Source organism: Reticulibacter mediterranei, assembly GCF_016587455.1.
This window is the reverse complement of record NZ_BNJK01000004.1, coordinates 1-57,671: the sequence shown is the minus strand read 5'-3', so window position 1 is coordinate 57,671 and position 57,671 is coordinate 1. Positions and strand designations below refer to the sequence as shown.

Sequence of the window (57,671 nt, the reverse complement as noted above, 5' to 3'; positions counted from 1 at the left end):
TCACACAGGATCGCCCCTTTATCGTGTGCTATGTAAAAAACCCCTCCATCCAGGGCGTACTACTTTCCGTCAACAACACTGATCGCTGGCTACTCAACGCACCCTACAGCCCGGAGCAAGGGGAATCACCTGCCGACTTCACGCCTGAGCGCTGTCAGGAGCTTGTGCGTCTGGCTGTTGGCCTCCCCGACCTTGTGCCGGAAATCCTGGGTATCCTGCCCTGGGAAGCTGCCGTTCGTGTTGCCAAGCGCTACCAGCAACAACGCATCTTCCTGGTTGGTGATGCCGCCCATGTCATGCCACCATCAGGAGCATTTGGCATGAATACTGGCATTCACGATGCCCACAATTTGGCCTGGAAACTGGCAGCCGTACTCAACGGACAGGCATCACCCGTCTTGCTGACTACTTATGAGGACGAACGCCGCCCGGTTGCGCAGCTCACCACTGAACAGGCCGGCCTGCGTCTGGCTGGCAACATCTCTATCGATGGACCTGGCAAGATAGAGGGACTGATCGACGATGCCTGTATCATCCTCGGCTACCAATATCGCTCGTCAGCAATTATCCCTGAGAAGCTGTCAACTCCTCCCGTCGTCACGTTGGATTTACACGGGCAGCCCGGCACACGCGCTCCGCATCTCTGGGTAGAACGGCAAGGGCAACGCATCTCGCTCCTCGACCTCTTCACAACGCGTTTCGTACTCCTTATCGGTCCCGATGGCCTGACCTGGTATGAGTCCGCCAGCCATCTTGCTGCACACGGACTACCGATCGATGCCTACCGTGTCGGTCCCGGTGGAGATCTGCACGAATTGGAGGGCAACTGGCCTGATGTGTATGGCGTCTCGGCAGAGGGTGCTGTGCTGATCCGCCCCGATGGTTTTGTCGCCTGGCGAGCATACAATCTGAGCGAGAATGCGCAACAGTCACTTGAAACGCTCTTGCTACACCTACTCGGTCGAACCATCGTCGCTTAACCAGAACAGATATTCATTAGTAATCTCATTCGTAGTGGAGCGATTTATCGCGTTAATAGAGGTGCCTGTGATGCGGCTCCAACGCGATAAATCGCTCCACTACGAATGAGATTATCAAGTTTGGTTGTGAAATTTCATGCTCTTGCGGAATCAATGCCCTCCGGTATCAGTGACGCTTACCTTGCCCCAGAATATGCGATAGGTGAAGATGAAGTAGATGGAGGCAAGCACAATACCGATGATCCACCAGACCAGCCCGACCGTCTGGCCATATTCCGAGGCAGACGCGTTGATAACCGTCAGGCTGTTTGCTGGATTAATGGCGGGCAGAACATTGGGATAGAGGCTAAAGGCCGCGCTCGCCAGCATGCCGACAATAAACGCGCCCGACGAGAAGAGTGCCCACAGATCGTTCCCGCGCTGATGGAACACAAAAGAGCCGACCAGACCAGCCAGCGCCAGCAGCGGAAAGATCACGCCCCAGGGACGCTGTGTAAAGCTGGCATAGACCAGCGGCTGAATGAAAAATGTTGCCAGTGTCGCCAGAATACTCAACAGGACGGTCGCAACCCAGGCCCAGCGCGCAATCTGTTGAGCCTGATCATGCAGAGCATCCAGCGTCTTGACAGCAATATAGTTGGCACCATGCAGTACCAGCGTCGAAACCGCCATGAGGCCAACCAGCACCGTGTACCAATCCAGAATGCCCGGCGTCGGACTGCGCGGATTCAAAAAATCGGTCCAGAGTGGCAGAAAGAAGGTGGCATCTTTCGCCAGCGGCACACCACGAATCACATTGCCCAGTGCCGCGCCCAGGAAGACGGAGAGCAGTGAGCTACCAAGAAAGAACACAGCGTCCCAAAAACTGCACCAGATCGGACTGGGGATACGCGAACGCAATTCGATCGCAATCCCACGCAGCATCAGCAGCCAGAGAACGATCATTAGCGGCAGATAGAAACCACTAAAGCTCGACGCGTAGAGCAGCGGAAAAGAGAAGAAAAGCGTGCCACCAGCAGCAATCAACCAGACCTCGTTGCCGTCCCAAACAGGCCCAATGGCGCGCAAGATCAGGCGGCGCTCTTTATCGCTGCGCGCCGCGAACAGATTAATCGCTCCGGCCCCAAGATCGAAGCCATCGAGCACCACATACATAGTAAGCATGAAAGCAACCAGAATAAACCAGAGTGTTGGCATCTTCGTTCTCCTTATCAATATGCGCTGCTATCCGCTAATCCCTCTGCCTGCTGCATCTCTTTCGCCTCAGCAGGCACCGGACCCCGCAACCCCTCAAAAGTCATCAACATGACATAGAGTAAGCCCAGCAAGAGGTACATACCCATGAAGCCGAGCAGAGTAAACAGAACGTTGCCCGATGACACGTGAGCAGAGGAGCCTTGAGCAGTATGGAGCAGGCCAAAGATGATCCAGGGCTGACGACCCAGTTCGGCCGTAAACCAGCCAGCAGTGTTGGAGATAAAAGGGAAAGGAGTTGCCAGCATAATGATCCAGAGCATCCAGCGCGTTTCATAGAGGCGGCGCTTCCACCACCAGAGCAGGAAGCCCACACCCATAATCGCAATAAAGAAGGTGCCCAGACCAACCATAATATGATAGACGTAGTAGAGCAGGCTGATATTGTCAGGCCATTGATCGCGCGGGAAGGCGTTCAGCCCCCGCACCTCGGCGGACCAGTGGCGATAGGTCAGGAAGCTCAACACCCCCGGTACAATGATAGGGTTATCGAGCGTTTGATTATCCACGTTGGGCTGTCCCAGAATGATGATCCCCGCGCCCTGCTCCGTATTGAACAACCCTTCCATCGCCGCCAGCTTGACGGGCTGAAGGTCCGCTACCTGCCTGCCCGCCATGTCACCGCTAGGATAGAGTTGCAGCACGCTGGAAATCAGCCCCACGATGACGCCCAGCGTGAGAAAGATGCGCCCATATTCGACGTGCCGCTTTGCTAGCAGATAGTAGGCACCCAACCCGGCCATAAAGAAGCTACCAGTGATGACTGCGCCACCCATCGTGTGCATAAATTGTGGAATGATCCAGGGATTGAACAACACCTCCCAATAATTGGAGATATGCAGCCTATCGCCGACGACGGTATAGCCCACCGGATGCTGCATCCAGGCGTTTGAAGCAATGATAAAGCCACCAGAGGCCCAGGTGCCAAGCCAGACCATCACCGCCGAAAACATATGCATCTTCTGTCCAAAAATCTGTTCGCCAAACAGGAAGACGCCGAGAAAGGCCGATTCGAGGAAGAAGGCAAACGCGCCCTCCATTGCCAGCGTTTGCGCAATAATATCGCCAGCATAGGCCGAGAAGCGCGACCAGTTGGTGCCAAACTGAAACTCCATCGGAATGCCAGTCACGACGCCCATAATGAAGGTCACTGCAAACAACCTGGCCCAGAAGCGCGAGGCGGTGTTAAAGCGCTCATCCTTCGTGCGCAGATACAGCGCTTTGAGAATGACCAGCAAAAGCGCCAATCCCATTGTAAGCTGTGGAAAGAGATAATGAAAGCCAATGGTGAAGGCGAACTGTATACGCGATAAAAGCGTTGACGCATCCATATGCTACACCTCTGCAAAGGTTACTATATTATTCTGTAGATCAAACAATTGCCTATATAACCCGTTCCGCTGCAAAAGTTGCGCATGCGTGCCACGCTCGGCGATACGCCCCTCATGCAGCACGAGAATTTCATCCATCCGCTCCATTGCGACGAGCCGATGCGTGGCAAACAGCGTTGTACGACCCTGCATCAAGCTATCGAGCACATCGAGCAGGGCATGTTCGGTCAGCGGGTCCAGATTCGCCGTCACTTCATCGAGCAGCAAAATCGGCGCATCTTTGAGCAGGGCACGCGCAATCGCCAATCGTTGACGCTCTCCACCGGAAAGGCGCAGACCTTGCTCGCCGATCCACGTATCGAGGCCGCGCGGCAGTGTACGTACAAACTCGTCAAGCTGCGCCTGAACCAGCACAGCCCGCAGATCATCGTCGCTGGCCCCCGCACGAGCCAGGAGGAGATTGTTGCGCAAGGTATCGTTAAAGAGATAGGTGTCCTGCGTCACTACACCAACCAGACTGCGCAAATCATGCAAACGATAGTTACGCACGTCCTCGCCATTGAGACGCAGCATACCGCGTGTCGCATCCCAACTGCGCACAACCAGTTGCGCGAGCGTGCTTTTGCCCGATCCGCTCGGACCAACCAGCGCCACACGGCTCCGGGAGCGAATCGCCACATGAATATCGTGTAACACATCTCCATCGTCGGCAGAATACGCAAAATCGATATGGTCAAAGGACAGGCCGTAACCATCCGATGCGATCGGGCGCGGGCGTGGCTCTACAGGCTCTTCTACAGCCGGGGATGCATCGGTAATGGCAAAGAGGCGCTCTCCCGCCGCCAGCGAGTGACCGAGCATTGGTAAAGCCTGAGCGAGCGGCTGCACGGCCTCGAAGCTGGCAAGGATCAACAGGGCCAGAAAGCCGAGATAGACGCCGTTGATCGCCTGCGTACTGACCAGCACAATTGCCAGCACCAGCAGCGTCCAGAGCGCCAGGTGCATTACAAGATCATGCAGCCCCTCCTGCAATCCTGTGAGCAGGGCCAACCGGCGCTCAATCTTACTCAGAGCTGCATCAAGTTGGGCGAGTTTCTGGCTCTGCTGCTGCTCCTGTCCATAGGCCAGCAAATCCTGAATGCCCTGCAATCCCTCAACAATGCAATCCTTTTGTGCCGCGCGTAGCTCAAGCTGTCGCTTCCCCAGATGGCGCGTCAGGCGCGAGATGAGCAGAGGCACACCCAGGCCAGCCACGATCAGAAAAGCCAGCGCGACCCAGGCCAGCAGCGGGCTGAAGATTGCAAAAATGGCCCAGGTAAAGATGCAGATGATAATAGCAACAACAAAAGGAGCTACAACGCGCAGATAGAGATGCTGTAGCTCATCCACGTCGGCCACCAGACGAGCGAGGATATCGCCGCTGCGATAGGTCAGCAGATGGCCGGGTGCCAGCGGCTCCAGGCGTTGATAGACCTGCACACGTATCCGGGCAAGCAGGCGAAACGTCACATTATGCGACAGCAAGCGCTCGGCATAGCGAGAAATGGGGCGTGCCACGCCGGTAAAGCGCACGATAGTAATAGGAAGGGCCAGCAGCGCCAGGAACGGCACAATGGCAGCGGCGGCGATCAGATAGGCGGCCATACCAAGCAAACCCATGTTGCTTGCAATCATCAGGCAGCCCAGCACGATCGCCAGCAGCACCAGCCAGCGCAGAGGCAACAGCAGGCTTAGCAAACGTTGCAGTGTTTTCAGTGCTTTCATAGTATGGGCAACTCCTCCCGCTGCGACTCTATCAGACGAGCAAACGTGCTATTGCTGGCAAGGAGCGATGCCGGGGAACCACACTCGACAAGCCGCCCAGCATCGAGGACCGCCACCTGATCGGCGTTGGCGATGGTATTGTAACGATGAGCGATGATGAGCGCTGTGCGGCCAGGTAGGAGGCGCTCAAGCGAGCGGCGAAACAGCGCCTCGCTCTCTGGATCGAGATGCGAGGTTGGCTCATCGAGAATCAACAAGGGGGCATCCTTGAGAAAAGCGCGTGCCAGGGCGAGACGCTGCAACTGCCCGGCGCTCAAACGGCCCCCCTGCTCGCCTATCTCCGTCTCGAAGCCCCGGGGGAGACGCTGGATAAACTCCAACGCCCCCGCCTGTTCAGCCGCACGCTCGATCTCCTCAAAGCTGGCATTGGGGCGCGCGAGGCGAATATTTGCGGCGACACTCCCGGCAAAGAGATAGGGGCGCTGCGGCACGAGAGCGATATACTCGCGCCACTGTTCGACAGGCAACGCTGCCAGTGGCAATCCATTGACGCTGATGCTTCCACCCTGCGCACCCAGAAAGCGCAACAACAGATTGACCAGCGTGCTCTTGCCCGCGCCGCTGCGACCCACCAGCGCCGTGCAGGTGCCGGGTCGTAACATCAGCGTCACGTCTTGCAGAGCTGAAGCAGTCGCGTCGGGATAAGTATAGGAGAGATCGGTCAGCGTCAGCGTCAACGGCTGCTCAGGACGTTGTTCGGCGGTTGCGGAGCTTTGCACAGGAAGAGGTGTCTCCAATAGCTCGGCAATGCGTTGAGCCGAAGCTTTCCCTTCCATCCCGGCGTGGCGATGCGTCCCTAAATCGCGCAGAGGTCGATAAAATTCCGGGGCCAGCAGCAGCACCAGGAAGGCATCTTCAAACGAGATACCACGATTTAGCAGGCGAATACCCAGCGTCACAGCCACTAGGCCAATCGCGGCGGTCGTCATAAACTCAAGCACACCACCGGAGAGAAAGGCGATGCGCAACACCTGCATGGTTTTCGTACGAAAACCCTCGCTGATCCGGGCAATGCGCTCGCGCTCGGCCATCTCGCGACCAAATAGCTTGATGGTGGTCAATCCCTGAATCACATCAAGAAAATGGGCGCTCATACGTGACAGTGCCAGCCATTGCCGCTGCATATGTTGTTCCGCATAACTGCCAATCAGAAACATCAACAGTGGAATGATCGGGGCAGTAATCAGAAGCAGAACGGCGCTGCTCCAATCGAGCGGGAAGATGAACAGCAAGATCAGCAATGGTGCCAGCACGCTGAGATAGATCTGAGGCAGGTAACGGCTGATGTAGGGATCAAGCCGCTCGATTCCTTCGCTGGCAGTTGCCACCAGTTCGCCCGTGCGCTCTCCCTGACAAAACGCTGGCCCCAGGCGCAGCAGATGCGCAAACAGGCGTTGCCGCAGATCGACTTTCACTCGCACAGCGCCGCGACGGGCCAGCACCTCGCGCCCCCAGATCACCAAAGCACGCACCACAACGATTGCCAGCAACCAGAACAGCAGCGGCATGACCTGAGGAAGCGTCCCATGAGCCAGAAAGACGCGACCCACGATCTTGCTCAAGGAGAACATCTGAGCAATGGTGAGGGCCGTTGCGACAAGACTACAGCCGATAACCAACCAGAGCGTAGTATGTATCTGCCGTACCGAGAAAGGCAAGAGTTTTCTCTTCATAATGATGCCTTTATTTAAAAGGGCTCTGCATTTTCCGCAGAACGATAAAGAAGCTCAAACATAGATTTTTCTTTCACTTTTCTTTATCGTATCTTAGCGCAACTCAAGCTACCCCAACAACCCCTCTCGCCACCGTTCAGTAGCTCTCTGATATCACAATCTCGTCACAACGACAAACATACAAAAAGGGTGAATGAGCAGAAGCAATAACTGTTAAAGTTTCATTTTTTCCCTCTATAGGGACATAAATCGGCTTGCTATTAGCCAGAGCAAGCCTTATACTCTTCATTGAAGCGAATCGGTTGTCACCATCGAATAAAGGTGATCGGGTTCTATGGCTCATCCCCGACAAGGTCTTCGTGTTTTCTTGATCGCTGAGATTTAGCGGAAGACAGAACAGGAGGAATTGAGAGGCGAGTTGTTGGCCTCTCGTCTCAAATGATGAACCGCCTTCACAGATGCTCTCTCGCCGCAAGCTGTAATTGCTACGGAGAGTTGTAGCGGATGTAGAAGGATAGCAGGCCGATACGCTTCCGCAGTGAATCTATCCGCAACGGACACACACCTGGAGGTATTCATGTCCGTGCTGCTCACCGACGACTTCCGACTCCTGCTCCGGCTCCTGGGTCTCCAGCCCGACCAGCACGAGCACCTCATCATCGAGAGGCTGCTCAGCGAGGAGGAGTTCGTCGAGAAGGCGAAGGACACCGACTTCACCAGCCTCATCGGCTTGCCGGCGGCGGCGGCCTACCTCACCGAGATCTTCGGTCGCGAGGTGACGGCCACGCCGTACAGCCAGTCGCGGTGGACGGTCGAGCCGATGGCCAAGGGCGACACCCTCTACGTGGCTTCGTTCATGACGAGCCGCAACCAGGGTGAGCCGGGACTGCGCGAGGTCCGCGAGGCCACGAAGGACTACTTCCGGGTCTACTTCGACCCGATGGTGGTGGTCGGCATCGCCATTCCGTTCGCAGACCTGCCCTCGGACTGGTTCCTGGGCTTCTGACGCTGAGCACCATGCGCTGACAGGCAACTTCACCGCAGGAAGCAACAAGGGGCCGGTCCGCCGAGATTCTTCGGCGGGCCAGCCCCCCTTGATTATTGCCTCAAACAATTATGCTGGAATATTAATAACGCTCGTTGCGGTAGCCGCCGCCATTTGAGCGCCGATCTCTGTTGCCATAGGAACCGCGATTCCCGCCCGACTGACGCTCACGCGCCTCATTCACGGTGATGGTGCGGTTGCCAAGGAAGCTGCCGTTCAGTGATTGAATGGCCGCCTGTGCATCCTGATCGTTGCTCATTTCCACAAAGCCGAAGCCCTTGCTGCGTCCTGTCTCACGATCAACAATCACGGTCGCCTGCGTGACAGGGCCGATCTGCTCGAAAAGCTCTTGCAATTCCTGCTCATTTGTTTGATAGGGAAGACCCCCTACATATAATCGCATATATTCTGTACTCCTGTGCAAACATCTCTCTATCCATTGATGCTCGGAGAAACCATTTCCCACAGGAGCAATACAATTTCATTCAGATGTCTCATACATCCATAAAAACACACGATGTCAAGCACATTATTCCAGATTTGGCTCCTCTTTCGAGCAATTTCTCAAATGAACCATATATCTTCACTGACCAACTCCGAGCGCGTTTGGAAACCCTACATATCCTCATCGTTTGTCGTCACGGTAAGTTCGCTGGTATTGTCCTCGTCCTCAGCAACAAACACCTGCGCGGGACATGCAGCAACCGCATTTCTTACTTTTTGCAGCAGTTCCAGCGGCGGGTGTTCCTGAAGAACCTCAACGGTTCCATCAATCTCACTCTGGTCAAAGACCTGAGCACAGGCCAGGACACATGATCCGCTGGCAATACATCTATTTCTCAATGCTGTTACTCGCATCTATTTTTCTTCCCTTCCAGGTTAAAGTAAACCAGGCAAACCCTGCCCCTATCGACCTGGACCACCACGATCACTGAGAGTCGCCAGGGTCCAGATCGTTTCAACCGCATCCTACTAATCAGTGGAACGAGTCGCCGACAGGCTACGTTACAGTAATCAGGCAGCGAACCAGCCACCATCGACTGGGAGAATGGCACCGTTGATATTGCTGGCATCTTTTGATGCAAGAAAGGCAATCGCAGCAGCAATCTCTTCTGGCTGAGAGATACGCGAGGGAGCACTCGCCTGCACAAATGGCATCACTCTGGCAAGTCCGGCCTCACTTGGAGCACCGCCACCTATGCCAATCGCGGTGGCAACGCCCCGGGACAGACCGCGTTACAGCGAATACCACGCTCTCCATAGTGGAAGGCAATACTCCTGGTCAACCCCACGACACCATGTTTGGAGACGGTATAGGCGGTCCCTGCGGCTCCTCCGCGCAGACCCGCTTCCGAAGCGGTATTAACGATGCTTCCGCTGCCCTGTTCAAGAAATATGGGAATAGCCTGCCGACACGCCAGAAATGGCCCGTACAAGTTGACGGACATCACGCGCTCCCACAATTCGAGCGGGACTTCGGCGGCAGGCGTCATCAGATCCATAATACCAGCATTGTTGCAGAGGATATCCAGACGCCCATAGGTCGAGGTCGCAACGCTCAACATGGAGGTGACATCCGCATCTGAGGCGACGTTGGCTACGCACCCGGTCACTTGCGCGCCGTCCGCTTGCAGTCCCTCAACCAGCGTATGTAGCGCGGCCTCAACGACATCAACCGCAACGACGGTAGCTCCCTCTGTCAGAAAGCGCTGGACAAGCGCCCGACCGATGCCCGACGCGGCTCCAGTCACCAGTGCCACTTGCTGCTCAAAACGCATAATTTTTCGCTCCTCTCGGGAATCACAAATAGAACGAGAAAACTTGTATACTATCATCAGTTGTCATAGGTATCTCCCTGGAATTATAATGTCACTAAGTGACAAAAGTCAATGAGAGAAGAAGGAAAGTGACTGACACAGTGTCTTTGCAGCAAGAAGTACTACAGATGGGTTTGAGAGAACGAAAGAAACGGCTGGTACAGGCGACGATTGAAGAGACCGCGCTCCGGCTCTTTCAACAACATGGATATGATCAGACATCAATTCAGGATATCGCCGACGTGGTGATGATGTCGCCGCGCACCTTTTTTCGCTACTTTGCGTCCAAAGAGGATATTCTCTTCGCACCAACACAAGCGCTCATGAACGATGGGATTCGTTATATTCAGAGCATGCCGCCAACGGAGAAACCGTTGCCAGCGCTCACAGCAACCTTTCTCTACATAGCGAGCCAGTATGAGAAGCGGAAAGACACTTTTATGATTCGCTATCAGGTGGCGAAGGAGACGCCGCAGCTTGCCTCGATGTATCTCTATTCGTTGGTATCGATGGAATCGGCCATCTGCGACGCACTCTGTTCGCGTCTGGAAACCGCCACGAATCGGCAAGATATGCACTTCCTGGTTGCTATCTGCATGGCGGCCCTGCGTGTGGCTTTTGAGATATGGTTAGAGCAAGAAGCAAGAGGAGATATCGTCGCTCTGGTGCGTGAAAATCTGGAGCGTCTATCGTCTCTTGCTTAGGAGCCACGCGGATATATGACCATGCACTCAAGAGAGACGCATTTTCTTTTGTCGATTGCAAGCTTGCTCAACTCAATGGAATAACCGAGCGATATTTGCCACCGGGTGACTGCTGCGGTGGTTCCTCTGCACGCTCAAGCGTGATGTAGCCAACCCTGTACTCGGTGAGAAGGCGCGTCACCTCAGTCCTCACCTGTTGCCACACCTGGTCAGGGTCTGCACCTGTTGCAAATCGCAGACGCAGGCGCAGACTGGTGGGTGTGGTCTGCACGATCTGGAACAACTCGATTCCTGATAGACCATCAATCAGAGAACCGAACACTAATGGCGCGATGCTCACCTGCTCGCCGCCTTTCGTGGGGAAGGTGAGTACATCAGCGACGCGGCCCTGGACGCGGATCGCGGGCAGCGGGTTGCCACATGGACAGGGATCAGGCCGCTGGAAAATGCTATCGCCCAGGTCATAGCGTAGAATCGGCTGCACCCGGTTGGCGAGGTTCGAGACCAGCACGGTGTGCGACTGTGTCCCCGACGGGACGGGCCGATAGTCAGCATCCACTGGCTCGAACACGACCCAATCACTGTTGACATGATACCACCCGTGCTCGCAGCACGAGCACATGAAAGAGCATTCCGTTGCGGCATAGGCGGTGCTGACCTTCGCATGAAACGCTCTGGCAACCCGATCATATTCGCTTGCGGGGAGCGCCTCAGCACCAGCTTGCACCAGAACCGGATTGATGTGCAGGCGGCCAGCTTCCTGCTCCCTGGTCAGCAACACAATCTGACTTGCGTAGCCGAAGAGGATGGCCGGGCGAAACTGGTTGAGCTGGGCTACCAGTTCCGGCAAGGGGGTGCGTACGGAGAAGAACCGACCCATTTTGCGGTACAGTACACTGTCCTTAGACGCCCGGGTGCTCCCGGCAGCACCGAGAAAGTGGCCGGAAGTAGCGATCACCAGAGCCATGCGTGCGCCATTTGCGAGCAGCCCAATGAGATCGCTAGCTCCTAGCTGGGCGGCCTCGCGCGGACTGAGAGCATATTGCACAGCGTTGGTCCACTCATCATGCAGGAAGATCCCACGTCTCCCGCTGGTGCCCGAGGTGGTCGCCACCAGATACTTCCCCAGGAACCGCTCTCCAATCAGGTCTGGATTGTCAACGAACTCGCTCACCTGCTCAATGCTCACCTCACGGTCAGTGACCCAGTCGTCGAAGTGGGGCATCAGGATCTTCTTGCTGGTGACGGGCAACAGCGCAGGGTCTTCGATCCGCTCTGGCAGATCCTGATAGAGCTTGCGATAGTAAGGGGAATTGGCACGTGCATAGGCCACTATCTCTGCCAGACGCGTACGCTGCCGCTGCATGATCGCCTCCAGACCTTGCTTTTTAGCGAGACTAGCATCAAAGAATAATGACCAGGAGGAAATATGATTTGAGGTACGAGTATGTGACATCTTGAACAATCTCCTTAAAACAAGTGCTCATCATGACAAGAATTTGTCAGGTTTACCGTAAACGATAGAGGATAAGAGGCGATCCACCCTATCTTTCCTCTCCCTTAATGTGTATCTCCTGCCTGTCCACGTGCCAGTCTCATTTCGAGAACATGTTCCCTCGTAGCAGTAAAGATCTGGCGAAAGACCCCCTTGCCCGCCTCGCTGTTGCCTCCATCTTCTGGCAAAAGCCAACGATCCATCATGCTGGCAAGTGCCTCCATGACCACAGAAAACGGGGGAAACTGCTCAGGTGATTTAAAGTCTCCTATCGTCAACTGCCCATACGACACCGTTTCGAGGAGATGCGCCGTAACCTTCGGGTCAAGATCCTGGCGAACTACTCCTACCGTCTGAAGTGCATGGATCAAATCGACAGTGATCGAACCCGCATCCTCCCAGACAAACGGGTTGCCTGGCTTTCGCAAATAATTGCCAAGTACGCGTCGATCTCGTCGCATGATGGAGGCCATCAGGGGACGACTGTTGACAGCACGAAAGATAGCCCGGTAGAATCCTCCTATGGTACCGCCGCGTGGGTCGGCTTCGAGAGCTTCCAAACACGTCTGGCTATATTGCATCCATTCCCAGTACAGCAGAGCTTCCAGGAGTTCCTCCTTTCCCTTGAAATAGAGGTAAACCGTTCCTCGACTGACTCCTGCTTCATCAGCGATATCGCTCATCGTAGTCTTGTCATATCCTTGACGGATAATGACGGTTGCTGCTGCACGGAGAATCTGCTCCTGGCGTTCGTCATTATCGGACATTAGCTTCTTCCTATCATTTTGCATTGAACACATTAAACAATTTTTGATAACTTGTTCAGTATAGCAAAAAAAGTGATCCGGGTCAAGGCGTATTGTGGAATCTGCCAGATATCGAGGAGAGAGTACCGGGCAGGTCGATCTCTCATCTGCCCGGCGACATGCGATAGAAGAGTTTTTTTGTGGATTGACTTAAAATGTGAAGCTGGTTGCGCCATATGGTTCGGTACAGCCGAGCGCAAACATGGTTTTGGGGGTGACGGCATAGACGATATATGGTGGTGGTCCCGCACTTGGTGCGCTGTATTCGGCGGTGAGGGATGTTCCGTCGTCGCTCACGGTCGCGGGCCAGCCCTCATCCTGGTACATTTTGGCGACGCGGGCCAACTGCTCCGGGTCGGTCACTCTCGCTGCCGTGCCTTCCACAACGATATCGAAATCCTGCGTGGCGACGGTGATAACGCACTGTGGGGTGTGTGCGAGGTTCTTCGCCTTGCGGGTGTTGGCTCCGGTGCTGAAGTACAGAACACCATCCATCCAATTAACTCCCAGCGGCATCACGTGTGGCCGACCATCGGGACATACCGTTGCCAGCCAGCAGGTATGTCGATCAGGTCCGCCTGTTCCCGGAACCTGCGTCAATCCACGTTCCAGGCGCTCACGTATCTTCGCCCAGGGGATAAGCGGCGCACCATAGCCGTCAAGATTGCGCTCGCTCTCTGGCTCTCTGTTTGTCGTTGCCATGCTTGCCCTCCTTTGCTCAGCAATATCACAGAAGAAGAAAAAGTTTCTTCCAGTCTACACCTCACTACAGGAAAAACTTCTCTGATCTTGCTTTCTTCTCAGCACTATCAACCATGTGCCATCTCTGCGCAAGTTAACTAGCTTTAACGACAGAGCATATTACACCAATATTCATCAAAGGCCGGGCCATCAATTCTTGTGACAACCCGTGTGCGGCTTCCATCACTGGCTGGGATTTCATACAAAAAGCTGTCTCGTACCTCAAATCTGAGAGGAACTGTCTTTATCTCGACACCTTCATGCCAGTCCAGAGCAATTGCACAGGCAAGAGGATCATGGAGGAAATTGAGTGAGCAACTTTTGCCCTCACACATGGTTCTGTCTCACCTTTGGTGAAGCATGAGCTTATCTGAGGAAAGTGAATGCTTCTGTGAGCACAAACTACACTCCTTTTCCCTTCTGACAAAAACGTTTTCACCAAAGGTGAGACAATTCCAGTATTCGAATCATTTACCACTGCAAGACCTCCTTTTGTTTTAGTCCTCAACCCGCGTTCCGATGGTCTTTGGACTCGGATGAATAGTAACGATCCTCAATATCTCCGAGCCTGTCTGCCTGAACTTGTGAGGTACGTTAGCTGGCCCGATCAGGACGTTTCCAGCAGTGACTTCTACCGTGCTCTCCCCTACTGTAAAGATGGCCTGACCCTCCAAGATGATAAAGATCTCATCATAGGGATGGAAGTGGAGCTTGGGACCTTCATCAGGAGGGAGTTGCATCCAGAAAAATGAAATGGGAATGCCTTCATAGTTCTTTCCTTGAAATAGATAGCCATGCTCAAGCTGCTCTTTAACAATGATGGTTGCCATGGACTTCCTTTCCTTTCGCTGTCAAATGGTGTCGAAAGCAAGCAGGTCGGTGTGCTGCCTTTTCATATTACCCATATTTTTCTCTTAACAGCTGTTGTTGAGTGCGCATCCGATATGCTGATGCATGAGGGACACCTTTCAGTCTAGCAACCAGAGATGACAGAAACGTGAATTTTTCCCACGCTTTTGTCATCCATCTGTCATATCACATCCGATTGCCAGGGGATCAAACCCGTTCGGGTCTTGTTCCCTGCCAGGGCAGGGCACTTACGACCATCACTTATGCTTGCTTTACAGATTGTGCCTGTTTATCCACCTTCTCCTGTTTGAGCGCGATTGGACGCAGAAAACGCTGAATGATGAACCATTCGGCGAAGACAAGTGGCACGATCCAGGAAATCCAGGCTGCACTGGTATAGACCGGCGTTGAGGTGACATCGCCGTGCAGGGTATGGGTCTTGGCTAAGTAGGCCACACCCAGTCCCAGCCAGATGCGCAAGAAGATCGCAGCGCTTGTCAGTGCATAGTTGCGGATCATCCAGATGCGATGCAATTGTATATGCCCCTGACGAATGGCCATATACGCCTGTACAATGCTATAGAACCAGATGCTAGCTAGCAGCAGAAAACCTACCTGAGCGACAAAACCAGCGGTCGAGACAATTGCAGAATAAGCTGCCATGATACTGCCGATGATAATGCAGGCCACATAGATACGTCCGGTAATGCGGTGAACGGCAGGAAAGCGTGTGCGAAAGCGAGGCAAGAACTGAAATGGACCGACGAGCAGCGCAATGCCTCCCGTGATAGCATGCAAGGCCAGCACTGTAAAGTGGAGCGGCGCAACGGGATTCAGGGGAATACGGCTTACAGCTGCGTCAAAGGTCACATATGGTGCGGCAAAGAACAGGGCGATAGCGATAGCAAACAGGGTCAGCAGCCCCCAGGCAATCGCGCCACCGCGTGGAAACAGTGCAGATTTGTTGTGCGTCGTCATTGTTTTCTCCTCGTTCATAATAAAAGCAACAGTTCTTTTATTGAAAGTGAGTAGTCACTATCATTAGTGTAAAAAAAAGAACAGATTAATCGAGAAACTTTCTTGCCCATTCTTCATCAGCGGCAATCTCAGGAAGGCGCATGGCGGCAGCTACGGTGAGCAACATGCCCTGCGCATAGAAATGAACGGCATCAGCGGTACTCACACCGGGCATCCCTTCTACCTTCGTAAACGTTTCGGCACTGACGCGGCGCATGACCTCGCGAATCTCCTCATCCTCGCAGGCCGCGTAGCCCTGGAGCAGGAGCAGCATCAACTCACGATTATCGAGCAAAACATGATAGCCGTGAGCCATAGCGGAGAGTGGGTTCTCTGGATTTTGATGTCCAAAATCGATCATACCCCGCTGGAGACGCTCATGCATCCGTTCGATAGCGGCAATAAAGAGCGCCTTCTTGGTTGGAAAGAGGCGAAAAAGGTTCGGATGCGAGATGCCAGCGCGTTCAGCAATCGTCACTGTCGAGGCTCCATGAAAGCCCTTTTCGCTAAACTCGCTCATGGCGGCGGCCAGAATCTCCTCTCGCCTCTCTTGAGCTGCCATTCTCGGTTGTCTACTCACTGATTTCGTCATGTTTGATAGTGTACACTCACTATCAATAAAAGTCAAGCGTTTGCATTATCTGCCAGGGCTTTCCAATTCTCCCATCTAGCAGGAGTGCAGAGGGCGGCAGCCCTTTGCCGGGGTGCGGGGTGTCCCCGCAAAAACCTTTTTTCTTCTCTTTTGCGCGCCGCCTGCGGCGGCGCGCGAAGGAGGGAAGGAAGCTGGGGACGCCCCAGGCCCCGGCAGGGAGACCCCTGCACCCCTTTGAGCGGAGAACTGGAAAGCCCTGATTATCTGCCCTCAATCTTGCCCTCTAACGCTTCGCTCAATGCAAGTTCTGTTTTCCCATATCTAAGCATCTGCTAATTTCGGCCATTCTCTGTGCCTCATCTTTTGTAGAGAGAGGTCTGTACAAGCAAGAAATCGCTCATTGGCCTGCTCCCTTTCGCGGTGGTTGCTGAAAGAGATTTTTTGCTAATCGTTGAATTTGCGGTTCGTTCTTCCAACGTTCGGATGTTTTCCAGTAGATATCGAAAGCTTCGCTATAGCGTTTCTGGCTACCAAGCGAGAAAGCCATGTGTGTTCCTTCGGTCAAAAGCTCGACATAACGATGAAGATCACTGATACCACATGCGGCATCGGCTTGATGGATGATTGATTCTGCGGCCGTACGATCCGCAAGAGGGTGCAAAGCAAGACTATGTGTAAAAGCATCATATGCCTTTTGCGCATAGTGACGATCTGGATAGTATTTTGCTAAATCCAGATACATTCTTCCCTCCCCTTGATAAATTTCTGACCTTCCATAATCCGCATACAGCACGCTTGGATCTAACTCTGGATGATCGGGAAAATATTCATGTGCTAACTCTATCGCGTTCAAAGCAGATTTCTCTTGTTTACTTTGCGCGTACGCACTAGAAATTCCTATATAAATCTTCCCATGTAAAATAGATTTTTCATCACCAAGCACCTTTAATGCTTCTAAAAAATAGGTTGTTGCTTTTTCAGGCTGAATTATACAACAGGTATAGGTGTAGGCAAGATATATCAATGCGGCGGCATGTAAGCGTTTATTTCCTGATATCTGCCCATATTTCACTGCTTCATGACAATACATTTCTCTTGCAAAGAGATTCAATTTATTATGCATTGCCAAAATAGCCTGAAGAATTTTCGCTTCTGTAGCAAGCTCCGCAAGCACTTCCAGATGACATGAACGCTGTTGCATCAATGTGATTAGAGAAGGAACATAAACCGCAAGCATTTCTTCTGCTACTGGCAATCCCTTTCCTTTTAGCAAATGCCAGCACGCTTTTAAAGCACCCGAACATTGCAAAGCAAACTCTTCAACAGGGATAGATAATGAAGAGTCTGTTGTGATAGCAAATGTCGGTGAAAGAACTGTAGTTCCTGCTGTTGCCAGGAGCTTGAATAACAGTTGGCGTTTCTCAACATCCGCATGCTGGCTATCATTATCCTTACTCATCTGTTCCCGCATAGTCTCTTCTAGTAGAAAAGCAAGAAGTTTATTTACTTCATTTGGAACTACTTGATAGGATGATGACAATAGAGAAACAGCAGAAACGTTCTGTCTTTGCTCCTCTTGCTTGCTCGTATTTTCTATTATATCACCTGGTACTGTATCCGTTTGTGTTTTCTCAAGGAAACCTAATTCTTCAGCGCTCTTGCCAAAAAGCTTACATAGCTGGGCTTGAAAATGACGATTCGGTCTATGCGCTCCACTTTCCCAACGACAAACAACCTGCTCAGTTGTTCCAATATACGATGCTACGACTTGTTGTGACCATCCCCGCATTTCGCGTTCATAGCGTATTGCTACGTTCGGTTGCTTTCCCTGCTCTTTCATAGAATAAAAACCTTAACTGTGCCATTCACACTACTATCTCGTCTGTCATAGAATAACATGCCATTATCCGTTTTGCAAGCTTTTGGCAATGAAATAACATTCTTTTGTTCATGGTATACGGTTATATTTTAATCAAGTGAAAATGCTTCATACTATCCGTAGAAATGATGGGAGATGTATATGATGGATTCACAAGAGATAATGATGCACACTGCCCTTGAGGGGCCATTTTTGTCGCTGACATTGACAGATCTGGAGGCGCTGGCAGAGATGATTCGGATATTTCTGGCGGCGATGCGACAAAAGCCGTTGCCCAAATCAGCGAGCGATATCGCGCTCTGTCAGGAGGCATTTGACCGGTTAGAGCAGTTGCAACAACGGCTAACATCGCTGGAAATGGCACAGGCCCTCGCGCTCAGGCTTGAGGATCTCCAATCGCTTGAGGGAGCGCTGATGCTCTTTTCAATCTTTCTCTGTCTGGAAGTGCCACCATCGGAGAAGCGCGCAACGACGCTAGAGGCACTCTGGCAAATGCGAGAACAGCTAGTACGACTGCGCCATGATCGCTACCGCCTCAACTAAAACGCGACAAGCGCAAGCATAGGCGACAAGCGCAAGCATAGGCGACAAGCGCACGCAAGGCATTGTCGCACGACAAGCGCAAGGCATTGTCGCTACTTGAGACGCCCGGGCTAATGTGGCATACTCGCATTAGTGAGAATGTGTCAATAGCGAAAGGATCTTCATTAATGGCTGATGAAAAGCATGTGCCGCTGCTGGGGCACCGCGCAGTCGTCACCGGAGCCGGTCGCGGCATTGGTCGTTGTATTGCTCTCGCCCTGGCCGATGCGGGCGCTGATGTTGGGGTGACGGCTCGCTCAGAGGCCGAACTGGAACAGGTTGTTAGTGAGATCGAGGCCAGAGGTCGGCGCGGCCTCGCGGTTGCGTGCGATGTCACCGATTCCCAACAGGTACAGACGATGGCGACAACGCTGCTCAGCGGGCTGAACAGCATCGATATTCTGATCAATAACGCTGGCAACGCTGGCAGCCACAAGTTTCTCAACCATCCCGACGAGTTGTGGCACCGCATGCTTGCCATCAACTTGACCAGCGTTTATTACGTCTGCAAAGCGTTTGTGCCAACGCTTGTAGAGCAGCGTCAGGGGCGCATCATCACAATTGCCTCGATTGCCTCGCGCGTGGGGGAGCGCTATATCGCCGCCTATACCGCCTCCAAACATGGCGTGCTGGGTCTGACCCGTGCCCTCGCCGCCGAAATGCTCCCCTATAACGTTACGGTCAACGCCATCTGTCCCGGCTACGTCGATACACCTATGACCGATCAGAGCGTCCAGAACATTATCGCGCGTACCGGCATGACGCAAGAGAAGGCGCGAGCGGCGCTGGAGAACACAAGTCCACAGCACCGCCTGATCAAGCCGGAAGAGGTGGCGGCAATGGCCGTCTATTTGTCCCTCGATATCAGTAAAGGCATTACCGGACAGGCGATCAATATCGATGGAGGCGGCCTCATGTCCTGATTCGCATTCCCATTCCCTAAAAAGATGAACTCATGCGCCTCCAGGTTTTCTTGCCCATGCAGTTAATCCGAAAGAGATACTGGTAAAATTCTCTTTCTGGAAGTCGATCAACATCTGGTTATAACACTGATCGTATTCTTCCTCGGTTACATCTGCGTGTTGCAAGACGAAGGGTTTGAGGAGCGCATACGCCGCCTCTGAATTTCTGAATGTGGAATAATGCAAAGGCGCTGAGTACGAACAGTCCACATAAAAAGCTCTGCCCTGAACCTCCTGAAAGCCCGCCTCTCGCAAGAGTCTGGGGAGCATATACGCAACACCTAGCGAGCGGCCATCGGAGGAGTAGGTTCTTTTCAGCTTTGCGAGTGCCTGGCAAAAATACGCCAGGATATCCTGGCATGCTTTACTGTTGGAGATGCCATTTTCGCTCTCGGTCAGGCGAATGACCCCTCCTGGTCTCAAGATACGCCAGCACTCAGCCAGCAATTTCGGCCAGGTCTCCATATCCATGAAGCCAACAAACAAACGACCGTTGACCAGATCGAAGGAGTGATCCTGGAAGGTAAGCGGCTGTCTGGCATCCATGACTTCAAACGTGACATTCTGGAGGTTTCTGACTCTGGCCTGAGCAAAATTATAGTTGATGGTGCTCTCGCTGATATCCACTCCAACGACCTGCATTTCTGGAAACTCGAAAGCAACATCAATGGCCCATCCCGCAGGCCCACAGGCAATATCGAGGACTCGGGTGATACCATTAAGATCGATTTCAGGAAATAGTCCTCCTATCGCCTGCGTATACAACTTATCCTGTAAAATAAGGCGGCCCAGCTCGATACTTTCATCTTTAATTACATAGGTATTTTCATCCTCGGGCGGCATGAGAGAATCCTTTCTGACCACACAGTGCTGTATATCTTTTCATTTAGTATAGCAGAGACCGGATCTCCTGTGAACAATTTACATATTATCAGTAAAAGTTCATGTTTTGCGAAGAGGAGAAACCGGGGCGAGGTAGGGATGCACAAAACATCGATGTTTAACCATACATGTAGCTTGCATCCTTGCTCGCCAATAGCTATACTTAACGATATTTGATTTAGATATTACAAACGAGAGAAGACCATGCCAGAAGAGGAGAATGCTCAGCACTTTGACCCTGTCCCTCACAATTGGTACGAGAGCACATCCAGAGCTACACCGCTCCTGTTGCCGAAACTGCAACCGCCGCGTCTGCGCTCCTCGCTCGTCCATCGCAACCGCTTATACCGGTTGCTCGATGGCGGATTGGAGCGCAAGCTCACGCTGATCTCTGCTCCCGCTGGCTTTGGCAAAACAACGCTGGTCGGCCAGTGGTTGTCCGAACGAAACACGTTCCCGGTCGCCTGGCTCTCGCTCGACGAGGGAGACAATGATCCCGTTCGCTTCTGGCGCTATCTCATCACCGCCTGCCAGACGATGCAACCCGATCTGGGGCGAGCCTCGCTTGGGCAGTTACTCCCCCTGCAACAATTCTCTTTTGAGCGTCCCACGCTCGACATCGCGCTCGCCACCTTCCTCAACGAATTGACGACGCTGACCACCAACCGGCTGCTGATCCTGGAAGATTACCACATTATCACCTCGCAACGTATTCACACCACGATGGTTCAGTTCATCGATCATCTCCCGCCAACGCTGCATCTGATTGTGATGACGCGCAATGCCGCACCGCTGTCCCTGGCACGCTGGCGCACACAGGACGAACTGAATGAACTAGACGCCGCCGACCTGCGCTTCTCACCGGAAGAGGCGACCTCGTTCCTGGAGCGCGCAATGCCAATCCAACCCACACGCGAGATCGTGGCTGACCTGACCGCGCACACCGAGGGATGGATAGCCGGGCTGCGGCTGGTGACGCTCGCATTGCATGGACGGCGGACCCAATCAGAGATTGAACAGTTTCTCACCACCTTCGGCGGTACGCAACGCCACATTCTGGACTATCTCGTCACCGAGGTTCTCATGTCCCAGCCGGAGCCGCTGCAACAGTTTCTCCTTCAGACAACAATGCTGGAACGGCTCACCGGCCCCCTCTGCGATGCCATAACGGGCAGGAACGATAGCGCACTCGTCCTGGAACAGGTCGGCCGGGCTAACCTCTTTCTTGTACCCCTCGATGAAACGCGCCAATGGTATCGCTATCACGCCTTGTTTGCCGAGGCCATGCAGCATGAAGCCCGCCGCCGCCTGGGGACAGAACAGATAGCCGCCTGCTACAACAAAGCCTGCCGCTGGTTCGAGCAACAGGGCATGCTCAACGAAGCGGTGGAGGCAGCCCTCGCCGCACGCGAATTTGGGCAGGCGATCTCGCTGATCGCGCGCCTCCTCACACCGCAGCACTTCACCGAACATCAAGAATACTACACGTTGCGGCGCTGGTTCGAGCAAATTCCCGACGACATCCTGCAAACCGTCCCGGATTTCTGCTTTGTCTATGCCATCCTGCTACAGTTTCGCCCCGACCAATTAGATATGCAGATGTCGCCACACTTTGAAGAGCTACTTCAGATGGCACAACGAAACTGGCAGACAGAGAATAACAGACCAAAGCTGGGCGGTCTCTTCGCACTACGTGCCATCGCTCTCTGGCGTCAAGGAAACAATAGCGAACAGGCGTTAATGTTCGCCCGACAAGCGCTGCAATGCTTACCGCAGGAAGATGCGCTGTGGAGAAGCGTCTGCCTGGGCATCGTTGGCGGCAGCGAGTTGCAAGCCGGGCAGTTCTCCACAGCACTGCAAACGCTTCAGGAGGCAACCGAACTCTGTGCAGCGACCGAGAACGACCATGCGCAGCGGGCCACCATGCTGATGCTCGGCGATGTCCACGCAGGCCAGGGACGGCTGCATCACGCGGCAGAACTCTATCGGCACGTACACATAATGGCAGAGAAAGATCCGCTGGATAAGGGCAAAGCACAACAGCGCGCAGCAACACTACTCTATGAATGGAACGATCTGGAAACAGCCGAGCGAGAGGCAGAGACCGCACTCGCTCTGAGCAGGCAGATGGCAGACAAAGAACTTGAGAGCTGGACCCTGCTGCTCCTCGCTCGTATCCACTATGCAGCGAAACAACCAGGTTACGAGGAACCATTGCATCAACTGCTTGACTGGCCCCACAAGACGCCACGCTTCGAGGGCGATATCCGCGCCCTACAGACTCGCCTGCAATTGATGGATGGCGATCTGGCCTCTGTGCGACGCTGGCTGACCACCCGACACGATGACGCGCTCTCTGCCGCCGAACAGGAACGCGACGCGCTGGTTGTGGCGCGGCTGCTGATCCAACAGGGCGAGGTGGAGGAAGCGCTTCGCTTGCTTATACGCTGGCAACAGGCCGCATACGAGGCTGGTCGGCTCCGCAACGTGCTGGAGATCCAGATGCTCACAGCACAGGCCCATTTCGCCGCAAAACAGGTGCAACGAGCGAGACAGACGCTCAAAGATGTCCTTACGCGCGCCCACACCGAGGGCTATCAGCGCCTCTTTCTGGACGAAGGAGAGGCGATGGCAGCACTGTTGCGCGTGACGCTGCCCGATATTACCGACGATGCCATCTGCCTGTATGTGCGTACGCTGCTCCTCGCCTTTGCGCAGGAACTACCCGCACAGATCGTTGTGCCAGTTTCGCATCCTTCGCTTCCCGCCGTCCTGAGCGAACCATTGAGTCCACAAGAACTGCGTGTGCTGCGTCTATTAGCGGTGGGGCGCTCGAATCCTGAAATAGCCCGCGAGCTGGTTGTCTCCATTAATACCGTGAAAGTGCAGGTGAAAAGCATCTATCGCAAGCTTAACGTGACAAACCGCGTCGAAGCGAGCCAGGTTGCCCATCATTTACGCCTCCTCGCCTAGTCCCCTGATACCTCCCTCTCTCGTGCTACCAGCTTAATCACCTGATCGGGTGATGCGGCTTTACCCAATTGTCCTTTATCATTTCACTGTATAAAACCCCTGCATTCTTGCATGGAGTACTTCACAGAAGGACACACATCACAGACGACGGAAAGAGACAGAGATGACACAACAACATGATATATATAAAGAACGCGTTCCGGTCATCATTGTTGGTGGCAGTCTGGTTGGCCTATCTATGTCCATTTTTCTTGCCTGGCATGGCGTGCGAACGCTCGTTGTGGAGCGACACGCAGGCATCTCGCCGCACCCGCGCGCCGCAGGCTTCAATGCCCGAACGCTAGAGATATACCGCTCGGTTGGCCTCGAAGAGAGTATAAGAGCCGCTGAACCGCCTTCCGTACAAAACGGCGGGGTTATGAAAGCCGAAACGCTGGTGAGCGATACATTTGAGTGGTATGCCTCAAACGTGTCGGAGGCTGTTGGCGCGATCAGTCCCGTGCGAGGCAGCGTGATTCCCCAGATGTTGCTTGAGCCAGTGCTACAACAGCGCGCCCAGGAGTCGGGGGCCGAGATCTGTTTCAACACCGAGTTCGTCGCACTTGAGCAGGACAGCGATGGGGTGAGCGTCGTGCTGCGTGATCGTCTCACGGGAGGCCAGCGCACTGTCCAGGCACACTACCTGATCGGCGCAGATGGCTATAAGAGCACGATTCGACAGGCGCTTGACATCCCAGCACACGGTCCCGGCACGATCTCGCACCACCTGAGCATTCTCTTTCAGGCTGATGTACGCGAGGCGTTGCGAGGACGCAAGATCGCCCTCTGCATGATAGAAAATGCCGCAGTGCAGGGTATGATGGGGTTTGGGCCGGACGAGCAATCGGGCCTGCTCTTTGCGCTCTACCATCCCCAAAAGGATGAGGCGCTCCCACAAGAAAAAGCGTGTGGGGTCGAACTGGTCCGGGCCGCAATTGGCATCCCCGATCTTCCAGTTGAGATCATCAGCATGTTGCCCTGGGAACTGGCGGCCCATCTTGCAGACCACTTTCAGCAGCGGCGATGCTTTCTGGTTGGCGATGCGGCGCACGTTATGCCTCCTGTGGGCGGGTTTGGAGCCAATACGGGCATTCAGGATGCACATAACCTGGCCTGGAAGCTGGCCTACGTCTTGAAGGGGCTGGCTGGACCCGAACTGCTCACCTCCTATGAAGCCGAACGACGACCGGTGGCACAATGGACGACGGAACAGGCCACCGCGCGCTATGCCGAACGCCTGCCTTCCCTCCACCTGGATCTGTTTGCCGCGCCGATCGTCGATCACCAGACGGTTGTGCTGGGCTACCGATATCATTCGAGAGCAATCATGGCAGAAGATGATCACGGTCTCTATGAAAACCCCGGCCATCCGAGCGGGCAACCCGGCACACGTGCCCCTCACGTCGTACTCAAGCGGGGCCAGGAGCAACTCTCCACGCTCGACCTGTTCGGTAGAGATTTCGTCCTTCTCACAGGCAAAGAAGGTGAGTCGTGGTGTAGCGCGGCGGCAACTGTAGCAAAGCAAACGGGCATCGATCTAGAGATCCATCAAATTGGCAACAACCTGCTCCCTGAAGATCAACGCTGGCATCAGGCTTATGGCGTCACCGCGACAGGTGCGGTGATCATACGGCCCGATGGCTTCATCGCCTGGCGAGCGAAAACAGCGATGGCAACGCCAGAACACATATTGAAGCAAGTGTTCTCACAAATACTTGCTCATGATTTTTAATCTCTCCTGTCGTCGTCGCGCGATTTATCGTGTATCTCACACATATACAACAAGATATTCAATATAGGAGATTAAATTCAATGGAAAAACCGAATAGAAAAGCAATGATTAAAAGCCTTGCCATCAGTATTCTGATCAATGGCGTGCTTCCATTTATCATCTATACACTTTTGACAACCTATGCACATGTCTCGGATCTGGTGGCGCTGCTGGCAACGGGCGTGCCGTCGCTGATCGATAGCATCGTTGGCATTATTCGTCACAGGCGCATCGATTTTCTGGCTGGCATCGTGCTGTTTGGCATCGTCGTCTCGCTGATCTTCATCAGTCTGGGCGGCAGCGCGCGCCTCTACCTGATTCGCGAATCGTTTCTGACAGGAGCGTATGGCGTGGCCTGCGTGGTGAGCCTGTTCTTCCCCAAACCTATCGGATTCTATACCGGACGCTACTTTGTGGCTGGCAACGACCCGAAGCGCATTGAAGGGTTTAACGCGATGTGGCAGTATCCACAGTTTCGCACCATGATCCGTATGCAAACGACTTTCTGGGGCGTGGGGACAATTCTCGAAGCTGTGCTGCGCGGCTATATGGCCTTCACCATGCCCATTCCACAATTCCTGGCCGTCTCCCCCATTGTGAACTGGGGCATCATTGGAGCAATTATTGTCGTATCTATCTTCTATATGCGTGGATGGAAGCGAAAATATGACGGTACGATGGGACCGCAGGAGAAAAGCGAGCAAACGGCATAAGCGACGAGAGAGGGTGAGGCAAGAGAGCCTCGCCCTCTCAAAAGCTATTCTGGAATTCTGGTCACATTAATCAGCATGCGGCCTTGCTGCGTGTAGGGTTGATCGATGGCGTCGCCATAGTGCTCGTCCACCCACACGCGCAAGTGTTGGATGGAGGTGGCGAACAGGTCGTCAGGCACGACCAGCGTGCTTGTCCAAATGCGCTGCTCTACCCCTTCAAAGATCTTGCGAGGTGTAGTCTGAAATTCCCATGTCACCACATCTGTTTGCACTGTCTCCAGACCATGTTGTTGCAACCAGGCCGTCACCTCATCGTCGCCTGTCCCGGGAACATCCGTATTTCCACCAAGTTCCTGCACGATCTGGCACCAGCGGTTTCTGACATCGCGTAATCCGGGTTTCCATTGTTCGAGCCAGTTCTCAGTCCAACAACGAACCAGTACACCGCCCGGACGCACCACACGAAGCAGCTCCTCAAGCGCCTTCTGCCAATCAACGATCAGATGAAATACATGGACCGCCACCAGTGCATCAAAGGACTGATCTGTGAATGGCAGGTCTGTCGCATCGGCCATCACGATTCGCAAGCGGCCCTGCGACTCCTGATGGAGAAAGCGCTGTACATCCGAAATATGCGGATGATGCGCGCTTTCTTCGTCGGGCAGGCTTCCCCAGGCTAGTTCCTCTTTCTGCCAGCTCACCTCATCCAGCTTGCCCACAAGTTGCTCTACCATCTTCTCAGAAACATCGATACCTGTATACTGTCTGCCTTGCGCCGCCAGTGGGAGCGCAAAGCGTCCCGTACCCACGCCGATCTCTAAAAAGCGCGCCTGAGCGTTCCCCCCCGAAGCCTGATCGATCTGTTGCAGCATCCGCTGGGCGACCTCTTCCGAATGGCCCCGCGTTGCATCATAGCGATGCGCCACCCGATCGAATAAAACCGACGACATAGAGCCTATCCTTTCTTATGCCTGTAATACTTTTTTTCAGTAGTTCTGCTAAAGAGATCGCCAGATTACGAAGAACTGGCCGTTGCGCTCAAGGCGTTTTTCATCGTATCGGTAGCCACCAGGTTTTTGTAGTCCAGAGAAACCGCAATAAGTCCGGCCTTGACATGAAACTGATCGGAGGCGTCATAGCTCTGCTGATTGATCAATGGACTCATGGGCATACTTGTCTTCACAGCGCTCCAGGCAAGATTGCCCGTTTTCTGATCCGCCTTGAGATAACTTGCCATCATACCCGGCATCTGCTCCGGGTGATTCTGGATATAATCCTCTGCCTGAGCGAGCGCCCGAATGAAAGCGGCGATGGCTTTGGGTTTGGCATCGATGACCTTCTGCTTCACATAAGCGACCGTAAAGAGCTGATGCTGCATGGCCGGGATATCACCACGCACCGGACTGATAAAGGCATCGCCATAGCTCCCCAGCGCGGCAATCTGGCCGCCCGGCGGTGACAACACTCCGGCATCTATACGCCCGGCTTTCAGCGCAGCAAGTATCGCTGGCGTGTTTGCACCCATATTGACCTTAACCACCTCTTTCTGCGCATCGAGACCCTGCTGCTTGAATAGATACGTGAGGAGAGCATCGGTCGCGCTCCCTGGTGCAGAAATGGCAATCTTTTTGCCGCGTAACCCCTGAATCTTATCGGCAAGCGAACTGCTCGCACTCAGATGTGTCTGCGCCTCAAACTGCTTGCTAACCGCGATATCAAGCAGGTAGTCGTTCGTCACCGCCCCGATCATTTTGATATAGGCATCGACCCGCGAAATCGTGAACACATTGGTAACACTGCCAACGCCAATCTCAACGCTATCAGCCTCGACCGCCGTTGTGAGCTTCGCGCCACTCCCCATCATGATTGGCGTGGAGGGATCAAGCGTTAAGCCCTGCGCCTTATAAAAATTCTGGCGGAGCGCCACATACATAGGGAAAAAGCTTATCTCATTGGCGACCTGCCCGACTTTGAGCGTCATGCTCTCCGTAGAACCGGTCGTCGGGCTGACATTGTTGCTACAGCTTGCTAATGGCAGACCTATAAAAAACAGGCTGCTTAGCAGGCAAGGCAACATGAGCCATACTCGTCGAATGGAACGTTGCATACATATTTCTCCAAATAAAAAATTTCAATGCTAGTGCTATGGGATCAGCTTTCTGCCAATGCTGATCTCCGTTTTCCAACGCGAAGTCATGCGATCAATCGAGTTGACCAGCGCGTTGAGGATACCGCCGATAATGCTCAGTACCAGGAGCGCGACAAAGACCCCGGCAGTGTTAAATGAGGTGGCCGAAGCGTCGATCAGATAGCCCAGGCCACGATTTGAGGCGATCAACTCGGCCACCACCGCTCCGATCAGCGCATACGGGATCGCTATATGCACGCCGGTCAACATAGAACCCGTCGCTGAAGGCACAATCACCTTTAGCAGCACATCGCGATACCTGCCCCCCATCAGGCGCACAGCATCGATGAGGTGCTGATCGGCGTTGCGCACCCCGGCCAGCGTGTTGAAAAAGATCAGGAAAAAGACGGTCACGGAGGCCAGGACGATCTTCATCTGGATATCAATACCAAACCACAAAATGAAGAGCGGAGCCAGGGCAATCTTTGGAATACTGTAGATGGAGGCAATAAATGGATCACAGGCTTCTGCCAGCAGTGGTTGTAGCCCTAAGAGAAAGCCTGCCGCAATGCCACTGATAATCCCAAAAAACAGCCCGAGCAGCGTCTCCTGAAGCGTTATTTCGGTATGCATCCAGAGCGTACCATCCATAATCCAGGCCACCGTCTGCGTGAATACGGCTAATGGGCTGCTGATAAATAAAGGATCAATAAAGCGACCGGAAAGAAACTGCCACACGATCAGGAACACAACCAGCAACGCCAGGCGCACGACGTTGATAAATAAGGGGGAGCGAAGATTGCGGCGCTCCCCCTGGCGCCGGGTCAATGAGAGTCGTTGATTGCTCTGTTCCGGTTTCGCCTGAGTATCGGGAAGCGTTGTCGTTCTCATAGCGCAACCTCCTGCTGCTGCGAACGAGCCACCATTAAGGCGTTCCAGAGGCGTTGGTGGATCTCAACAAATTGCGATTGGAAACGAATCCTGCCGGCGTCTCGCGGTCGGGCCAGTTCGATGGTATGGTCCAGAATGACGCCGCCAGCGGAACCGAGGACTACTACCCGATCACCCAGCACGATCGCCTCCTCGATATCGTGTGTCACGAAGAGAACGGTTTTGCCGCTTGTCTCCCAGAGGCGCAGCAGTTCGCCTTGCAATTCCAGACGCAGCTGTGCGTCCAGAGCGCCAAAAGGTTCGTCCATAAGCAATGTTTCGGGATCAGTACAGAGCATCCGCGCCAGGCTTGCGCGCCGAAGCATTCCGCCCGAAAGCTGGCGTGGATAGAGTTTTTCATAGCCCTTGAGTCCCACTTTGCCAATCAGTTCGCTGGCGATGCTTCCTCGCTTCGCGCGACCGATTCCGCGAATTTCTAGCGGCAGCTCTACATTGCGCTCGACGCTCCTCCAGGGCATCAATGTATCTTTCTGCGTCAAATAGCCGATTTCAAGCCGGGGAGCAACCATGAGCTGATCTTGATAATAAACTCGGCCAGCGCTGGCGGGTAATAGGCCGGCGACAATATTGAGTAACGTTGATTTACCGCAACCACTCGGCCCCACTATCACTACAAAGCTTCCTTGCTGAATCTCCAGGTTCATGTCGGCCAGAACGACGTTTTCCTGCTGACCATGAAGAAATGACTTACTTACCCCTTCAATACGAATAACTGCATTCATCCTCTTATGTTACCTCTTGATGGTACTCATACGATTTCCTTATCAGACTGCCCTCCCGATTCTGCTGGCAGTACACACTGAGAGGAATGATAGCTGTTTTTCGCATGTTACCTGTCAAGTTTTTCTCACCCCTCAGTAATTATTGTCCACTAACTCTAACATATAAATTTTAACTCCGCAATACATAGTTCTAATGGGTATTCTCTCTTTTTCATAGAGAAAGTATATTTCTCTGTTCCCATGAAACGCAAATATCTCCTTCTTGAAAGCGTTTTCATAGCTGGAAAAGAAAGTATCAGCCAGTACATATAGCACATTCTATAAAATATAGAATTGCCTGTACGGATCTTGCAGAAACCTCACGATAAAATAAAAATTACCGCTCTGTGGATTGTAACATAGAAAAGCTGCGAAAGTCAAAATCCTATCCTTCTTCTGCTTTCTCGCTAACAGAGGCTCTTCCTACTACTGCTGAATATATATCTCAATAATACTAAAACAGAGAACCGATGTTACTTTGCTTTTTCCAAAATTTTCCCGAACATTTTCAAATGATGCTATGGCCTCTATGTCGGTTAATGCTTGACTTCATGCAGAGCTTCTATGTATACTAACTACAACATCATGAAGAAAACACTGACGCGGTTGACACTATCGAAACATTCTTTACCCGGCAAGCGCTGCTATGAATGGGCATAGCAAAAAATAGCGCATCTCTGCTCAGGAAACGCATTGACGAAAAAAAAACGCATTGGCAGCAGAGAAAACCTCACAGAAGTCCTTTTACGGGACGGGAACGTACCCTGAGACCATCAATTGGCGGGGATGGTTCTCAACAGAGACCAGCACACACCTATCAATCAGGCAAGGCGCAACATCATACTTTTTACCAGCGATAGCTGTTATTTCATGAGAAGCCAGATATTGCTCTATGGCTCTAGTGAGGTGGGGATAGATCTTTGTCAACGTATACGCTTGATTTTGACACGATTCAACAGGTTATGCGAGCGCATCGCAAGACGGGCATACTCTATGCTGAGGTAGCATCAGGAGTGATGAAGTTACGCGAATCGTGTCGTATAGAAATCAAAATTATAGCCGGGGATATCGCTGCGTGTACTATCGTCGGCAGCAGCGGGCGCTATTTGACGGGAAATGAGGCAACCCAGGAGCTTGCTCGTCTCGGGAGGATTCGCTGGACCTTCACTCCTCAACAGGTGGGCGCGACGTCTGGAGCATCTATTGTGCCTCCAGAAAGGGATACTTCCCCCTATCCACGGCGCGTCGCTTATTTAGATCAGGAACAGATGCGGAACTGGCCGCGTCTCCATCGGTCGGTCTTTGCGCTAGCCGACGGCACCAAGAGCATCATCAAAATTGCGGAGGTACTTGTCGTACCGCCTGAAATCGTCAATAAGGTATTACAAGATTTACAATCAATTGGCGCCATCACGATGGGGTCACGAAATTAAACAAACAGGTTTTTTACGAAATGGAGTCGAGAATGCAGGATCAATTCGCTCGTTCTGAAAATATGACCTCGGCCCAAACAGGGCCATCTTATTTAACCGCCAGAGCGCGCCAGGAGAGTACATTATGGCTCTGGTGGTATCGCCTCACCGCTCCGGCTGAGCCAAAGGGCGACAGCACGTTTCAAGAGGTAGAACTATTTCGACGGGGGCGCACCGGGAGCCAGATCATTCTGGCCCTCTATTTTTTGCTCATTATTTCCATTCCTGCCAAATTCGTTGGCACCAATGACTATCTTCTCTACATTGTCGCTGGCGCTGCTGCTGCTCTTTTTATCGCAACGATTCTTAATCGGCTGAGTAAGATCACTATCGCGGGAATCATCGTGGTTCTCACATTTCTTGCATTTCCCATTGTCAATATTGTCACGACCCCTGGTGGCCTGAGCATGCTGGTCCTACCGCTCTTTGGTCTACTCGTGCTACCGCTGCTCTGCGCGGTCTCCTTTCTGCCCCCGGGCTGGGTCTTTGCTATTGCCCTCGTCAACATTCTCTTTACGCTACTTTCGCTCACCTATCTGCCCCATACGGCCGAGCTGAGTTCCATTCTCGCCATCGCCTATGCAGGTATCGTCACCCCGATTATCTTCAGTCAGATCCTCGTCTCGGTGGTCGCCTTTGTCTGGGTGTGGGGCACCACACAAGCTCTGCAAAGAGCCGACCGCGCGGAGGAACTGGTCCGACTCGAACACGACCTGGCACTTCAGGCTGAGGATGCGGCTCACCAGAAACAACTGCTGGAGGAGAGCGTTCACAAAATCGTCGAGACCCATATGCGCGTGGCCAACGGCGATTTCGATGCTCGCGTGCCAGTGGGCGAGGAAAATGTCCTATGGCAAATCTCCGGCCCTCTCAACAATTTACTGGCTCGCGCGCAACGATGGCGGCACGATTCTAACGAACTCTACCACATCAAACTTGCACTCCAACAGGCACGTGAAGAGAACGAACTGTTAAAACGGCGCTCCAGTCGATTACCGTAGTCCTCTGTCAAGCTTCATTGGGCACATGGAGCGAGGGGCATTCCCCGTGTATGGCAGGGGCGATGGCTGGTCCTCGCCCTTCTCATGCGCCACGATGGATTCACGAGCGATGGCTGGTCCTCGCCCCTGCCATACACGGGGAGGTGCCAGAGGGCTACGACAGATGCGGGGTCATTGCAACATATGATTAAATTCATAATTATTCGTGCAAAGCAAGGGCCAATTTGTGTACGCCGGCGCGCAACTCTTCGGGAGGCGTGCCCGCAAAACCTAGAAGCAAGCCCTCGCGCGTTAACGGACGCCGACCGAATTGTGAAACGAACGATATGTCCAGCCCATGCTTTGATATAAGGCCCGCAACCGCCTGTACGTTTACGTTTGCTGGCAACCAGACAACCAGGTGCATACCCGCCTCTGGCACCACCACATCTAGCAGATCGGCCAACTCGTGCCTGAGCGCATCAATTAATGCATTGCGTCGCTCCAGGTAAATTTGTCGCATCTTACGCAAGTGACGTATAAAATGACCCTCGGCAATAAAATCTGCCAGAACCATTTGCTCAAGCGGGGGCAGGTAGACATCAATAAAACGCCGCGCGGCAAGCAAGCCATTGAGCAGTTCGGGGGGCGCGACCAGATAACCCAGCCGCAGCGAGGGAAAGAGCACCTTGCTAAACGTGCCAACATAGAGGACGCGTCTGGCACTATCCAGCCCGTAGAGCGCCTCTAAAGGCCGTCCACTGAAGCGATACTCGCTATCGTAGTCGTCCTCAATGATCCACCCATCCACCTCTCTTGCCCATGCCAGTAGCGCCATCCGCCGCTGTAAGCTCATAGTGACGCCACTGGGAAACTGATGCGAGGGGGTAACAACCGCCAACCGAGCATCTTGCCGAAGCTGCTGTCCGAGCGCGACATCGATCCCTTCTCCGTCAACCGGCACCGGGACCAGTTCGGCTCCAGCTGCCAGCAGCGAGCCTCGCGCTCCCTGATACCCAGGTTCCTCGACCCAGGCCGCATCACCCGGATCAAGCAATACCCGCGCCACCAGATCAAGCGCGCCCTGTGAGCCAGCGGTGATTATGATCTGCTCAGGCGAACAATGAACGCCGCGAGTAATGCCAATATGGGCTGCAATCGCCTCGCGCAAAGGAGCATAGCCCTGAGCGTCCTGATAGAGCGAAACAGCTTGTAGCGAGCGGCGAGCATGCCTTGCCACCAATCTGGCCCAGGTTTCATAAGGAAAGTATGCTACATCTGGTTGGCCGACACGAAACAGATCAGTGCTGGTCCTATTGACTGGCTCGCTTGCAGAAGATGCGGTCACAAGCAACTCTCCTCGCCGCGAGAGCTGCGTTTGCTGTGGTTCAACATCTTTTGTAACATACTTTTTTCGCGTAGTATGAAATGATCGTCCATATTCAAGGTGAGCAACACGCGTGCCATCGCCCACCCTGCTCTCGATGTAGCCTTCCAGCAACAGCAGTTCATAGGCAAGGGCGGTCGTGTTGCGCGACACTCCCAGTGTACTGGCAAGGATTCGCGTTGAGGGAAGACGCGCCCCTGCCTCTAATTGTCCTGCCAGAATCTCGGCGCGCAATCGCTCATAAAGCTGCCTGTACAGCGGTATTGAATCGTTTTGATTGAGGATAATTTCTGGCCTCTTGCCCGGTTTTGCTCGTTTCACCATATATTCTATTATCTCGTCAAGATTCTTCTCGTGTTAAAAATTTATGAAATTTTTCGTTGCCGTAGAGTATTAATGGCACTATTATTTTATCCAAAAATGGCACTTTTAACAAGTCCATTCTCATGGTATGCTATCGTCACAGAAAAGAAGTTTGCAGTAAAACAAGAAGAAGGAGTGACCTATATGGGAGCCAGAATGAACTATGCAAAGGCCGCGCCGGGGGCGATGAAGGCGATGGATGCGCTTGATAGCTATCTTGCCGATTGTGGACTCGAACCGGCGCTCAAAGAACTGGTCAAATTACGCGCCTCACAGATCAATGGTTGCGCATACTGTGTCGATATGCATAGCCTGGATGCTCGCGCGGGAGGCGAAACGGAGCAGCGGCTCTATGCGCTCCCCGTCTGGCAGGAGACCCCTTTCTTTAGCGCACGCGAACGCGCCGCCCTCCTCTGGACGGAGAAACTGACGCAGATCTCGCTCGATCATGTGCCCGACGAGGTCTACGAACAGGTGCGCCCTCATTTTACTGAGACGGAGTTAGCCAACCTGACGCTTGTGATCGCCACCATCAACGTATGGAACCGCTTCGGGGTCAGTTTCCGCGACGTACCAGGCCGCTATAAGCCTGCGCGATAAGCAAGAACCACAATGGGCATGCACCATCATGTGTTGAACACATGATGGTGCATGCCCATTGCAGTTGACCGAAATGACAGAGCTAGGAAGCTGTATGCACAAATGATCTATCTTGCCGTTGTTGGATCGCCTGGCGTTTCTGCTCCAGGTATTCGTTTAGGTTGCTCAAAAAGGTCTCTCTTTCGTTGCTTTGCCTCTTTACACTGTGCAAACACACGCTGTGCTGTCGGGTCATCAGCATGTCTGTGAATAGAAAAAATGCTGGCAGAAAGTCATCAGGGCGTGGATGGAGGGCCTCAAGATGGTTCTGCCAGTCAGGTTCTACCACGGCTAACCTGTGTCATAACCATAACATATTTTTATCATTCTTTCAAGTTATTTTTACCATTCTTTTTGGTTATGAATAAAGCAAGTTAGCTTCGCAAGATTCTTAGCCGCGCTGGTAGCTCCAACTAAGCATCTTGCCATCCTTCCAGGGCATCGAACCGTGAAATGGGCGTGGATCGGCGTCGAAGACCATCGGCAGGAAGTGATGATCAGAGGGCCAGAGCGGTAACGTTGCCAGCGAGTCGAGCGGCACCCATTCCAACGTGCCCTCTTCGTTGCCCTGATGTGGCTCCCCATGCCAACTCTCGATGCGAAATACAAAGCCAAACCAGCCCTCGCCATGCTTGCCAAAGCCCGGCCAGCTAATCGTGCCGCGCAAAACCAGCGTATCGGCGATCAGGCCCGACTCTTCCTGAATCTCGCGCCGCATCCCTGACACAATATCCTCGTTCGGCTCCAGGCGTCCACCCAGGCCATTATATTTCCCATAATGATAATCATTGGGGCGCTTGTTGCGATGGATCATCAATACCCGCTTGCCATCTGTCGAGAGTACATATCCTAACGTCGCCAATACCGGCGTATACATCCTCTATGCTCCTGTTCTTTTCTTTTATTGTACTGTTTTTGCCAATATATACCCGTTTTCTGCCAAAAATTTCTGTTCTGAAAAGCTTTTCACGATCACCCCGAGCAGAAATCAGCCAATATATATAGAACGAGCGCACATTCTTTCTCGCCTTGCTGTCGGAAGATCTGGCTATTGCCCCTACCGCTCACATTGAGAAACAGCATGTATCGCATTGCTCCGGCGACAATTTGGCGCACAAAGCATCTTGCAAGGGCAACCCTCATAGAGTATCATGCACAAATAGGATGTTTACGGAGGTGTTCATGTCCCCGCGCCCTGATGTCAGCGAAGAACGTAAAAGCCAGATTCTCGATGCCGCTATCGCCGTGTTCGCACGCCTGGGCTTCCATCAGGCACGCATGGACGATATCGCACAAGAAGCCGGTCTCAGCAAGGGGGCACTGTATCTCTACTACAAAAGCAAAGACACCATCATTGCTGCAATCCTTAAATACCTCTTTACGCAAGAGATGAAGGTACTACATTCTTTTGTGGCAACTGAGCAACCTGGCAGCGTTCGCACGCAACTGGAGCAACTGACACAGCAACTCGCCGAAGCAATGAACTGGATGAGCAGATTGATGCCAATTGCGTTTGAGTTCTATGCCATCGCCGGGCGTCAGAAAGAGGTTCATCAGTTCTTAAAAGAGTATTTTAAGGAATACCGTGCGGATATCGCGCGCCTCATCCAGCGCGGCATCGACCGGGGTGAGTTTCGCGCCGTCAACCCGCAAGCCGTTGCAATCACGCTTACCGCGCTCTATGAAGGGCTGGCGCTGCTGTTTTTTGTTGATCCGCAAGCCGTGCAATGGAGCGAGCAGATCACCACATCGACGCGCCTGCTGCTGGATGGGCTGGCCTCCCAACCACCCTCGCCTCAATAGCAAGCTCGATCATTTACCCACTCGCCACCATCGTCTCCTCGACATGATTGGCATCGAAAGCGACTTGAGCCGCTGTGACCTGTTGATAGTTGTCGGCAACCCACTGTTCAAATTGGAGAACCAGCACACTCAACGTCTGCCCTAAAGGGGTCAGGCTGTACTCCACACGGGGAGGCACCTCTGGATAGCTTGTACGCACAATCATCCCTGACCGCATCAGATCGCGCAACGTCTGCGTGAGCATCTTCTGCGAAATCCCCTCAAGCGAACGCGAGAGCGCGCCTGTACGCACCGGTCCCGCCTTGAGCGCACAAAGAATCAAAAGCGACCACTTGCCGCCTATCAGTTCCAGGATCTCTCGCGATGGACAATACGTGTGACCAGCCAGCTCCTCACTTATCATGTTGTTCCGCTCCTATGTATGTACTTTCCAATGCATCCCTTCAATTCTTACCAAAAAGTGCGTACTTGTCAACCAGCACTTATCGTCTTAGACTGGAGGCCATCGGAACGCTGATATCAGTGATTGGAGAAGAGAATCATGCAACAGAAAACAGCTATTGTCACGGGAGCTTCAAGCGGCATCGGGCTTGGCCTGACACGCACACTGCTTGAGCAAGGATACTCGGTCGTCGCCAATGCTCGCACTATCACCATAACAGGAACACTGGACGCATCGGAGCGGCTGGCTCTGGTGGATGGAGATATCGCGCGACAGGAAACGACAACCCGTATCGTCGAGACGGCGATAGAGCGCTTCGGGCGGATCGATCTCCTCGTCAACAATGCTGGAATCTTTATTGGCAAACCCTTTACTGAGTATACCGTCGAGGACTTCGAGCAGCTTGTGGGAACAAATCTCTCCGGTTTCTTCTTTCTCACGCAGCAGGCTATCCATCAAATGCAAGAGCAACAGTCCGGTCATATCGTCAACATCTCCGCTGCTATTGCTTCTCAACCGATTGCCGCAATACCATCTGCCGTTGCCATCCTCACGAAGGGGGCATTGAATGCCGCAACAAAAGCGCTGGCCCTTGAATACGCACATGAAGGCATCCGTGTAAATGCCATCGCTCCAGGCACGATTGACACCCCACTCTCACAAAAAACGGACCGCGCGGTATTGCAGCGGTTGCAACCCATGCCACGCATCGGCAGCGTTGCCGAAATTGCCGCCGCCGTCCTTTATCTGACGGAGGCACCATTTATTACGGGCGAAATCCTGCATATCGATGGGGGAGCGCATGCAGGTAAATGGTAGCAATTGGGCCGCTTCCTTACACCATGCATCTCCCCGCAACAAGGATTCGATTCGCCTTACGCGGCGGCTTGGCCGATGAGTTCGAGCGAGACCGTCCACAATTTTTGTGCAGTATCCGGGTCAATCGCCCATTGCTTGACGCCGTCGCCATTTTTGAACAAGTCGGCGTCGTTGGGCACCGTGTGGGCCTCCTGGCCGTCGGTAAGATAGTGCCCGCCAGTGTGGGCGAATTCGGGGGCAACTGCCGCGACGAGGGTAGTAGTGGCACCTTGCTCGACAGTCTTGTAGACGAAGACTCCGGCGGCCTCGGCAGCGGCCAAGTAATCTTTCTGTTTCTGTGTGAAGTCTCTTTGCAGCTCGGTGGCGACGCCGCCAGGGTTGACAGCGTTGGCGACGATGCCGTCAGCGGCCCAGCGGCGCGTGGCTTCGACCGTGAATAACGAGTCGGCGGTCTTGGATTGCGCGTAGGCCGCCTGCGGATCGTACTCGCGTCGTTCAAAGTGAATGTCGTCGAACACGACCGGTGATCTCATATGTGCAGTGGAGCTGACTGAGACGATACGTGCCTCACCCCGTTCTCGGGCACCAACGGCGAGGGCGTCATGCAATCCGAGACTCAGGGTGAAGTGGCCAAGGTAATTGGTGGCGAACTGCAATTCCCAGCCTTCCGCGGTTCGGGACAGAGTGCTTGGAATGATCCCTGCATTGTTGATCAGCAAATGCAGCGGGCCGTTCCAGTTCTGGACAAAGTTGGCTACTGAGGCTTGGTTGGCGAGGTCCAGGGCGGTGACACGCACACGCTCATTCCTGGTTGACTTCGCAATGTCCTCAGCGGCCTTCGCGCCAGCGTCGGTATTGCAGACTGCGAGGGTGACTTCCGCGCCAGCACTGGCGAGTGCGCGAGCGGTCTCAAGGCCGATGCCAGATGAGGCTCCGGTGACGATGGCGCGGACGCTGGAGAGGTCGAGACCAGCCACGACATCCTCAGCAGTGCTTGTGGCGTTGAATCGGGTTGTGATGAGTGAATTGGGCGCTGTCATGAAAACCTCCTGAAAGAAACATGAGTGTTTGTGATTGTACCAGAAGTGTGGAGAACCATGATTGAAGATACTGCCCCAAGTATAAAATGCCTCAAATGTCATTTTCATGACCACGTTCCCTTGCGTCGTGCTGGAACCGCCAGTTTCCTACCCTCTCAAAAGCAAGTATACCTGAAAATAATTATCATATGTGCCCGTTGTTCTTCTCAAGAGAGGAACAACGGGCAACACGATTATTTCTGGAACGAGAACGCGGATGGACAGTATTGAGCAAGCGTGCATTGCTCACAGTGAGGCTTCTTGGCGTTGCAAACGGCGCGACCATGATAGATTGTGCGATGGGAAAAGTTGAGCCATTCGGTAGGAGGAAGGAGGCGCATAAGATCCTGTTCAATCTTCTCGATGTTGCTCTGCTGCGTCCAGCCGAAACGGTGCGCGAGGCGATCAACATGCGTATCCACGATCACGCCCACACTGATATGAAAGGCGTTGCCCAGAACCACATTCGCCGTCTTGCGCGCAACTCCGGGCAGCTTCACCATCTCTTCCATCGTTTGCGGCACTTCGCCCTGATGATGCGCCACAAGATATTGACAGGCAGCACGAATATTTTTCGCTTTATTGCGGAAAAACGTGATCGCTTTGATATCCTGTTCAAACTCTTCCTGGCTGGCGTTGGCATAATCGGCAGCGCTGTGATACTTCTGGAAAAGTTGCTTTGTGACCGAGTTGACGCGAGCGTCCGTACACTGGGCCGCGAGCTGCGTAGCAACAAAGAGTTCGAGCGGATTGGAGAAGTTTAGATCATATCTGGCGTCGGGATACAATCGCTGTAATTCTGTAAGGATGGCCTGCATCTGTTCGGTTGAGCCAGGTTTTGGCCCACTATAAGGATGCGTTGTTTGTTCCATTATACCTCCACTATAGCGGTGAAGTTGTTCGGCACCTCGCTGTGAAGGATGCCGACCAGACCAACAGCGAGGTGCCTACCTACTTCTTCTTTTTATCAACGGACAAATTGGAAACAAAGTCACGCACCACAACGTTTCCCTGGAAAATTCTTTCTAGAGCAAGCAACTATATCTGGCGGCGCTCACTTGCGGGAACAGCTGCGCTCTGACCGGAGAGCGAACTGGACGCATTCAGGTTGGCTCCCTCATCGATGCCAACGCCCAGCCGATCAACCAGTTCTCCTCCTAGCCACGCTGTGCCAAGCGCGATAATTACCCCGATGACCGAAAGAATATAGGCAAACACTGATGGCGTATTCGGCGCATACGAACGAATAATCCAGCTAATAATAAACAGAACGAGAACAATTGCGTTGCCAATACCGTGCAGTTGTCCGACAGACTTTGCCCGTGTTCCCTGCGGAATGGCAGCCCAATCGATCAGGCCAAAAATTGCTGCAAGCAGGCCACCAATGATGCCAACGGTCATCGTCCAGAAAGCCACACCCGAAAAGTAACCGTTGCCCGAAATCCAATGGACGATATCAAAAATGAGCGATGTTGCCAGCAGTGCAAGAGGAAAGACGACCAGTACAGGATGTGCAGGATGTCCAAAAAGTTTCGCTCTACTCTCCATGTGCTTCTCCTTTTTTTAGAACTGAGCCACGTACTTCTCTTTCACTCAAGGAATACGCTACAAAACAGGTAGACGTTTCAGTGTTTGTAGAGCATCTCAAGATAGCGGCTGGCTCTGGAGAGAGTAATCCATGGGGGGATCGCATGCGTAGAGAATTGTGTGTCTCTTATTTTCGGACACCGAGAAAGGCAGAACAACAATGCACGCACGAGCAACATTTACTCAAGTTCAGCCTGATAAGCTGGATGAGGCCATTCGCATCTACCATGATTCGATTGTTCCTGCGGCAAAACAACAGCGGGGTTTCAAGAATCTCTTGTTATTAACCGACAGAACAAGCGGAAAATGTATCACGATTTCGACGTGGGAGACCGAGGCCGATCTCAAAGCTAACGAAGATAGCGGCTATTACAAGCAACAGCTAGATAAGCTGGCACCATATCTCAGTGGATCGGCTACGCGAGACATTTACGAGGTCAGCGAAGCAGTTATGGCAATGCAGTAATGAAAACACGAGGAATGTGTTGCACAAGTCAACGATATCCGCAACACATTCCTCTTCTTTAAAAAGATGTGATAATTATTATTTACCTGGCACTGGAGGCAAACAACCAGGGTAGCTCTGCCCGTCTGCGCTGCTCATATGCTGCAATCATATCCACTCTTAATAGCGTCTGCCCTACCGCATCTAAGCCCTGCAAAAGCGCCTCTTTCCTGAATGGATCGAGCGCAAAAGAGTATGCCTGTCCTGTGGGAGTTGTGACGGCTTGTGCTGCGAGATCAATCGTCAGGGCATAACCTGCCGTCTCCTGCTCCTCCTCAAAGAGCGCCTGCACCCTCTCCGCATCCAGTCGCACGGGCAGTAAACCGATGTTCAGGCAATTGTTGTAAAAGATATCGCCAAAGCTGGGGGCAATAATCGCTTTGAAGCCATATTCCTGCAAAGCCCAGGGAGCATGTTCGCGCGAGGAACCACACCCGAAGTTTTCACGCGCCAACAGGATCGTCGCACCCTGATAGCGCGGCATATTCAGGACAAACGCTGGATCGGGCTGCTGACTATTGTTGAGGTAGCGCCAATCGGTAAAGAGGGCGTGCGCATAGCCCGAACGCGTAATCGAGGTCAGGTAGCGGGCCGGCAGGATATCATCGGTATTGACGTTCACATGATCCAGCGGCACCACAGAGCCATGATGAATGGTAAATTGTTCCACGATAACTGTTTCCCTTCTCAATTATTCCCATGCACGAATATCGACGAAATGGCCTGCGATGGCGGTTGCCGCTGCCATCGCAGGGCTAACCAGATGGGTGCGACTCCCCTTGCCCTGGCGTCCTTCAAAGTTGCGATTGCTGGTCGAGGCGCTGCGTTCGCCCGGACGCATATGATCTTCGTTCATGGTCATACACATACTGCATCCTGGTTCGCGCCAATCAAAACCGGCCTCTTTAAAAATGACATCCAGGCCTTCAGACTCTGCCTGCTGTTTAACAACGCCGCTACCCGGCACAACCATTGCTTTGATTGAAGGGGCAACACGTTTCCCTTTCACCATAGAGGCTGCGATATGCAAGTCTTCGATGCGACTATTCGTACAACTGCCGATAAAGACGCAATCCACGACGATATCCTCGATGCGCGTGCCAGGTTGCAGATCCATATAGGCCAGGGCGCGCTGCATGGCGGTTTGTTGCGCGGGATCGGTGAAATCAGCTGGATCGGGCACAACGCCGGTAACAGGCACAACCATCGCCGGGGTTGTTCCCCATGTCACCTGCGGAATCATATCATCGGTATGCACCACCACAACTTTATCGTAGACCGCGCCCGGATCGGTTGTCAGCGAGCGCCAGTAATTCACCGCATGCTCCCATTCTTCAGCTTTGGGAGCAAAGGGACGCCCCTTTAAATAGGCAAACGTCGTTTCATCTGGCGCGATCATTCCAGCCCTGGCTCCCGCCTCGATCGCCATATTGCAGACCGTCATCCGTCCCTCCATCGAGAGAGAGCGAATGGCGGAACCGGTGAATTCGATGCAGTGTCCGGTTCCTGCGCCCGTGCCGATCTGTCCGATAATGAACAGGACCAGATCTTTCGCCGTACAGCCGCGCGGCAGGCTTCCCTCAATGCGCACCTCCATCGTCTTTGGTCGCTGCTGATGCAGGCATTGCGTGGCTAACACATGCTCAACCTCGCTGGTGCCGATGCCAAAGGCCAGCACACCAAAGGCTCCATGTGTCGAAGTATGGCTATCGCCGCAGACAATCGTGGTTCCAGGTAGCGTAATACCCTGTTCGGAGGGCGCGACGTGAATGATGCCGTTGCGCGGATCATCCAGGCCAAAGAAATGCACGCCAGCCCCGGCAGCATTATGTTGCAGAGTGGAGACTTGCAGCGATCGATCAGGATCGAGAATGGGAATGCGGCTTCGCTTACCATAGGTGCCAACGGGCGTTGTATGGATGCTATGATCGATAAACGCGAACGTTGCCTCTGGATGTCGCACCTGCCTGCCAGCTGCCTTGAGCGCTGCAAATGGCTGTGGAGAAGTCACCTCGTGGATCAGGTGACGGTCGATGTAAAGTAGCGTTCCCTGGCCCGGCTCCTCGCTGACGGCGTGTGCCTTCCAGATCTTCTCAAAGAGCGTGCGTGGATGTTCAACGTGTTCCATAAGACCTATCCTTCCCTTCTTTACCAGTTATTTCTTTACCAGTTATAAAGAACAATTCCTGCAATCGCGGCCTCATGCCTCTTACCAGAACCTCTAAGAAAGAGTATAATTGGTTGCAAGTGATATGTCTAATACTTATTTTTTGCAAAGTTGATGCCCCAGCAGCATCACTAGAAATGAGAATACTGATGGAGTTCCGCCAGTTGACCTATTTTCTTGCCGCCGCTCAGACACAAAATTTCCGCAAGGCTGCCGAGCTATGCCTCGTTGCACAACCAGCGCTCAGTCGCCAGATAGCCGCTCTCGAAACAGAGCTGGGCGTGCAACTCTTCAAACGCATCAAGCAGCGGGTGGTCCTGACGCCAGCGGGACAGGAGTTCGCCTCATATGCGCGCAATGCTCTGGACCGCTTGCAGCAGGGGCAACAGGCAATGCTTCGGTTTCAAGCAGGGCAAAGCGGAACGGTCGAGATCGGCTGTAATCGTTCGCTGGCAACCGTCTTTCTCCCCACGATTCTGGCTGCGTTCCAGCACAACTATCCTCATATCCATCATCGCGTGCGCGTTGATCCGACCGATGCTGTGATTGCAATGGTGGAGCAGGGCGAGGTCGATCTGGGGCTGATCTTTGATCCCGTCGCACATTCTGAAATGGTAATCGTGGAGGAACTCTTTCGCCAATCGCTGCACCTGGTCGTCTCCGCACAGCATCCGCTCGCCCAGACCCAACCACATATGTTGACATTAGAACGCATTATCGCCGAGCCGTTGTTTCTGCTGGGTGAGGCGTCACGGCTGCGTAAGGTGCTGGAGCGCATTTTTATACAGCGTGGGCTCACCGTCCAGCCAACAGTGGAGATCGATTCCGTCGAGGGCTTGAAGGAGATGGTCAAGCAAGGTAACGGTGTGACCCTGATTCCGCCCGCACTGGTCCGCTCTCCGCAAATCGATAGCGGCCTCGTCCTCGCGCCCGTCGCTGATCTGACGGAAGAATTTATTTTCGCCCTCGTCTATCGGCGCTTCGGCAACATAGCAGGACCGGCACGGCAGGTCATCAAAGCCATTCTGGATGCTCATGCGGATGACTTTTAAAGTTGGAGTTGGAGTTAGAGTGTCACCACCATACTGCACAGCTATATATAGAGTGTTGTGCATTTAACTCGTGTATCTATTATAGATGTGTTTATTAATTTTATAAAATTTTAATACCCTACTGGCGATAGATATGCTATAATGCGTATGGTGAATTCATCGAATAGCCTGAATTGCAGGATAACAGCGAAATAGTGCCAGCTGTGGAAAAAAGCAATCGGCATTATTTGGCAGGATAAAAAAACAACACATCTAAATTTGCTGTGTTAAAGGTGCGATGTGGGTAATGATTGGATCGATGCAAGTCTAGGTCTTACATTCAGCCTGCCATTATTTGAGCGTTATCGCAAAAATGGTCTGCTGCAAGCAGAACTGCATCATGTACCCGGTATTCGTGGACGTTGCAAGGGCTATCTGCATCTTGTGGAGGGGAAAGTTATCTTATGCCAGCTTGAGGATAAGCAGGGGCAGCGTCATCAAGTGAATGTAGCGATGCTGATTCAGCTTGATAATGAGCGTGGTCCCTTTGAATGGGTACTCATCCCATCACCACCTCCTCCCCAGCCCGTTCCACGCAACCTGCCATCTCCCAGTTCAATGGAGCCAGTACTCAATTCTCCTATTCCTCAAAAGATAGGCTCATTAGATCTGGAAAAATTGGAAGGCTGGACCCACCGACAAAAGATGATGTTATCAATTGTCTTTGATGTCGTCGATGGGCAACGTTCAATAGAAGACATCAAAACCGATGTCCCCCTTCCTCCAAATGTGGTGGAAGAGGCATTGCGTATATTGCTGGCATTAAAAGCAATTATCATTCCAAACCCCTGATGTCCTGCCCGATGTCAGCGTTTGACATCACTACAGCACATACAACGAAGAGGAGAGAACCCTCGCTCCCTCCTCTTCGTTGTATGTGCCTGGTACGTTCATGGGCACCAGTATCTATTCTGCCCACTCATAGAGCGGAGCAGTTGTCGCGTATTCTCTTAAAAAGAGAATTTTGTCGTGCTTGAAGCGCGCAATAGAGGCTCCCTCAAACCCACCCGGCTTACCATCAAAGGTACATTCAAAGATCCACTCAAAAAAACATACATCCTCGGTCATAGAGAAGGATGTGACATCCCAGCGATCAACCGTATTTCCTGGGCCAAGCCAGGAGGTAATCCAGCGATCAACCATCTCTTTTCCTCTATATATTGGTCCATAAGACTCTATAATAACACAATCTGAATCAAGCGTCTCAAGAATTGTCGCTCGATCTGCCGTTTTCCATCCTTCAATATACCTGTGAATAAGGGCGCTTGCAGTTGTTGCGTTCATTTTTACCTCACAAACTAATAACTGCATTATCACTGAGACTATCCGGCAAAGGCAGGTCCGCACAATTATATTCTGCCTGCAAAGCTTGAATGACTATAGGATGCGGCTGCGCATAAATAGTTGGGTAATCGATCTCACCCAGCTCGGGCTGCACGGCATAGGCCAGATGCTCTTCATGCGTGGAGAAGCGCGCATCAATGCCCGGTTTGTTGCCGCGCGCATCGAGACGAATCCAGCGCTCTTCTGAGGAGAGATAGACCGCGTTCAATCCATGTAATGCGTAGCCCTCAGCCGGAGTTAAGCCGAGCAGCAGGCGTTGATAACAAAAGCCAGTAGGGATGCCCTGCGCACGCAGCAGCGCCGCCAGCAGATGCGACTTGGCATAGCAGAGTCCCTCGCGATAACGTAGCACCTCCGAAGCTGCACAGGTCACACGTACCCCCTGCACATCCATCGAATGATGAACCTCATCTCGCACGAACTCATAAGTCTTCTTGATACGCTCCACTTCCGAACTATCAGCCATAGAGAAATTTTTGAGCGTCTCTTGAATCAATGGATGCGAGTAATCAACGTTTGCCTGTTCAGCGAGATATGCTTCTAAAAGGGGAGTTTCATAAATAAACTGCACGCGCCGATCTCCTTTTTCTTTATCTGAATCTTTCCATCACAGTATAAACCATAGCATCCTTGTAGTGAGTACAGCCTCCGCTCAACAAGTATAGCAAAAATCGAGACATCGTTGTCTTTCTGGCTATCGTGCAATCGCGCCTATGTGTTATCATTATTGGGAAGGGAAACGTTTTCACAGTGTTAGCATCGGGTAGAGTGGCCTGATGCTGCACGGCATTACTGGAAGAGAGATGCTTATGGAGGTACAGCCATTTCACGATACGAACGGCCTGTTGCGTGAAGTGCCCTTACCCGATTTGTTGCTGCTACGGCAGCGCTTCCCACGACCCCGCATTGATGATGTGGACCGAGAGGTGATCTCAGCCCTGAAGCAAGCGGCGGTCGCCGAGCAGATCCAGCCGGGGCAGCGGATTGCTATTGCGGTGGGCAGCCGTGGTGTTGCTGAGATTGCAACGATTGTTCGTACACTGGTTGCGGCACTGCGTGGCTACGGAGCCGCTCCGTTTATCGTCCCCGCAATGGGCAGTCACGGAGGCGCAACCGCTGAAGGGCAGCAAGAGGTCCTGCACAGCCTGGGCGTGACCGAAGCATATGTAGGCGCTCCTATTATTTCTTCGCTTGAGGTCGATGTGCTGGGAACGCTCCCGAACGGCCTCCCCGTGCATATTGACCGCACAGCCAACCGTGCCGATGGCATTATTGTTGTCAATCGTATTAAACCACACACCGATTTTACGGCCCCCATTGAAAGTGGCCTCTCCAAAATGCTCGCGATTGGTCTGGGCAAGCATGCAGGTGCGCTCACTATCCATTCGTGGGGATATAGCGGATTGATGCAGCATTTACCAGAAGTGGCGAAATTTACCGTTAACCATGCTCCTATCCTCTTTGGTCTGGCAACCGTCGAGAACGCGTACGACGAGGTAGCTGAAATCGTGGTCGTACCGCCTGCCGGGATCGGCAACGAACAAGAACAGACGTTGCTGGAACGGGCGAAGGCCATGATGCCGCGTCTCCCCTGGGACGAACTGGATGTGCTTGCCGTGGATCAGATCGGCAAAAACATCAGTGGCGCAGGCATGGATCCTAATATCATGGGCCGCTTGCGTCATGGTCAGAAAGATTCTGCCACGCGCATTACCAATATCACGGTCCACGATATCACCGATGAGTCGCATGGCAATGCGATTGGCATCGGTCACGCCGACTTCACCACTAGCCACGTTCTGCACAAGATCGACTTTCAATCGATCTACATCAATGTCATTACTGCTGGAGTGATCGCGATGGAGTCGGGCAAAATACCGCTGGTCGTCCCCACAGATCGCGAGGCCATCGCCGCTGCTATTCGTTCCAGTGGCAAACCGGATTTCTCGCAGGTCAGCCTGGCACGCATCGAAAACACGTTGCGTCTAGAATATATCCTGGCAAACAAAGTGGCTCTTGAACAAATCAGAGCAGGCAGTGACGTAGAGGTGATTAGCTCACCAATGCCATTCCCGCTGCGTTCGGACGGCTCGCTGACACCATTTCACCATGACATCGTACTTGAAATCTTAAAAACAAAAATTTAATACACATCAATGCCCACACATAAAGCGGCACCCGGGTCGTCTGCCAATGGATCTCTGCCGTCATATCGAAAGGAACAGCATGGATAATCTCAATCCACAGGATATCAAAATTCACGTCGTCGCGAAAAGCGTCACGCCGCGCGGAGAGCCAATTGCGCTGAACGAGGTCGCGGTACTGCTCAATCCACACGATGATGTCGCCATCGCGCGCCGACCGCTGGGCAAGGGCGTCATCCTGCAACTGCCGGCAGAGAGTGGTAAGACCGAACGAGTCGAGGTGAAACAGCGTATCCCATCGGGCCATAAGGTGGCATTACACAATATCGAACAGGGCCAGACTGTGCGCCGCTATGGATCAATTATCGGCTTCGCCACTCAGCCAATCCGCGCTGGTGAGCATGTTCACAGCCACAATCTGGCGGTGGGCGAACTGCATCAGGAGTATGAATATAGCGTTGATGTGCAGCCGCTAGAGTTCGTGCCACCAGAGCAACAGCGCACCTTCATGGGCTATCGGCGACCCGATGGCAGAGCTGGTACGCGCAACTATATCGCGATCATAGGCTCCGTCAATTGTTCTGCATCAACGGTGCGCTTCATCGAGCGACGCTTCACACCTGAAGTATTACGCGACTATCCTAATATCGATGGCGTCATCGGCCTCACGCATAAAAGCGGCTGTGGGATGCGCATTGGCGGTGCGGCGGTCGAGCAGCTTCAGCGCGTGCTGGCGGGCATGGCGCTCAATCCCAATATTGGTGCTTATCTGCTGGTAGGTCTGGGGTGTGAGAGCAACCAGATTCAAGAAATGATCGCGAACATGGAGCTAGAGCATGGCAAGCGCGGACAATGGAAGCAGCCACTTTTTCTCACCATTCAGGAGAATCATGGCATCGCCACCACTGTTGAAGAAGCCGTGCGCGTTATCAGCAAGCTACTGCCGGAGGTGAATGATGTCAAGCGCGAACCGATCCCGATTTCAGAGCTGACAGTTGCGCTACAGTGTGGCGGCAGCGATGGTTGGAGCGGAATCACAGCTAATCCCGCGCTTGGCTACTGTGTCGATGAGCTGGTCCGTCAGGGCGGAACGGCAGTGTTAAGTGAGACCCCGGAAATCTACGGTGCCGAACATCTCCTGCTGCGCCGGGCACGAAATCGGGAGGTTGGGGAGCAATTTGTGGGGCTGATTCGCTGGTGGGAACACTACACGGCAATTAACGATATGGAGATGGACAACAATCCTGCCCCCGGCAACAAGCTGGGAGGGTTGACCACTATTTATGAAAAGTCGCTGGGAGCGCTAGCGAAGGGTGGCTCAACTCCACTCAATGCTGTCTATAAATACGCGGAACCGATTACAGAGCACGGCTTCGTCTTTATGGATACTCCTGGCTATGATCCTGTCTCGGTCACAGGCCAGGTGGCAGGCGGCGCGAACATTATCGTCTTCACGACCGGGCGCGGCTCTTGCTTCGGCTACAAGCCCGCCCCCTCGATCAAGATCGCCAGCAACAACACGCTCTACGAAAATCTCACGAGCGATATGGATATCAACGCCGGGGTAATCCTGGACGGCTTCAGCGCTCAGGAGGTGGGTAACCGTATCCTGGATGAGATCATCGCCGTCGCCAGCGGCAAGCAGAGCAAAAGCGAGGCACAGGGCGTTGGCGAGGAGGAGTTCGCCCCCTGGATTTTAGGGGCGACGATGTAGCACAACCTCCAATACTAAGAGAACAAATAATAAATACGGGCACAACAAAATTGTGCCCGTATTGAATGGTTATTTCTATTTCCTTCACTTTTTCTGCTGGCTGATGCCAGTGACGGTATAAGCCACGTGCGTCCAGGTAGCGCCACCATCCGTTGTCTTGTACAACGACTGGTTTTCCCTGCCAGGCTGAAGGATCTGCTCATTAATAACTAACGTCCATCCCACCTTATCTGTAACGAATTCCAATTGGAAAATCCCCCAGGATTTTTGAAACCCTTTGGTTGAAGCGTTGTCCAATGCAGCCCTGCATCGTTGGTAATGTGGAGGATGGGTGATGCATGAGATGGAGTCTCGATCCACCGCCAGCGTTGAGGTGAGATGACGCTATGAGGATAACCAAAGGCCAAATTTACCTCGCTCCAGGTGAACCCACCATCATGCGTCATATACGATTTCCCTTTTATATTCGTGCCAGACCCCATTATGCCCTTAATTATGCCATCTTTTGCATTGAAAAAGGTTGGCAAAGCGCTTACGTTGACGCCTGGGATTTTTACAGGCTGCCAGCTTGCTCCTCCATCATGTGTAACATAGGTTTCCATATAAATGGTTTTGCCCGCCCCATGCACAAGCCAAAAACCTTTCGTCAGCCAACCCGTTGTTTGATTCAAAAACATGATATCAACCCCCGGAGAGTCTGTAGCAAGCTTTATATCAGGCATCTGCTTCCACGTGCGTCCACCATCTTTCGTCTGAAAAAGCATCATCGGAAGTGGCGTATCGAACGATGCTCCCATTGATTCTTTGACGCTGACTACCCATCCCTCATTCGCATTAAGAAAGAAAAAGCTGTGCGGCTTGCCTGTGATCTGGCTGTTCGATTTCTGCCAGGTCTTTCCAGCATCCCTGGTGATAAAAATCTCTGCATAGGTATTACTTCTATCCTTTGCCGTTCGCATCAACAACCTGCTGCTGGTTATGGCCGTGTTAGCATCTAGAAAGTAGAGAATGGGATATTGCTCTATGTTCTCAGGTGTCACGCTTACCCAGTGTTGCCCACCATCACTCGTATGCAGCAGCAACGGCTGCCTTGATTCATCATTGATATACGCCTGTGCCCACCCCCTCTTCTCATCAAACATGCGTATAGAGTCGATACTCACTTTATCAGGGCCAAACGTCTGTTGAGATGGCGAGGACGTTGTGGAGCTTTTCGCCGAGGTTCCCCCTGCTACACTTCCCGTTCGTTGGTGGGGAGCCAGTGTAAACAGAGCAATAAAAGATCCAGTGAGGAGCATAACAACCAGTGTAGCAGCCAGTACACTCCAGAAGCGCTGGTTGACGAAGAAGCGATGAGGTTTTTTTGGGCGTACGTTTCGCCGTCTGGCATCATTCGTTCTTTGTGTATCATCTCTCGCAAGGGGACGTTCAAATGGTAGTGTTCTGGTCTGAGACAGTTGCTCACGGATAAAATTTAGATCACGTTCATCTTCTCCATGAGTGTCATAGAAACTCTGCAAATCTCGAACCAACGGCACATTTTCATACTCTTCGTTAAGCATATCATCCTGATTTAGCACGATGGTTCTCCTTCCTGATGATTATACAGAGTGCGTAATTGTATCAAGATACGTGAAAGAGCCTTGCGAACTGCACCTTCCTTCATATCAAGCAATTGTGCAATCTCTACACACGATAAGCCGTTTCCGTAACGTAAGTTCAAGAGATGCTGTTGGTGAATTGACAAATTCTTAATTACCTGATGAAGTTGTTGCCGCTCCTCCTGACGGATTGCAATCTGTTCAGGGTGGTTTGCTTCATCATCATTAATTTCTGTTATTGTATCGAGGCTCACTTGAGGGTGACGTGTTCCACGTCGATAACGATCTACGATTTTGTTGTGGCAAACACGACGCAACCAGGTAAGCTGTTCTTTTTCAGGTATATCTGAGAGGTTGTCGTACTCCAGGGCAATCTTGAAAGCCTCTAGAGTGATATCTCTTGCATCTTCGCGTGATTGGGTATGTAGTCGCACCCAGGCAAAGACAGCAGCCCCGTGACGACTAAACAGTGAAGTATTTTCATCGCTAAACAGGAGCATGTCCGGCCCTTGTGTTTGTTGCGACACGCACTTTTTCCTCCTTATAAATAATAAGCTTCCTTTGCTCTACTCTACATATCGTCAGGAGGAAATAACTGTGACCAAAAACCAGAGTAGAGATATTGAGGCAGGGCTTTCCAATTCTCCCATCTAGCGGGAGTGCAGAGGGCGGCAGCCCTTTGCCGGGGTGCGGGGTGTCCCCGCAAAAAACTTTTTTCTTCTCTTTTGCGCGCCGCCAGCGGCGGCGCGCGAAGGAGGGAAGGAAACTGGGGACGCCCCAGGCCCCGGCAGGGAGACCCCTGCACCCCTTTGAGCGGAGAACTGGAAAGCCCTGGATATTGAGGGAGTAAGCTTGCCAAATTGCTCCATGTATGTTATCAAGCACATGCTAACGCAGCAATGCCATCTGATGTCGGGCATTGCTGCGTTAGCACATGGCGTCACGGTGCAGGTTGAACTGTTCTCCCCACCCCGACTGCGTGTTCCCTTGCGAGAAAATCATGCCGAATGTGTTCGGCGCTGGTGACATCTGCCAGTGCAACCGGGTGCAGCACATGGAAACCGCCTCTGGGCCAGATGAACAGCCAGGCAGTCAGCACAAAGGGAGCGGTCAGAGCAGGCATCCCCAGGGGAGAGAGCGCGACACTAATAGAGGCCATGACAACGGTACTGACGATCATACAAAGCAAAGCATACAGGGTCGATTCCCAGGTGAATACATAGAACAGGCCCCCAAGCGCGATGCCACAGAGCACGGCGTTGAAACCATACAGGCCATGATAGACCCAGTAGCCATTGCCTCCAAAGAGGAATAACGCTGTGAGCAGCCCCACAAGAGAACCTAGCGCCGCAAAGAGGGCCGAAATGCGAGAATTCACCAGAATGGCGATCAAGAAGATAACACCAGTTGCTAAATTGTCCTGAAAGAACACCTCTCCAATGCCTCGGAAGAAGGCTTCAACCAGGTTAAGAATAGTGATTCCCGCACCTGCCAGACCGGTAGGTAGTGGCCTGAGATCGGTCTGAACGACAGCGTTAGGATTGAGGAGCGTTGGCGCTATCGCCGCCGAAGGTGGTAGGTGATGAAACAGGTACACGCCAAAGAGAAACAGCCAGGCGCTTATAACAAATGGGGCAGTCAGCGCTGGTATATCCCGACCGCCCATCAAGTTGAGCAAACCCATCATCACCACCGCACTCAAAAAGGCCGCTAAGATAATATACACAACCAGGAAGGCATTCCAGTGCACAAAGAACGCGAGGCCGATGCCAACCAGAATACCGTTATAGCCGAAGAGTCCCGCACGTATCAAGCTGCGATCCGCACCGAGCAGCAAGGCAGTAACGGTACTGACGACCAGACCGATCAAGCCCGCGACTCCAAGCAGAGCGGAGTTAATAAAGATGCCGATGAGAAACAACAGGCCGGTCAGGGGATTGTTTTGAAACATCACCTGCCCACAACCGCGCAGAAGTGTATCTAAAAAGCCAACAAGAGGGTTTTCCTGAGCCAGATGATCCCAGGGAGAGGTGAGGTGTTCCAACGTAGTATCAATTGCCATGATTTTCGCCTCCTCGAAGCGGGAAAGAGAAGGTCAGCCACAATTGTAGGCGTTATCCTCATGCTCGTGAGCATGCAGAAACGCCATCCTGGGCATCTTCCATGCGTGGAGAACACATGGAAGATGCTCTGATACCCATTTTTTCCGGTTAGCGGGCGGTTGCTACCTGTGTCTGGCGTGAAACAGAGTACCTCATAGGTTCAATATCACGCTGGAAGATCTCGGTTGGGAGATAGACAGTACAGCAAGCATTCGGGATATCGACAATACCGCTGACCCTTCCTTCAACTGGTGCTGCCCCAAGAATCATATATGCCTGCTCTGCCGTATATCCACATGTCTGGAGATACTCAATTGCATTCATACAAGCATTCTTGTAGGCTATGTGAGCATCCATGTAATGTTGCTTCCCTTGTTCATCGACGGAGATACCTTCGAAGACAAGGAAGTTAGTATAGCGCGGCTCCAACGGGCTGCTTCTGAAAATGGGGTTGGTCATCTTGTACTTGCTGACGCCACCCTTAATCAGATCAACATGGAGGTCGATAAAACCAGCCATCTCGATAGCGCCGCAGAATGTAATCTCGCCATCGCCCTGTGAGAAGTGCAAGTCGCCCATTGACAATTTTGCCCCTCTGACATAGACAGGGAAGTAGGCACGAGAACCGCGTGTCAAATTCTTGATATCGCAGTTGCCTCCGTGTTCACGCGGGGGGACAGTGCGCGCGCCTTCCCGTGCTGCTCTCTGCTGGTCGCCACCCTTGAGCGATCCCATGACCGCGTTCCTCTCCTCTGGTAACAATGCCAGGGGTGGAATACGGCTGGGATTGGTGTTCACCAGATCCTTCTCGCGTTGATTCCACTTGTTGAGGAGATCCTGGGATGGGGCGGTACCGATCAAACCAGGGTGAGGAATACCAACAAATCTCACATCGGGCAGGTGGCGGGAGGTAGCATAGACCCCCTTCAGATCCCAGATTGCTTTGTGAGCATCAGGGAAACGATCTGTCAGGAAGCCACCACCATTCGTTTTGGCAAAGATGCCAGTATATCCCCATTCTGTATCTCGCCCCGGGAACGGCCCCAAGTCGAGAATATCAACAACGAGAACATCTCCCGGTTCCGCACCATTGACTTCAATTGGTCCACTCAGTACATGAGGAATGGTAAGATCAACATCACGTACATCATTTGCACTATCGTTATTCTTGATCTGCCCATCAGTCCAATCCTTACATTCCATACGGAATGTTGTATCTGGACTCACAGAAGCAGCGGCAGGAATATCTGGATGCCAGCGATTGTGCCCAAGTACCTGTTGCTGGCTCCAGGGTTTGGAGAGGTCCACCCTGAACAAGATTTCGTGGGCAGGTGCCACCGTAGTCATGATTCGTTTCCCTTCTCTATTACCTTGAAGACAACACGCAATGTTAGGAGTGTGTAGAGAACGGAATTACAGTATACAGAGAATATACTGGTTTCTATGTCACAAGATACTGTAACTGATGACACAAGATACTACATTGCTTTACTGTCATGCAAAGAACAAAGCGGCAGGTGAAGTGAAAAAGAAAGGATCCTGCGCACTTCAGAAGGAGGCTTAAATAGTGATATCGTGCATCAGTATGGTCTCTTCTTCATAGAAATATCGCACTGTCGTTTGCCCTCTACATGGAAGAGTAAATGTGTTACGTGGTTCGTATGCTCCAACTTCTTCTTTATTTCAGGGCAGCGCTTATCTTATTTATTTTCTCTGTAAGAGCATAGTCTTTAAACTTTTTCTTGTCAAGGGCATTCCTTCATATTTTAAACTTATCAATAATAATTGTTTGAATATACAAGATGAATAGATTATAATTATACTGTTGAGTGAGCTATAGAGGAACCATTCCGAATGCGACAGAGGCAAAAGGAGGACAGATATGCCTTTATATGCATTTCATTGTGAGCATTGTGGCCCGTTTGAATGTTGGCGTTCGCTAAACGATATGAATACTCCTATGGTCTGTCCACAATGCCAGACCGTAGCCAGAAGAGTTTACACTATCCCTGGTCTGGTCAAGACTCCACCTGCATTAGGCCGGGCGTTATATAGGGCAGAAAAGAGTGCTTATGAACCAGAAGTGCTCAGACGAGAAGCGGCAACTCCGACAGAGGAGAAACCATCTCACGTGATATATCCATCTCATGGGCGTCCCTGGCAGATTGGTCATTGACAGGGGCAGCTTTATCCAGTTCTGTGCCAGTCAAGTGGACAAGAGGAAGGAGGCTGGCGACATAGTGGTCAAAGTAACCCCCATCACACCACGCAAATCTGTAGTGCGTGCGGTATCGTTGTTTCTAAAGATCTCTCAATTCGTTACAGCACGCTGCGCACGCTACCTGGAACGGCTTCCTGATTGGGAGAGCCACCATCCAACGAATTTCCCTGAAGAGTAATATGGTCGAATACGGCTGTGGTGGCTTGCTTGGAGTTCGAGGTCACAGCCAGACCAATATGCACCTGATCAGGCATTGAGAGGTTTACATTGCCAACATTTTTGAAATTGGAGCCATCCTCTGAGATATAACCATTGATCACATTCCCTTCGCGGACAATGCGCAACCAGAGCGGCAGTTTTGTATAGGTATACTGGCTATAGTTGACTCCGCCATTCGGAGTCATGCGAAACTGGAAATACGCATAACCGCTGGGTGTCCACTCCATCATGGCATTCGGCGCGTTATCCTCCAGTGATTGGCGAATCTGGACCGCAGCTTTCGCGTAGATATCGGTGTTGTCCAGACTCATGATCTGAACGGTCAGCGACCCATTCCCTTGCAGCTTGCGTTCAAGAAAGCAAAAATCGTCCGTTCCCGCGATCAGCTGAGTGCCATTTGTGCGGACACGAAGCGAGGTTGAGGTTGGGGTATCAGCCCTGGCAACGGTTTTACCAATCTCTTCAACAGTCCAGACAAGATGCTGTTGAGGTGCAGTGATGGTCATGCGAAATATCTCCTTTTCGTATATTTTATAACGCACACAGATCACACTTCTTGATCTCCTCGTTAGTATAGAGATATCCACAAAACGATGTATCTAAAAGCTAGAATTTATCAAAAGTGTCCCCAAAGCTGTTGGTTTAGTGTTTGCTCAGATAGTCTTTGTAGACGGCGCGCAGGCTTTTGGCCTGAGCATCCTTGAGGGTCGGGCAGGAGTCCTCGTTATTGTCACCAGGATGTCTCCAGGCATAGGTGACATCGATAGGCGCATTCGGCAAAACCTGATCCCAGCGTGCGAAGACGGTACGCATTTCAGATGGCGATGGCAAGCTCCACTGATAGCGGCGTGGGTTGGTACATTCTTCACCAAAGGCTTGATAGATCGGGACGAGCTTGCTCTCAGGGATACCTGCGTTGACGGCAGCATTCACCATATTGTTGATTTCGTTCAAGTTGCAGCCGTTTTTGTTTTGATGACAGGGATAGGGATCGATGCCGTAAATATCAACATCCGTCTTCGCTGGAACGAGCGGCTTGTAAGGGAAGTCGGTAATCGAGATGTAGGCAATTTTGCCTTGTCCTCCAGCGTGGCTATGAATGTAGTCGGCCCGACGCTTGATAGCGGCGACCACTTGTGGACAACTGCCTGCATCCGGCTCATCAGAGATATTGTAGCCATAGATACGAGCATTTGTTGTCGTATCTTTGCCCATCGCATTAATAAATGCTTTGAAATCAGTATAATTGACATCAAAACTGCTACATTGCGAGTTGCCTACCCAGACCATTGCTTGTGTACCTGCTGGCAGCGAGCGAATAGTTGCAGCGTCCATGCCAACGTCAATGAGCGTGTAGCCGAGCGCGTGTACCTGGGTAAAATCAGTAGATGAGGATGTGTTCTGGATAAAGTGCAGTTTGTGTGTCGTTGCTGCATGTGCCGGAGACGCTCCGATGTAGCTCAGCGAACCGACAATGCCGAGCAGCAAGAGGGTGAGATACTGACTCAGGCGACCTGATTTAGCAGCTTTTTTCGTAGTCTTCACCGGGAATGCTCCTTGTTTTTTGATTATGTTCGGGCTTTTCCTTGCAGCGGTGCTCAGAAGGGTGAGACTCTTCCCAATATATCAAACACTAACAGAAAACAGCGAACTTTTACAGGTAGAAAGAGGGAAAATATGAGTGAGTCTGATACCGCAGAACTTTGCACAAGTCTTATGATATGATACAGGCAATCAGAAAAAACTGTAGGAGAAGAGAGATGTCGAACAAGCGAGCATTTCGGTTTGGTGTGATCACAGAGAGCGCCTCATCACGTGAGCAATGGGGAACGCTAGTGCGCAAGGCTGAGGATCTTGGCTATGCTACGTTCCTGCTGGCAGATCACTTCGTCAATGAGTTTCCCCCTCTTGTCGCTCTCATGGCAGCAGCGGACGCGACGAAAACGCTGCGAGTTGGCAGTTTTGTCTTCGACAATGACTTTCGCCACCCTGCGCTGCTCGCCAAAGAGGTCGCAACCCTCGATCTCCTCTCGGGTGGTCGCTTCGAACTGGGTATTGGAGCGGGATGGCACCAACCCGAATACGAACAGACAGGTCTGCCCTTTGATCGTGCAGGCGTTCGCATTCAGCGGCTGGAAGAGGGATTACAAATCATCAAACAGTTTTTCACACAGGAATCTGTCACCTTTGTTGGCAGCCATTATACCGTGACCAAATTGCAAG

General features: G+C 52.6%; 58 protein-coding genes (1 of these 58 running past the window's edge). 20 read left to right on the top strand and 38 right to left on the bottom strand.

Features of this window, described 5'->3' with window-relative positions:
* Positions 1-980, top strand: partial view of an FAD-dependent oxidoreductase gene (locus K3T83_RS54820; RefSeq protein ID WP_220211581.1) — the 3' portion only. It extends 634 nt beyond the left edge of the window; only the last 980 of its 1,614 coding nucleotides appear in the window; the start codon falls outside the window, past its left edge; it ends in the stop codon at positions 978-980.
* Positions 981-1,130: 150 nt separating this feature from the next.
* On the opposite strand, the gene cydB is transcribed toward K3T83_RS54820, so the two are convergent.
* From cydB to cydD, 4 genes are read right to left on the bottom strand one after another with little or no spacing between them, the layout of a single operon-like run.
* A complete protein-coding gene (cydB, locus tag K3T83_RS54815) occupies positions 1,131-2,177 on the bottom strand; it encodes a cytochrome d ubiquinol oxidase subunit II (protein WP_220211580.1) in 1,047 nt (348 codons plus the stop codon).
* Positions 2,178-2,191: 14 nt separating this feature from the next.
* Complete coding sequence (locus K3T83_RS54810) at positions 2,192-3,565, bottom strand: cytochrome ubiquinol oxidase subunit I (protein ID WP_220211579.1); 1,374 nt, start codon at positions 3,563-3,565, stop codon at positions 2,192-2,194.
* A 3-nt stretch (positions 3,566-3,568) separates the two neighbouring features.
* Entirely contained in the window at positions 3,569-5,329 is a 1,761-nt protein-coding gene (gene cydC / locus K3T83_RS54805) for a thiol reductant ABC exporter subunit CydC (protein WP_220211578.1), read from the bottom strand.
* Entirely contained in the window at positions 5,326-7,062 is a 1,737-nt protein-coding gene (gene cydD, locus K3T83_RS54800; RefSeq protein WP_220211577.1) for a thiol reductant ABC exporter subunit CydD, read from the bottom strand. Before cydD ends, cydC begins: the two co-directional genes overlap by 4 nt.
* A gap of 577 nt (positions 7,063-7,639) precedes the next feature.
* Between cydD and K3T83_RS54795 the strand changes: the two genes are divergently transcribed.
* Complete coding sequence (locus K3T83_RS54795; RefSeq protein ID WP_220211576.1) at positions 7,640-8,068, top strand: hypothetical protein; 429 nt, start codon at positions 7,640-7,642, stop codon at positions 8,066-8,068.
* Between the two features lie 121 nt (positions 8,069-8,189).
* On the opposite strand, the gene rbp is transcribed toward K3T83_RS54795, so the two are convergent.
* The 4 genes from rbp to K3T83_RS54775 all read right to left on the bottom strand — a co-directional run bounded on the left by rbp (position 8,190) and on the right by K3T83_RS54775 (position 9,885).
* Positions 8,190-8,510 (bottom strand): RNA-binding regulator, encoded by a 321-nt coding sequence (rbp, locus tag K3T83_RS54790; protein WP_220211575.1) that lies wholly within the window; start codon positions 8,508-8,510, stop codon positions 8,190-8,192.
* Between the two features lie 212 nt (positions 8,511-8,722).
* Entirely contained in the window at positions 8,723-8,965 is a 243-nt protein-coding gene (locus tag K3T83_RS54785; RefSeq protein WP_220211574.1) for a ferredoxin, read from the bottom strand.
* Between the two features lie 156 nt (positions 8,966-9,121).
* Positions 9,122-9,265 (bottom strand): SDR family oxidoreductase, encoded by a 144-nt coding sequence (locus K3T83_RS57565; protein ID WP_268963627.1) that lies wholly within the window; start codon positions 9,263-9,265, stop codon positions 9,122-9,124.
* A 38-nt stretch (positions 9,266-9,303) separates the two neighbouring features.
* Entirely contained in the window at positions 9,304-9,885 is a 582-nt protein-coding gene (locus K3T83_RS54775) for an SDR family NAD(P)-dependent oxidoreductase (protein WP_220211572.1), read from the bottom strand.
* Positions 9,886-10,052: 167 nt separating this feature from the next.
* On the opposite strand from K3T83_RS54775, the gene K3T83_RS54770 reads away from it, so the two are divergent.
* Entirely contained in the window at positions 10,053-10,628 is a 576-nt protein-coding gene (locus K3T83_RS54770; protein ID WP_220211571.1) for a TetR family transcriptional regulator, read from the top strand.
* 67 nt (positions 10,629-10,695) lie between these two features.
* Here the strand turns inward: K3T83_RS54770 and K3T83_RS54765 are convergent, their stop codons facing one another.
* From K3T83_RS54765 to K3T83_RS54735, 7 genes are all read right to left on the bottom strand, one after another.
* A complete protein-coding gene (locus K3T83_RS54765) occupies positions 10,696-12,084 on the bottom strand; it encodes a phenylacetate--CoA ligase family protein (RefSeq protein WP_220211570.1) in 1,389 nt (462 codons plus the stop codon).
* Positions 12,085-12,188: 104 nt separating this feature from the next.
* Positions 12,189-12,890 (bottom strand): TetR/AcrR family transcriptional regulator, encoded by a 702-nt coding sequence (locus tag K3T83_RS54760; RefSeq protein WP_220211569.1) that lies wholly within the window; start codon positions 12,888-12,890, stop codon positions 12,189-12,191.
* A gap of 189 nt (positions 12,891-13,079) precedes the next feature.
* A complete protein-coding gene (locus K3T83_RS54755) occupies positions 13,080-13,631 on the bottom strand; it encodes a pyridoxamine 5'-phosphate oxidase family protein (protein ID WP_220211568.1) in 552 nt (183 codons plus the stop codon).
* A gap of 536 nt (positions 13,632-14,167) precedes the next feature.
* Positions 14,168-14,500 carry a cupin domain-containing protein gene (locus tag K3T83_RS54750; protein WP_220211567.1) on the bottom strand — a complete coding sequence of 111 codons (333 nt, stop codon included), beginning with the start codon at positions 14,498-14,500 and terminating at the stop codon, positions 14,168-14,170.
* Between the two features lie 280 nt (positions 14,501-14,780).
* Positions 14,781-15,497, bottom strand: coding sequence for a DUF2306 domain-containing protein (locus K3T83_RS54745; protein WP_220211566.1), 717 nt, complete (start codon positions 15,495-15,497; stop codon positions 14,781-14,783).
* An 85-nt stretch (positions 15,498-15,582) separates the two neighbouring features.
* Positions 15,583-16,098, bottom strand: coding sequence for a TetR/AcrR family transcriptional regulator (locus K3T83_RS54740; protein ID WP_220211565.1), 516 nt, complete (start codon positions 16,096-16,098; stop codon positions 15,583-15,585).
* 427 nt (positions 16,099-16,525) lie between these two features.
* Positions 16,526-17,968 carry a helix-turn-helix transcriptional regulator gene (locus K3T83_RS54735; RefSeq protein ID WP_220211564.1) on the bottom strand — a complete coding sequence of 481 codons (1,443 nt, stop codon included), beginning with the start codon at positions 17,966-17,968 and terminating at the stop codon, positions 16,526-16,528.
* A gap of 180 nt (positions 17,969-18,148) precedes the next feature.
* On the opposite strand from K3T83_RS54735, the gene K3T83_RS54730 reads away from it, so the two are divergent.
* Both K3T83_RS54730 and K3T83_RS54725 read left to right on the top strand, forming a co-directional pair.
* Positions 18,149-18,550 (top strand): hypothetical protein, encoded by a 402-nt coding sequence (locus K3T83_RS54730; protein WP_220211563.1) that lies wholly within the window; start codon positions 18,149-18,151, stop codon positions 18,548-18,550.
* Positions 18,551-18,717: 167 nt separating this feature from the next.
* Entirely contained in the window at positions 18,718-19,512 is a 795-nt protein-coding gene (locus K3T83_RS54725) for an SDR family NAD(P)-dependent oxidoreductase (protein ID WP_220211562.1), read from the top strand.
* Between the two features lie 30 nt (positions 19,513-19,542).
* On the opposite strand, the gene K3T83_RS54720 is transcribed toward K3T83_RS54725, so the two are convergent.
* Positions 19,543-20,394, bottom strand: a complete 852-nt coding sequence (locus tag K3T83_RS54720) for a class I SAM-dependent methyltransferase (RefSeq protein WP_220211561.1) — start codon at positions 20,392-20,394, stop codon at positions 19,543-19,545.
* Positions 20,395-20,637: 243 nt separating this feature from the next.
* Between K3T83_RS54720 and K3T83_RS54715 the strand changes: the two genes are divergently transcribed.
* The 3 genes from K3T83_RS54715 (at position 20,638) to K3T83_RS54705 (ending at position 25,929) form a co-directional block, all read left to right on the top strand.
* The gene (locus K3T83_RS54715) at positions 20,638-23,406 is read left to right on the top strand and encodes a winged helix-turn-helix domain-containing protein (RefSeq protein ID WP_220211560.1); all 2,769 of its coding nucleotides are present in this window, start codon (positions 20,638-20,640) and stop codon (positions 23,404-23,406) included.
* 163 nt (positions 23,407-23,569) lie between these two features.
* Complete coding sequence (locus K3T83_RS54710; protein ID WP_220211559.1) at positions 23,570-25,177, top strand: FAD-dependent monooxygenase; 1,608 nt, start codon at positions 23,570-23,572, stop codon at positions 25,175-25,177.
* A gap of 80 nt (positions 25,178-25,257) precedes the next feature.
* On the top strand, positions 25,258-25,929 hold the full coding sequence (locus K3T83_RS54705; protein WP_220211558.1) for a VC0807 family protein: 672 nt from the start codon (positions 25,258-25,260) through the stop codon (positions 25,927-25,929).
* A 44-nt stretch (positions 25,930-25,973) separates the two neighbouring features.
* Here K3T83_RS54705 and K3T83_RS54700 read toward each other — a convergent pair whose 3' ends face one another.
* From K3T83_RS54700 to K3T83_RS54685, 4 genes are all read right to left on the bottom strand, one after another.
* On the bottom strand, positions 25,974-26,879 hold the full coding sequence (locus tag K3T83_RS54700; RefSeq protein ID WP_220211557.1) for a class I SAM-dependent methyltransferase: 906 nt from the start codon (positions 26,877-26,879) through the stop codon (positions 25,974-25,976).
* Positions 26,880-26,944: 65 nt separating this feature from the next.
* Positions 26,945-28,036: an ABC transporter substrate-binding protein gene (locus K3T83_RS54695; protein ID WP_220211556.1), complete on the bottom strand. Its 1,092-nt coding sequence runs from the start codon at positions 28,034-28,036 to the stop codon at positions 26,945-26,947.
* Positions 28,037-28,072: 36 nt separating this feature from the next.
* Positions 28,073-28,948, bottom strand: coding sequence for an ABC transporter permease (locus K3T83_RS54690; protein ID WP_220211555.1), 876 nt, complete (start codon positions 28,946-28,948; stop codon positions 28,073-28,075).
* On the bottom strand, positions 28,945-29,730 hold the full coding sequence (locus K3T83_RS54685) for an ABC transporter ATP-binding protein (protein WP_220211554.1): 786 nt from the start codon (positions 29,728-29,730) through the stop codon (positions 28,945-28,947). The genes K3T83_RS54690 and K3T83_RS54685 overlap by 4 nt, the downstream gene beginning before the upstream one ends.
* A gap of 959 nt (positions 29,731-30,689) precedes the next feature.
* On the opposite strand from K3T83_RS54685, the gene K3T83_RS54680 reads away from it, so the two are divergent.
* On the top strand, positions 30,690-31,202 hold the full coding sequence (locus K3T83_RS54680; protein WP_220211553.1) for a hypothetical protein: 513 nt from the start codon (positions 30,690-30,692) through the stop codon (positions 31,200-31,202).
* Positions 31,203-31,234: 32 nt separating this feature from the next.
* Positions 31,235-32,242: a hypothetical protein gene (locus K3T83_RS54675; RefSeq protein ID WP_220211552.1), complete on the top strand. Its 1,008-nt coding sequence runs from the start codon at positions 31,235-31,237 to the stop codon at positions 32,240-32,242.
* Between the two features lie 199 nt (positions 32,243-32,441).
* Here the strand turns inward: K3T83_RS54675 and pdxR are convergent, their stop codons facing one another.
* On the bottom strand, positions 32,442-33,932 hold the full coding sequence (pdxR, locus tag K3T83_RS54670; RefSeq protein WP_220211551.1) for a MocR-like pyridoxine biosynthesis transcription factor PdxR: 1,491 nt from the start codon (positions 33,930-33,932) through the stop codon (positions 32,442-32,444).
* Between the two features lie 183 nt (positions 33,933-34,115).
* On the opposite strand from pdxR, the gene K3T83_RS54665 reads away from it, so the two are divergent.
* Positions 34,116-34,571 (top strand): carboxymuconolactone decarboxylase family protein, encoded by a 456-nt coding sequence (locus K3T83_RS54665; RefSeq protein ID WP_220211550.1) that lies wholly within the window; start codon positions 34,116-34,118, stop codon positions 34,569-34,571.
* A gap of 430 nt (positions 34,572-35,001) precedes the next feature.
* Here the strand turns inward: K3T83_RS54665 and K3T83_RS54660 are convergent, their stop codons facing one another.
* The gene (locus K3T83_RS54660) at positions 35,002-35,487 is read right to left on the bottom strand and encodes an NUDIX hydrolase (protein WP_220211549.1); all 486 of its coding nucleotides are present in this window, start codon (positions 35,485-35,487) and stop codon (positions 35,002-35,004) included.
* A 305-nt stretch (positions 35,488-35,792) separates the two neighbouring features.
* Here K3T83_RS54660 and K3T83_RS54655 point away from each other — a divergent pair, with 305 nt between their 5' ends.
* Positions 35,793-36,413, top strand: a complete 621-nt coding sequence (locus K3T83_RS54655; protein ID WP_220211548.1) for a TetR/AcrR family transcriptional regulator — start codon at positions 35,793-35,795, stop codon at positions 36,411-36,413.
* A 13-nt stretch (positions 36,414-36,426) separates the two neighbouring features.
* On the opposite strand, the gene K3T83_RS54650 is transcribed toward K3T83_RS54655, so the two are convergent.
* Positions 36,427-36,816: a winged helix-turn-helix transcriptional regulator gene (locus K3T83_RS54650; protein WP_220211547.1), complete on the bottom strand. Its 390-nt coding sequence runs from the start codon at positions 36,814-36,816 to the stop codon at positions 36,427-36,429.
* A 135-nt stretch (positions 36,817-36,951) separates the two neighbouring features.
* Here K3T83_RS54650 and K3T83_RS54645 point away from each other — a divergent pair, with 135 nt between their 5' ends.
* Positions 36,952-37,674 (top strand): SDR family NAD(P)-dependent oxidoreductase, encoded by a 723-nt coding sequence (locus K3T83_RS54645; protein WP_220211776.1) that lies wholly within the window; start codon positions 36,952-36,954, stop codon positions 37,672-37,674.
* A 56-nt stretch (positions 37,675-37,730) separates the two neighbouring features.
* Here the strand turns inward: K3T83_RS54645 and K3T83_RS54640 are convergent, their stop codons facing one another.
* The 3 genes from K3T83_RS54640 to K3T83_RS54630 form a co-directional block, all read right to left on the bottom strand.
* Positions 37,731-38,714 (bottom strand): SDR family NAD(P)-dependent oxidoreductase, encoded by a 984-nt coding sequence (locus tag K3T83_RS54640; protein WP_220211775.1) that lies wholly within the window; start codon positions 38,712-38,714, stop codon positions 37,731-37,733.
* Positions 38,715-38,947: 233 nt separating this feature from the next.
* Positions 38,948-39,625 (bottom strand): endonuclease III, encoded by a 678-nt coding sequence (nth, locus tag K3T83_RS54635; RefSeq protein WP_220211546.1) that lies wholly within the window; start codon positions 39,623-39,625, stop codon positions 38,948-38,950.
* Between the two features lie 166 nt (positions 39,626-39,791).
* Positions 39,792-40,301, bottom strand: coding sequence for a DUF2231 domain-containing protein (locus tag K3T83_RS54630; RefSeq protein ID WP_220211545.1), 510 nt, complete (start codon positions 40,299-40,301; stop codon positions 39,792-39,794).
* Between the two features lie 199 nt (positions 40,302-40,500).
* On the opposite strand from K3T83_RS54630, the gene K3T83_RS54625 reads away from it, so the two are divergent.
* A complete protein-coding gene (locus tag K3T83_RS54625) occupies positions 40,501-40,806 on the top strand; it encodes an antibiotic biosynthesis monooxygenase family protein (RefSeq protein WP_220211544.1) in 306 nt (101 codons plus the stop codon).
* Between the two features lie 82 nt (positions 40,807-40,888).
* Here the strand turns inward: K3T83_RS54625 and leuD are convergent, their stop codons facing one another.
* Both leuD and leuC read right to left on the bottom strand, forming a co-directional pair.
* Entirely contained in the window at positions 40,889-41,515 is a 627-nt protein-coding gene (gene leuD / locus K3T83_RS54620; RefSeq protein ID WP_220211543.1) for a 3-isopropylmalate dehydratase small subunit, read from the bottom strand.
* Positions 41,516-41,536: 21 nt separating this feature from the next.
* A complete protein-coding gene (gene leuC / locus K3T83_RS54615; protein WP_220211542.1) occupies positions 41,537-42,973 on the bottom strand; it encodes a 3-isopropylmalate dehydratase large subunit in 1,437 nt (478 codons plus the stop codon).
* A 188-nt stretch (positions 42,974-43,161) separates the two neighbouring features.
* On the opposite strand from leuC, the gene K3T83_RS54610 reads away from it, so the two are divergent.
* Both K3T83_RS54610 and K3T83_RS54605 read left to right on the top strand, forming a co-directional pair.
* Positions 43,162-44,064 (top strand): LysR family transcriptional regulator, encoded by a 903-nt coding sequence (locus tag K3T83_RS54610; protein WP_220211541.1) that lies wholly within the window; start codon positions 43,162-43,164, stop codon positions 44,062-44,064.
* A 279-nt stretch (positions 44,065-44,343) separates the two neighbouring features.
* A complete protein-coding gene (locus K3T83_RS54605) occupies positions 44,344-44,895 on the top strand; it encodes a hypothetical protein (protein WP_220211540.1) in 552 nt (183 codons plus the stop codon).
* Between the two features lie 114 nt (positions 44,896-45,009).
* Here the strand turns inward: K3T83_RS54605 and K3T83_RS54600 are convergent, their stop codons facing one another.
* A complete protein-coding gene (locus tag K3T83_RS54600; RefSeq protein ID WP_220211539.1) occupies positions 45,010-45,387 on the bottom strand; it encodes a nuclear transport factor 2 family protein in 378 nt (125 codons plus the stop codon).
* Between the two features lie 7 nt (positions 45,388-45,394).
* Positions 45,395-46,018 (bottom strand): transglutaminase-like domain-containing protein, encoded by a 624-nt coding sequence (locus tag K3T83_RS54595; RefSeq protein WP_236065358.1) that lies wholly within the window; start codon positions 46,016-46,018, stop codon positions 45,395-45,397.
* 238 nt (positions 46,019-46,256) lie between these two features.
* On the opposite strand from K3T83_RS54595, the gene K3T83_RS54590 reads away from it, so the two are divergent.
* Positions 46,257-47,594 (top strand): nickel pincer cofactor-dependent isomerase, group 22, encoded by a 1,338-nt coding sequence (locus K3T83_RS54590; RefSeq protein WP_220211538.1) that lies wholly within the window; start codon positions 46,257-46,259, stop codon positions 47,592-47,594.
* Between the two features lie 79 nt (positions 47,595-47,673).
* Positions 47,674-49,305, top strand: coding sequence for a UxaA family hydrolase (locus K3T83_RS54585; RefSeq protein ID WP_220211537.1), 1,632 nt, complete (start codon positions 47,674-47,676; stop codon positions 49,303-49,305).
* Positions 49,306-49,389: 84 nt separating this feature from the next.
* Here K3T83_RS54585 and K3T83_RS54580 read toward each other — a convergent pair whose 3' ends face one another.
* From K3T83_RS54580 to fmdA, 6 genes are all read right to left on the bottom strand, one after another.
* Positions 49,390-49,551, bottom strand: a complete 162-nt coding sequence (locus K3T83_RS54580; protein WP_220211536.1) for a hypothetical protein — start codon at positions 49,549-49,551, stop codon at positions 49,390-49,392.
* Positions 49,515-50,885 (bottom strand): beta propeller repeat protein, encoded by a 1,371-nt coding sequence (locus tag K3T83_RS54575; protein WP_220211535.1) that lies wholly within the window; start codon positions 50,883-50,885, stop codon positions 49,515-49,517. Before K3T83_RS54575 ends, K3T83_RS54580 begins: the two co-directional genes overlap by 37 nt.
* Positions 50,879-51,433: an RNA polymerase sigma factor gene (locus K3T83_RS54570; RefSeq protein ID WP_220211534.1), complete on the bottom strand. Its 555-nt coding sequence runs from the start codon at positions 51,431-51,433 to the stop codon at positions 50,879-50,881. The genes K3T83_RS54575 and K3T83_RS54570 overlap by 7 nt, the downstream gene beginning before the upstream one ends.
* 44 nt (positions 51,434-51,477) lie before the next feature.
* Positions 51,478-51,765: a hypothetical protein gene (locus K3T83_RS54565; protein ID WP_220211533.1), complete on the bottom strand. Its 288-nt coding sequence runs from the start codon at positions 51,763-51,765 to the stop codon at positions 51,478-51,480.
* An 81-nt stretch (positions 51,766-51,846) separates the two neighbouring features.
* Positions 51,847-52,968, bottom strand: a complete 1,122-nt coding sequence (locus tag K3T83_RS54560; RefSeq protein ID WP_220211532.1) for an urea transporter — start codon at positions 52,966-52,968, stop codon at positions 51,847-51,849.
* 148 nt (positions 52,969-53,116) lie between these two features.
* Positions 53,117-54,355: a formamidase gene (gene fmdA / locus K3T83_RS54555; RefSeq protein ID WP_220211531.1), complete on the bottom strand. Its 1,239-nt coding sequence runs from the start codon at positions 54,353-54,355 to the stop codon at positions 53,117-53,119.
* 535 nt (positions 54,356-54,890) lie between these two features.
* Between fmdA and K3T83_RS54550 the strand changes: the two genes are divergently transcribed.
* A complete protein-coding gene (locus tag K3T83_RS54550) occupies positions 54,891-55,184 on the top strand; it encodes an FmdB family zinc ribbon protein (protein ID WP_220211530.1) in 294 nt (97 codons plus the stop codon).
* Positions 55,185-55,327: 143 nt separating this feature from the next.
* On the opposite strand, the gene K3T83_RS54545 is transcribed toward K3T83_RS54550, so the two are convergent.
* Positions 55,328-55,954: a DUF1349 domain-containing protein gene (locus K3T83_RS54545; protein WP_220211529.1), complete on the bottom strand. Its 627-nt coding sequence runs from the start codon at positions 55,952-55,954 to the stop codon at positions 55,328-55,330.
* 136 nt (positions 55,955-56,090) lie between these two features.
* Positions 56,091-56,993, bottom strand: coding sequence for a hypothetical protein (locus K3T83_RS54540; RefSeq protein WP_220211528.1), 903 nt, complete (start codon positions 56,991-56,993; stop codon positions 56,091-56,093).
* A gap of 215 nt (positions 56,994-57,208) precedes the next feature.
* On the opposite strand from K3T83_RS54540, the gene K3T83_RS54535 reads away from it, so the two are divergent.
* Positions 57,209-57,671, top strand: a 463-nt coding sequence (locus K3T83_RS54535) for an LLM class flavin-dependent oxidoreductase (protein ID WP_220211527.1), incomplete at its 3' end; no start/stop codon positions are given.

Excerpts from the sequence above, each read along its gene's own strand:
- K3T83_RS54675 (WP_220211552.1), top strand. The coding sequence starts at position 31,235 with ATGCAGGATCAATTCGCTCGTTCTGAAAATATGACCTCGGCCCAAACA.
- K3T83_RS54550 (WP_220211530.1), top strand. The coding sequence starts at position 54,891 with ATGCCTTTATATGCATTTCATTGTGAGCATTGTGGCCCGTTTGAATGT.
- nth (WP_220211546.1), bottom strand. The coding sequence starts at position 39,625 with ATGGAACAAACAACGCATCCTTATAGTGGGCCAAAACCTGGCTCAACC.
- K3T83_RS54690 (WP_220211555.1), bottom strand. The coding sequence starts at position 28,948 with ATGAGAACGACAACGCTTCCCGATACTCAGGCGAAACCGGAACAGAGC.
- K3T83_RS54545 (WP_220211529.1), bottom strand. The coding sequence starts at position 55,954 with ATGACCATCACTGCACCTCAACAGCATCTTGTCTGGACTGTTGAAGAG.
- K3T83_RS54590 (WP_220211538.1), top strand. The coding sequence starts at position 46,257 with ATGGAGGTACAGCCATTTCACGATACGAACGGCCTGTTGCGTGAAGTG.
- K3T83_RS54665 (WP_220211550.1), top strand. The coding sequence starts at position 34,116 with ATGGGAGCCAGAATGAACTATGCAAAGGCCGCGCCGGGGGCGATGAAG.
- K3T83_RS54730 (WP_220211563.1), top strand. The coding sequence starts at position 18,149 with ATGATGGATTCACAAGAGATAATGATGCACACTGCCCTTGAGGGGCCA.
- K3T83_RS54710 (WP_220211559.1), top strand. The coding sequence starts at position 23,570 with ATGACACAACAACATGATATATATAAAGAACGCGTTCCGGTCATCATT.
- K3T83_RS54655 (WP_220211548.1), top strand. The coding sequence starts at position 35,793 with ATGTCCCCGCGCCCTGATGTCAGCGAAGAACGTAAAAGCCAGATTCTC.
- K3T83_RS54745 (WP_220211566.1), bottom strand. The coding sequence starts at position 15,497 with ATGACGACGCACAACAAATCTGCACTGTTTCCACGCGGTGGCGCGATT.
- K3T83_RS54695 (WP_220211556.1), bottom strand. The coding sequence starts at position 28,036 with ATGCAACGTTCCATTCGACGAGTATGGCTCATGTTGCCTTGCCTGCTA.
- K3T83_RS54600 (WP_220211539.1), bottom strand. The coding sequence starts at position 45,387 with ATGAACGCAACAACTGCAAGCGCCCTTATTCACAGGTATATTGAAGGA.
- cydB (WP_220211580.1), bottom strand. The coding sequence starts at position 2,177 with ATGCCAACACTCTGGTTTATTCTGGTTGCTTTCATGCTTACTATGTAT.
- K3T83_RS54560 (WP_220211532.1), bottom strand. The coding sequence starts at position 52,968 with ATGGCAATTGATACTACGTTGGAACACCTCACCTCTCCCTGGGATCAT.
- K3T83_RS54795 (WP_220211576.1), top strand. The coding sequence starts at position 7,640 with ATGTCCGTGCTGCTCACCGACGACTTCCGACTCCTGCTCCGGCTCCTG.
- K3T83_RS54740 (WP_220211565.1), bottom strand. The coding sequence starts at position 16,098 with ATGGCAGCTCAAGAGAGGCGAGAGGAGATTCTGGCCGCCGCCATGAGC.
- K3T83_RS54715 (WP_220211560.1), top strand. The coding sequence starts at position 20,638 with ATGCCAGAAGAGGAGAATGCTCAGCACTTTGACCCTGTCCCTCACAAT.
- K3T83_RS54660 (WP_220211549.1), bottom strand. The coding sequence starts at position 35,487 with ATGTATACGCCGGTATTGGCGACGTTAGGATATGTACTCTCGACAGAT.
- K3T83_RS54700 (WP_220211557.1), bottom strand. The coding sequence starts at position 26,879 with ATGTCGTCGGTTTTATTCGATCGGGTGGCGCATCGCTATGATGCAACG.
- K3T83_RS54650 (WP_220211547.1), bottom strand. The coding sequence starts at position 36,816 with ATGATAAGTGAGGAGCTGGCTGGTCACACGTATTGTCCATCGCGAGAG.
- cydC (WP_220211578.1), bottom strand. The coding sequence starts at position 5,329 with ATGAAAGCACTGAAAACACTGCAACGTTTGCTAAGCCTGCTGTTGCCT.
- cydD (WP_220211577.1), bottom strand. The coding sequence starts at position 7,062 with ATGAAGAGAAAACTCTTGCCTTTCTCGGTACGGCAGATACATACTACG.
- K3T83_RS54775 (WP_220211572.1), bottom strand. The coding sequence starts at position 9,885 with ATGCGTTTTGAGCAGCAAGTGGCACTGGTGACTGGAGCCGCGTCGGGC.
- K3T83_RS54725 (WP_220211562.1), top strand. The coding sequence starts at position 18,718 with ATGGCTGATGAAAAGCATGTGCCGCTGCTGGGGCACCGCGCAGTCGTC.
- K3T83_RS54760 (WP_220211569.1), bottom strand. The coding sequence starts at position 12,890 with ATGTCCGATAATGACGAACGCCAGGAGCAGATTCTCCGTGCAGCAGCA.
- K3T83_RS54705 (WP_220211558.1), top strand. The coding sequence starts at position 25,258 with ATGGAAAAACCGAATAGAAAAGCAATGATTAAAAGCCTTGCCATCAGT.
- K3T83_RS54720 (WP_220211561.1), bottom strand. The coding sequence starts at position 20,394 with ATGCCGCCCGAGGATGAAAATACCTATGTAATTAAAGATGAAAGTATC.
- K3T83_RS57565 (WP_268963627.1), bottom strand. The coding sequence starts at position 9,265 with ATGCCATTTGTGCAGGCGAGTGCTCCCTCGCGTATCTCTCAGCCAGAA.
- K3T83_RS54585 (WP_220211537.1), top strand. The coding sequence starts at position 47,674 with ATGGATAATCTCAATCCACAGGATATCAAAATTCACGTCGTCGCGAAA.
- K3T83_RS54640 (WP_220211775.1), bottom strand. The coding sequence starts at position 38,714 with ATGACAGCGCCCAATTCACTCATCACAACCCGATTCAACGCCACAAGC.
- K3T83_RS54750 (WP_220211567.1), bottom strand. The coding sequence starts at position 14,500 with ATGGCAACCATCATTGTTAAAGAGCAGCTTGAGCATGGCTATCTATTT.
- leuC (WP_220211542.1), bottom strand. The coding sequence starts at position 42,973 with ATGGAACACGTTGAACATCCACGCACGCTCTTTGAGAAGATCTGGAAG.
- rbp (WP_220211575.1), bottom strand. The coding sequence starts at position 8,510 with ATGCGATTATATGTAGGGGGTCTTCCCTATCAAACAAATGAGCAGGAA.
- fmdA (WP_220211531.1), bottom strand. The coding sequence starts at position 54,355 with ATGACTACGGTGGCACCTGCCCACGAAATCTTGTTCAGGGTGGACCTC.
- K3T83_RS54625 (WP_220211544.1), top strand. The coding sequence starts at position 40,501 with ATGCACGCACGAGCAACATTTACTCAAGTTCAGCCTGATAAGCTGGAT.
- K3T83_RS54630 (WP_220211545.1), bottom strand. The coding sequence starts at position 40,301 with ATGGAGAGTAGAGCGAAACTTTTTGGACATCCTGCACATCCTGTACTG.
- K3T83_RS54810 (WP_220211579.1), bottom strand. The coding sequence starts at position 3,565 with ATGGATGCGTCAACGCTTTTATCGCGTATACAGTTCGCCTTCACCATT.
- K3T83_RS54765 (WP_220211570.1), bottom strand. The coding sequence starts at position 12,084 with ATGTCACATACTCGTACCTCAAATCATATTTCCTCCTGGTCATTATTC.
- K3T83_RS54770 (WP_220211571.1), top strand. The coding sequence starts at position 10,053 with ATGGGTTTGAGAGAACGAAAGAAACGGCTGGTACAGGCGACGATTGAA.
- K3T83_RS54785 (WP_220211574.1), bottom strand. The coding sequence starts at position 8,965 with ATGCGAGTAACAGCATTGAGAAATAGATGTATTGCCAGCGGATCATGT.
- K3T83_RS54755 (WP_220211568.1), bottom strand. The coding sequence starts at position 13,631 with ATGGCAACGACAAACAGAGAGCCAGAGAGCGAGCGCAATCTTGACGGC.
- K3T83_RS54735 (WP_220211564.1), bottom strand. The coding sequence starts at position 17,968 with ATGAAAGAGCAGGGAAAGCAACCGAACGTAGCAATACGCTATGAACGC.
- K3T83_RS54685 (WP_220211554.1), bottom strand. The coding sequence starts at position 29,730 with ATGAATGCAGTTATTCGTATTGAAGGGGTAAGTAAGTCATTTCTTCAT.
- K3T83_RS54610 (WP_220211541.1), top strand. The coding sequence starts at position 43,162 with ATGGAGTTCCGCCAGTTGACCTATTTTCTTGCCGCCGCTCAGACACAA.
- pdxR (WP_220211551.1), bottom strand. The coding sequence starts at position 33,932 with ATGGTGAAACGAGCAAAACCGGGCAAGAGGCCAGAAATTATCCTCAAT.